This is a genomic window from Streptosporangium fragile, from assembly GCF_039534445.1.
Classification (GTDB): domain Bacteria; phylum Actinomycetota; class Actinomycetes; order Streptosporangiales; family Streptosporangiaceae; genus Streptosporangium; species Streptosporangium fragile.
Genome location: NZ_BAAAVI010000059.1, coordinates 1 through 54464, shown reverse-complemented (window position 1 = coordinate 54464; position 54464 = coordinate 1). Strand labels below are relative to the sequence as shown.

Annotated in this window: 44 protein-coding genes and 2 tRNA genes; 29 read left to right on the top strand and 17 right to left on the bottom strand. The window is 72.0% G+C overall.

Annotated features, from left to right (window positions below; genetic code table 11):
- The first annotated feature begins 473 nt into the window (after nucleotides 1–473).
- The 8 genes from ABD841_RS30665 to ABD841_RS30630 all read left to right on the top strand — a co-directional run bounded on the left by ABD841_RS30665 (nucleotide 474) and on the right by ABD841_RS30630 (nucleotide 14257).
- Complete coding sequence (locus ABD841_RS30665) at nucleotides 474–1271, top strand: hypothetical protein (RefSeq protein ID WP_344979049.1); 798 nt, start codon at nucleotides 474–476, stop codon at nucleotides 1269–1271.
- The gene (locus tag ABD841_RS30660) at nucleotides 1265–2563 is read left to right on the top strand and encodes a S8 family serine peptidase (protein WP_344979047.1); all 1299 of its coding nucleotides are present in this window, start codon (nucleotides 1265–1267) and stop codon (nucleotides 2561–2563) included. The genes ABD841_RS30665 and ABD841_RS30660 overlap by 7 nt, the downstream gene beginning before the upstream one ends.
- 110 nt (nucleotides 2564–2673) lie before the next feature.
- Nucleotides 2674–3042, top strand: a complete 369-nt coding sequence (locus ABD841_RS30655; RefSeq protein WP_344979045.1) for a hypothetical protein — start codon at nucleotides 2674–2676, stop codon at nucleotides 3040–3042.
- A complete protein-coding gene (locus ABD841_RS30650) occupies nucleotides 3030–3338 on the top strand; it encodes an MGMT family protein (RefSeq protein WP_344979043.1) in 309 nt (102 codons plus the stop codon). Before ABD841_RS30655 ends, ABD841_RS30650 begins: the two co-directional genes overlap by 13 nt.
- A 183-nt stretch (nucleotides 3339–3521) precedes the next feature.
- Complete coding sequence (locus ABD841_RS30645) at nucleotides 3522–6317, top strand: CDP-glycerol glycerophosphotransferase family protein (RefSeq protein ID WP_344979041.1); 2796 nt, start codon at nucleotides 3522–3524, stop codon at nucleotides 6315–6317.
- 335 nt (nucleotides 6318–6652) lie between these two features.
- Nucleotides 6653–9868: an ATP-dependent helicase gene (locus tag ABD841_RS30640; RefSeq protein ID WP_344979039.1), complete on the top strand. Its 3216-nt coding sequence runs from the start codon at nucleotides 6653–6655 to the stop codon at nucleotides 9866–9868.
- Nucleotides 9869–10052: 184 nt separating this feature from the next.
- The gene (locus ABD841_RS30635; RefSeq protein WP_344979037.1) at nucleotides 10053–13709 is read left to right on the top strand and encodes an ATP-dependent helicase; all 3657 of its coding nucleotides are present in this window, start codon (nucleotides 10053–10055) and stop codon (nucleotides 13707–13709) included.
- A 116-nt stretch (nucleotides 13710–13825) separates the two neighbouring features.
- Nucleotides 13826–14257, top strand: coding sequence for a hypothetical protein (locus ABD841_RS30630; RefSeq protein WP_344979035.1), 432 nt, complete (start codon nucleotides 13826–13828; stop codon nucleotides 14255–14257).
- Between the two features lie 158 nt (nucleotides 14258–14415).
- Here ABD841_RS30630 and thrS read toward each other — a convergent pair whose 3' ends face one another.
- Nucleotides 14416–16044: a threonine--tRNA ligase gene (gene thrS / locus ABD841_RS30625; protein ID WP_344979033.1), complete on the bottom strand. Its 1629-nt coding sequence runs from the start codon at nucleotides 16042–16044 to the stop codon at nucleotides 14416–14418.
- On the opposite strand from thrS, the gene ABD841_RS30620 reads away from it, so the two are divergent.
- On the top strand, nucleotides 16001–16693 hold the full coding sequence (locus ABD841_RS30620; RefSeq protein WP_344979031.1) for a formylglycine-generating enzyme family protein: 693 nt from the start codon (nucleotides 16001–16003) through the stop codon (nucleotides 16691–16693). The two genes, thrS and ABD841_RS30620, sit on opposite strands and share 44 nt — an antisense overlap.
- A gap of 51 nt (nucleotides 16694–16744) precedes the next feature.
- Here the strand turns inward: ABD841_RS30620 and ABD841_RS30615 are convergent, their stop codons facing one another.
- The 6 genes from ABD841_RS30615 to ABD841_RS30590 all read right to left on the bottom strand — a co-directional run bounded on the left by ABD841_RS30615 (nucleotide 16745) and on the right by ABD841_RS30590 (nucleotide 24847).
- The gene (locus ABD841_RS30615; protein ID WP_344979029.1) at nucleotides 16745–18022 is read right to left on the bottom strand and encodes an ankyrin repeat domain-containing protein; all 1278 of its coding nucleotides are present in this window, start codon (nucleotides 18020–18022) and stop codon (nucleotides 16745–16747) included.
- Between the two features lie 198 nt (nucleotides 18023–18220).
- Nucleotides 18221–18937, bottom strand: a complete 717-nt coding sequence (locus ABD841_RS30610; protein WP_344979027.1) for a hypothetical protein — start codon at nucleotides 18935–18937, stop codon at nucleotides 18221–18223.
- Nucleotides 18938–19114: 177 nt separating this feature from the next.
- Nucleotides 19115–20374 carry an alanine racemase gene (locus tag ABD841_RS30605; protein WP_344979025.1) on the bottom strand — a complete coding sequence of 420 codons (1260 nt, stop codon included), beginning with the start codon at nucleotides 20372–20374 and terminating at the stop codon, nucleotides 19115–19117.
- Nucleotides 20371–21927 (bottom strand): IucA/IucC family protein, encoded by a 1557-nt coding sequence (locus ABD841_RS30600; protein WP_344979023.1) that lies wholly within the window; start codon nucleotides 21925–21927, stop codon nucleotides 20371–20373. Before ABD841_RS30600 ends, ABD841_RS30605 begins: the two co-directional genes overlap by 4 nt.
- Nucleotides 21924–23528 (bottom strand): IucA/IucC family protein, encoded by a 1605-nt coding sequence (locus ABD841_RS30595; protein WP_344979021.1) that lies wholly within the window; start codon nucleotides 23526–23528, stop codon nucleotides 21924–21926. Before ABD841_RS30595 ends, ABD841_RS30600 begins: the two co-directional genes overlap by 4 nt.
- 158 nt (nucleotides 23529–23686) lie before the next feature.
- Nucleotides 23687–24847, bottom strand: coding sequence for an ATP-grasp domain-containing protein (locus ABD841_RS30590; protein ID WP_344979019.1), 1161 nt, complete (start codon nucleotides 24845–24847; stop codon nucleotides 23687–23689).
- 179 nt (nucleotides 24848–25026) lie between these two features.
- Here ABD841_RS30590 and ABD841_RS30585 point away from each other — a divergent pair, with 179 nt between their 5' ends.
- The 6 genes from ABD841_RS30585 to nudC all read left to right on the top strand — a co-directional run bounded on the left by ABD841_RS30585 (nucleotide 25027) and on the right by nudC (nucleotide 29823).
- On the top strand, nucleotides 25027–25398 hold the full coding sequence (locus ABD841_RS30585) for a hypothetical protein (RefSeq protein ID WP_344979017.1): 372 nt from the start codon (nucleotides 25027–25029) through the stop codon (nucleotides 25396–25398).
- 15 nt (nucleotides 25399–25413) lie between these two features.
- Nucleotides 25414–26832: a sensor histidine kinase gene (locus ABD841_RS30580; protein WP_344979015.1), complete on the top strand. Its 1419-nt coding sequence runs from the start codon at nucleotides 25414–25416 to the stop codon at nucleotides 26830–26832.
- Nucleotides 26829–27491, top strand: a complete 663-nt coding sequence (locus ABD841_RS30575; RefSeq protein ID WP_344979013.1) for a response regulator transcription factor — start codon at nucleotides 26829–26831, stop codon at nucleotides 27489–27491. The genes ABD841_RS30580 and ABD841_RS30575 overlap by 4 nt, the downstream gene beginning before the upstream one ends.
- 95 nt (nucleotides 27492–27586) lie before the next feature.
- Entirely contained in the window at nucleotides 27587–27982 is a 396-nt protein-coding gene (locus tag ABD841_RS30570) for a hypothetical protein (protein ID WP_344979011.1), read from the top strand.
- Nucleotides 27983–28125: 143 nt separating this feature from the next.
- The gene (locus tag ABD841_RS30565; RefSeq protein ID WP_344979009.1) at nucleotides 28126–28608 is read left to right on the top strand and encodes a class F sortase; all 483 of its coding nucleotides are present in this window, start codon (nucleotides 28126–28128) and stop codon (nucleotides 28606–28608) included.
- A gap of 264 nt (nucleotides 28609–28872) precedes the next feature.
- Nucleotides 28873–29823 (top strand): NAD(+) diphosphatase, encoded by a 951-nt coding sequence (gene nudC / locus ABD841_RS30560; protein ID WP_344979006.1) that lies wholly within the window; start codon nucleotides 28873–28875, stop codon nucleotides 29821–29823.
- 256 nt (nucleotides 29824–30079) lie between these two features.
- Here the strand turns inward: nudC and ABD841_RS30555 are convergent, their stop codons facing one another.
- The 3 genes from ABD841_RS30555 to ABD841_RS30545 form a co-directional block, all read right to left on the bottom strand.
- Nucleotides 30080–31186 (bottom strand): sulfite oxidase, encoded by a 1107-nt coding sequence (locus ABD841_RS30555; protein WP_344979003.1) that lies wholly within the window; start codon nucleotides 31184–31186, stop codon nucleotides 30080–30082.
- A gap of 166 nt (nucleotides 31187–31352) precedes the next feature.
- Nucleotides 31353–31607: a mycoredoxin gene (locus ABD841_RS30550; RefSeq protein ID WP_344979002.1), complete on the bottom strand. Its 255-nt coding sequence runs from the start codon at nucleotides 31605–31607 to the stop codon at nucleotides 31353–31355.
- Nucleotides 31608–31665: 58 nt separating this feature from the next.
- Nucleotides 31666–32649 (bottom strand): alpha/beta hydrolase, encoded by a 984-nt coding sequence (locus tag ABD841_RS30545; protein ID WP_344979000.1) that lies wholly within the window; start codon nucleotides 32647–32649, stop codon nucleotides 31666–31668.
- A 177-nt stretch (nucleotides 32650–32826) separates the two neighbouring features.
- Here ABD841_RS30545 and ABD841_RS30540 point away from each other — a divergent pair, with 177 nt between their 5' ends.
- The 4 genes from ABD841_RS30540 to ABD841_RS30525 all read left to right on the top strand — a co-directional run bounded on the left by ABD841_RS30540 (nucleotide 32827) and on the right by ABD841_RS30525 (nucleotide 36564).
- On the top strand, nucleotides 32827–34896 hold the full coding sequence (locus tag ABD841_RS30540) for an ATP-dependent DNA helicase UvrD2 (RefSeq protein ID WP_344978999.1): 2070 nt from the start codon (nucleotides 32827–32829) through the stop codon (nucleotides 34894–34896).
- Entirely contained in the window at nucleotides 34893–35759 is an 867-nt protein-coding gene (gene tesB, locus ABD841_RS30535; RefSeq protein ID WP_344978998.1) for an acyl-CoA thioesterase II, read from the top strand. Before ABD841_RS30540 ends, tesB begins: the two co-directional genes overlap by 4 nt.
- Nucleotides 35760–35874: 115 nt before the next feature.
- Nucleotides 35875–36168, top strand: coding sequence for a hypothetical protein (locus ABD841_RS30530; protein WP_344978996.1), 294 nt, complete (start codon nucleotides 35875–35877; stop codon nucleotides 36166–36168).
- A gap of 126 nt (nucleotides 36169–36294) precedes the next feature.
- Complete coding sequence (locus ABD841_RS30525) at nucleotides 36295–36564, top strand: WhiB family transcriptional regulator (protein ID WP_344978994.1); 270 nt, start codon at nucleotides 36295–36297, stop codon at nucleotides 36562–36564.
- Nucleotides 36565–37104: 540 nt separating this feature from the next.
- Here ABD841_RS30525 and ABD841_RS30520 read toward each other — a convergent pair.
- A complete protein-coding gene (locus tag ABD841_RS30520) occupies nucleotides 37105–38442 on the bottom strand; it encodes an ABC1 kinase family protein (protein WP_344978992.1) in 1338 nt (445 codons plus the stop codon).
- 61 nt (nucleotides 38443–38503) lie between these two features.
- Nucleotides 38504–39604: a ThiF family adenylyltransferase gene (locus ABD841_RS30515; RefSeq protein ID WP_344978990.1), complete on the bottom strand. Its 1101-nt coding sequence runs from the start codon at nucleotides 39602–39604 to the stop codon at nucleotides 38504–38506.
- A 235-nt stretch (nucleotides 39605–39839) separates the two neighbouring features.
- Here ABD841_RS30515 and ABD841_RS30510 point away from each other — a divergent pair, with 235 nt between their 5' ends.
- The 3 genes from ABD841_RS30510 to ABD841_RS30500 all read left to right on the top strand — a co-directional run bounded on the left by ABD841_RS30510 (nucleotide 39840) and on the right by ABD841_RS30500 (nucleotide 41878).
- Nucleotides 39840–40625, top strand: a complete 786-nt coding sequence (locus tag ABD841_RS30510; protein ID WP_344978988.1) for an enoyl-CoA hydratase/isomerase family protein — start codon at nucleotides 39840–39842, stop codon at nucleotides 40623–40625.
- Between the two features lie 141 nt (nucleotides 40626–40766).
- Nucleotides 40767–41282 (top strand): M48 metallopeptidase family protein, encoded by a 516-nt coding sequence (locus tag ABD841_RS30505; protein WP_344978987.1) that lies wholly within the window; start codon nucleotides 40767–40769, stop codon nucleotides 41280–41282.
- On the top strand, nucleotides 41276–41878 hold the full coding sequence (locus ABD841_RS30500; protein WP_344978985.1) for a DUF2064 domain-containing protein: 603 nt from the start codon (nucleotides 41276–41278) through the stop codon (nucleotides 41876–41878). The genes ABD841_RS30505 and ABD841_RS30500 overlap by 7 nt, the downstream gene beginning before the upstream one ends.
- A gap of 96 nt (nucleotides 41879–41974) precedes the next feature.
- Here ABD841_RS30500 and ABD841_RS30495 read toward each other — a convergent pair whose 3' ends face one another.
- From ABD841_RS30495 to ABD841_RS30485, 3 genes are all read right to left on the bottom strand, one after another.
- Nucleotides 41975–42973, bottom strand: a complete 999-nt coding sequence (locus tag ABD841_RS30495) for an endonuclease/exonuclease/phosphatase family protein (RefSeq protein WP_344978984.1) — start codon at nucleotides 42971–42973, stop codon at nucleotides 41975–41977.
- 165 nt (nucleotides 42974–43138) lie between these two features.
- A complete protein-coding gene (locus ABD841_RS30490) occupies nucleotides 43139–43684 on the bottom strand; it encodes an NUDIX hydrolase (protein WP_344978982.1) in 546 nt (181 codons plus the stop codon).
- Entirely contained in the window at nucleotides 43681–45054 is a 1374-nt protein-coding gene (locus tag ABD841_RS30485) for a zinc-dependent metalloprotease (protein ID WP_425582067.1), read from the bottom strand. Before ABD841_RS30485 ends, ABD841_RS30490 begins: the two co-directional genes overlap by 4 nt.
- A gap of 79 nt (nucleotides 45055–45133) precedes the next feature.
- Between ABD841_RS30485 and ABD841_RS30480 the strand changes: the two genes are divergently transcribed.
- From ABD841_RS30480 to ABD841_RS30450, 7 genes are all read left to right on the top strand, one after another.
- Nucleotides 45134–46207: an NAD-dependent epimerase/dehydratase family protein gene (locus ABD841_RS30480; protein WP_344979053.1), complete on the top strand. Its 1074-nt coding sequence runs from the start codon at nucleotides 45134–45136 to the stop codon at nucleotides 46205–46207.
- Between the two features lie 139 nt (nucleotides 46208–46346).
- Nucleotides 46347–46772 carry a molybdenum cofactor biosynthesis protein MoaE gene (locus tag ABD841_RS30475; RefSeq protein ID WP_344978980.1) on the top strand — a complete coding sequence of 142 codons (426 nt, stop codon included), beginning with the start codon at nucleotides 46347–46349 and terminating at the stop codon, nucleotides 46770–46772.
- A gap of 156 nt (nucleotides 46773–46928) precedes the next feature.
- Nucleotides 46929–47975: a YlbL family protein gene (locus tag ABD841_RS30470; RefSeq protein WP_344978978.1), complete on the top strand. Its 1047-nt coding sequence runs from the start codon at nucleotides 46929–46931 to the stop codon at nucleotides 47973–47975.
- A 400-nt stretch (nucleotides 47976–48375) separates the two neighbouring features.
- Complete coding sequence (locus ABD841_RS30465) at nucleotides 48376–51351, top strand: UPF0182 family membrane protein (protein WP_344978976.1); 2976 nt, start codon at nucleotides 48376–48378, stop codon at nucleotides 51349–51351.
- Nucleotides 51352–51446: 95 nt separating this feature from the next.
- Nucleotides 51447–51520 (top strand) — tRNA-Met (locus tag ABD841_RS30460).
- A gap of 545 nt (nucleotides 51521–52065) precedes the next feature.
- Nucleotides 52066–52139, top strand: a tRNA-Met gene (locus ABD841_RS30455).
- A 754-nt stretch (nucleotides 52140–52893) separates the two neighbouring features.
- Nucleotides 52894–53313: a PH domain-containing protein gene (locus tag ABD841_RS30450; protein WP_344979051.1), complete on the top strand. Its 420-nt coding sequence runs from the start codon at nucleotides 52894–52896 to the stop codon at nucleotides 53311–53313.
- 44 nt (nucleotides 53314–53357) lie between these two features.
- On the opposite strand, the gene ABD841_RS30445 is transcribed toward ABD841_RS30450, so the two are convergent.
- Entirely contained in the window at nucleotides 53358–53591 is a 234-nt protein-coding gene (locus ABD841_RS30445) for a hypothetical protein (protein WP_344978974.1), read from the bottom strand.
- Nucleotides 53592–53644: 53 nt separating this feature from the next.
- Nucleotides 53645–54055 carry a hypothetical protein gene (locus tag ABD841_RS30440; RefSeq protein WP_344978972.1) on the bottom strand — a complete coding sequence of 137 codons (411 nt, stop codon included), beginning with the start codon at nucleotides 54053–54055 and terminating at the stop codon, nucleotides 53645–53647.
- Nucleotides 54056–54464 lie beyond the last annotated feature (409 nt).

Sequence of the window (54464 nt, the reverse complement as noted above, 5' to 3'; positions counted from 1 at the left end):
TCCGCCGCGCGGCCCGCCCCCTACCCGGTCGCCGCCTCCTGACCGCGGCCGGGCCGCCGCGTGCCCGCCCCGTCCGTCCCCCGGCCGCGGCCTTCCCCCTCCGCCGCCGCCCTCGCGCCCGCCCTCCCTCGATCTCGTACGCGTCCGCGACCCGCCCGCGCCCCGGGCGCCACGCCCCGGGCCACGCAGGTCCGCGCGAGGGCGCGGGGCGGCGGCATCGCCGGGCGGGCCGGTGGTTTCGCACGGTGGGTCACCCCGGAAACGCACTCCGCCGATAGGGCGCGGGGGCCGCGCGACGTAGCATCGGAAGTATGTCGCAGCCAGGGCGGTCCCAGGAGCCGGGTCGGCGTCTGGAAGCCCCGGCGCCACGCGCTCGCGGGGGCTGGCCGCCGTCAGGCTCCCGGGTGCGCGGCGCGGGGGCCGGTCGGGTGCGGCGGGCACCGTCCCCCGGCACCGCGATCAGACGCGCCCGGGTGCGCGCCTGGCCGGCCGGAGGCCGTGACCGCGGGTCGGCCCGGCGCGCCGAGGTGGCGGCCCTGGAGCAGGGCATCCGGTTTCGTACGATCTTCCTGATCCTGATGGGCACGATCCTGGCCATCGCCGCCACCGACGTGCTGACCGGTACGGTCGGGCTGGTGCGGGAGACCGGCTCCCGCCCGCTGACCCCCGCCGAGCAGGCCCGCTACATCCAGGACGACATCGCCAGGCGCTGGCACGCCTGGCCGGCCGACCTGGTCTTCCCCGTCGAGCTCCAGTACATCGGCCTCGGCCGGGTGCAGCAGTACGCCCGCCGGGTCGGCGTGGCCCCCGAGGCCCCCTGCGCGGCCGGCACGGACGCCGCGGTCGGCTCGGTGCTCGCCGAGTACGGCTGCCGCACGTTGCTGCGGGCCACGTACGTCGACCAGACCTCCACCTTCGCCGTCACCGTGGGCATCGCCGTGCTCGGTGACGAGGAGCGGCGGGTCGCCGCCTCCGCGCAGCTGGCGGTGGACGACCGGGTGGGCGTGCGGCCGGTGGCCTTCCCCGGCACGGCGACCGAGCTGTTCGGAGCCGCGCAGCGACAACGCAACGGCTGGGTCGCGGTGGGTCCCTACATCGTCTTCTCCACGGCCGGCTACACCGACGGCCGCACCCGTGAGTCGGTCTCCCCGGAGGAGATCCTGCACAGCGAGCTGTGGCCGACGGCCCAGGCGATCGCCGGGCGCATCGCCCGCGCCCTCGGTGACGAGCCCAGCGCGGTCCCCCAGTGCACCCAGGGGAACGTGTGCTGAGGCGGCGGCGGTCCTGGGCGGCGGGGGTGCTGGCCGCGTGCTGCCTGGCGGCCCCGGTGGCGGTCGCCGCGCCCGCCGGCGCCGTGCCGGCGGGGGAGAGCCGGGTGCGGGTCACCCCGGCGGGCCCCGCGGACGTGCGCGAGGACCAGCGCTGGGTGCTGGAGATGCTCGACGTCGAGCAGGCGTGGAAGACCACCAGGGGCGCGGGGGTCACCGTGGCCCTGGTCGACAGCGGGGTCGACGACCGGGTCCCCGAGCTGCGCGGCCGGGTGGTCTCCGGGCCCGACATGGGGCCGGTCGAGTTCGACCGGGATCGGCCGGACGCCGGCCGGCACGGCACGGCGATGGCCTCGCTCATCGCCGGGGCGGGCAGGGGTGAGGGCGGCCTGCTGGGGACGGCGCCCGAGGCCACAATCCTGTCGCTGCCGCTCATCGTGGCGGAGGAGCCGCAGGACGGGTCCTCCCTGCCCGGTGAGGACCTGCGCTCGCAGGAGGAAAGCCCGCTGGCCCGCGCGATCCGCTACGCGGCCAACCACGGGGCCAAGGTCATCAGCATGTCGCTGGGCGCCTACGGGCCCCACAAGAGCGAACGCGAGGCGGTCTCGTACGCCCTGTCCAAGGGCGTGGTGCTCGTCGCCGCCGTGGGCAACGACGGCGACAGCCCGTACGCCCTGGAGAACGCCACCTCCTTCTGGAACTTCCCGGCCGGCTACTCCGGGGTCATCGGCGTGGGCGCGGTCGACGCCCAGGGCATGCCGGCGCCGTTCAGCAGCGACAACCTGTCGGTGCTGGTCTCCGCTCCGGGGGTGGGCGTGCCCGTGGTCGTGCCCGGGGGGAAGTACGGCTCCTCGGAGGGGACCAGCTCGGCGGCCGCGCTGGTGTCGGGGGTCGCCGCACTCATAAAAGCGAAATATCCGGATATTTCGCCGCAAATGGTCTCGCAGGCCCTCACCTCCACGGCCAGGTTCGCCCCCGCGGCGGGCTACGACGACCACGTGGGGTTCGGCGTCGTCGACGCCGACGCGGCGCTCGCCAAGGCGGGCGAGCTCGTGGCGGGCGCGGTGGAGGTGCCGGTTCCCGAGGGTAAGCACTTCGGTGAGGGCGTCGTGTCCTCCGAACCGCGCAGGCCCGGCCCGGAGCCTGCCAGACTCTGGCTGTACGGGACCGGTCTCGTCGCCGGGCTGCTGGCCTTCGCCGGGGCCGTGGTGATGCTCAACCGGCGCTCCGGGCGCCCGGGGCGCGCCGCGCCGGTGACGCCGGAGCCGGTCCGGCGTGCCGGGCCGCGATGGTAAGCGCGTTTTGACGTCAATTCGAACGCATTTTGGATAATCTTCGGGAGAAACTGGCTTGGTGTCCGTATTTCCGGTCCGGAAACCATGAAGGTTCGCTAGGGTCGCGCACCATGGGGTACGAGTTGCGCGTGGAGCGCCCTGCGCCTCTCGCTTTCGCGGAACTCGCGACTGTGCTGGGGCGGGCGGGCTTCGAGTTCAGAGGGTCGCAGGAGGCGGGCGAGGTCCTAGCCCGTCACGGGGACGCGGTCCATGCCGTCGCGGTCTGGAACGGCGCCCTGTCCGGCGCGCCCGGCTCCGACTGGCAGGTGGCCCAGCTGGCCCGGATCTCCGCCCTGCTGGGGGCGAGGCTGGTCGGCGAGGACGGCGAGTCCTACGCGATCCGCGGCGGCCTCGTCGAGCAGCTCAACGGCTCGGCGAGCTACGAGTTCGGCAAGCTCGACGAGATCCTCGCAGCCGGACCGGCCGTATGGAGCCGGTAGGCCACCCGGCCCCGTATGCCGAGCGCGTGCTCGACCTGGTCGAGCGCATCCCGCCGGGCAAGGTGATGTCCTACGGCGACATCGCCGAGTACCTGGAGGAGGGCGGGCCCCGCCAGGTGGGCAGGGTGATGTCCACCTGGGGCGGGGGCGTGCCCTGGTGGCGGGTGGTGCATGCCGACGGCACCCCGCCCCCTGGCCACGAGCAGCGGTGTCTGACATTCTGGCGGCGGGAGCACACTCCTCTCAGGGGTGCCCGGGTGGACATGCGTGCGGCCAGATGGGACGGAACACCGTAAATCACGGCGTAACCGGCTCTGTCGCGGCCCATTACCATTGCCAAGGACAGCGCTCTGTCCGAAAGGCGGTGCTCCCCCATGGCCACCGGCGCCACCCCCGCGCGAGCCAGCGGCGATCCCGTCGTCGACCGGCTCCGGGCTGTCCAGGATCTCTGCGACCGAGGAGAGCCCCTTGAGTCGATCATGGATGCGATCCTGGCCGACGGGCTGACACCCGCGGAGCGCCGCCGCTTCGACGCCGACGTGCTGGCCGGCCCGCTGGGCTCACGGCTGGACATCGCGACCAAGCGGGGTGCCGCCCGGCGCCGCGAGTTCCTCACGCTCGTCAAGCCGTACCTCGCGGGCGTCGACCCGCGGGTCAAGCGCGACCTGCCGGTCGCCCGCAGGCTCGCCTTCCACCTCGTCGACCGGCGGGAGATCGACGAGCTCGCCGAGGGCGACGCGCTGCAGAAGCTCGTGACCGCCGCCGCAGAGCCGTCCAGGCGGGTCCGTAAGAACATGCGGTGGTACGCGGACCTGCCGCTCCAGGACGAGATCCCCGAGCCCCTGTACCGCCTGCGCCGCGCCGACCTCATCCCGGTGACCCAGATCGACGAGATCTCCTGGTCGGGCGGCCGGCTCCACGTCACCGGCCACGCCTACCTGGCCGGGCTGTCGGTCCGCAGCCGCCGCTTCAACCGCGCCACCGTGGTGCTGCGCGGCCCCCGCTGGCTGCCCCCGGTGCGGATGCGCACCCGCCGGATCTTCCGCCCCGAGGCGACCCACGGGGCCCAGGAGGTCGGCTGCAACTACGACTGGTCCGGCTTCACCGCCGAGCTGGGCCCGTGGCCGCTGCGCTGGCGCTCCGCCGTGCGGGCCGTCGTGCGCGGCGGCAAGCGGCTGCTGCGCCGTCGCGAGATCGTGCAGGACACCACCACCTGGCGCGCCGAGATCGTGATCTGGAGCCGGGGCGCCCGCGCCGTCGGCCTGCTGCGCGGCCCCTCCGTCGGCCGCACCGAGCGGCCCGCGGGCCTGGACCTCGGCAGGGGCTGGTGGATCCGTCCGGTCTGGACCTCCGACCGCGCCCTGCAGGTCGTGCTCCAGCCCACCCGGGCCGAGCTGACCGGCGTGCAGCTGGACGGCGAGCGGCTGCTGGTCGAGGTCTTCCTGCCGGGCAAGGAGGCGACCAGGGGCCACGCCCGCCTGGACGGCCACCGGATCGCCGCGGACTTCACCCCCGTCGAGGGCGGCACCACCGTCGTCGTGCCGCTGGCCGTGTCGTCCCTGCTCCAGGAGCGCGACGGCGGCCGGCTCTGGATCGAGCCCAAGGGCGACCCGGCGGCCTCCGTCATGATCGGCAAGGCCCGGGAGAGCCGCACGGTCATCGACGACCGGGAGATCGCCGTGCTGCGCGACCGCCGCGACCGCGTGAGCGTCTCCGCGCACCGGATCCACCCGATCATCACCGCGGTGGCCTGGGATGACCAGGGCACGCTCACCCTCCAGGGCACCTACCCGGGGAGCGGGGCGGCCGAGCTGACCCTCAAGCACCGGGCCGGCATGATCCACGCCGTTCCCCTGGAGCGCGAGGGCTCGCGCTTCACCGTGCGGTTCGCGCCCGCCGCGATGCCGCGTTTCGGCGACACGGCCCCGCTGAGCAGCGGCACCTGGAGCATGGCGGTCCGCGACCCGGCCAAGAAGATCCTTCCTGTCCGCGTCGACCACGCCGCGCTCGACACCCTCGACGAGGAGACCAAGATCCGTGACGGGCGGGAGTACCGCCTGATCTCCACCCGCTTCGACGTGCCGGTGCTGTCCGTCGCCGAGCACCTGCCCGACGACGAGAAGGGCGCCGGCGGCCTGTACGCGCTGCGCCGCGGCTTCTACCCCGCCGAGCGGACCCGCGAGCTGACCGACACGACCGTCTACGTCGCCTACGACGGGCGGCAGTACGAGGGCAACGTCCGCGCGGTCTACGAGGAGCGCGTGCGGCGCGGCGACGACCGCGAGCACATCTGGGTGGTCAAGGACGGGGCCTTCACGCCCCCGGGATCGGCGGAGCTCGGCTTCGGGCCGGACGTCAGGCCGACCGTGATCCGCGCGGGCAGCCGCGAGCACTACGCGGCGCTCGCCCGCTCCCGGTACGTGGTGACCAACGGTTTCCTGCCGCAGTGGTTCCGGGCCCGCGAGGACCAGATGGTGGTGCAGACCTGGCACGGCTCCCCGCTCAAGCGCATGGGCAACGACCTGCCGCACATGTCCCGTGACCCCAGGCCGCCGGCGTGGCACCGGCAGGCCGTCGAGGTGCGCGGCTGGGACCTGCTGCTCTCCCAGAGCCCGTGGGCGACGTCCGTGCTGCGCAAGGCCTTCGGCTACCGGGGTGAGGTCCTGGAGAGCGGCTACCCGCGTAACGACGTGCTCCTGGCACCCGAGCGCGAGGAGACGGCGGCCAGGGTACGGGCGAGGCTCGGCATCGCGCGGGGCGCCCGGGTGGTGCTCTACGCGCCGACCTACCGCGACTACGACCGCAAGAACGCCTCGATCCGGATCGACCTCGCCGAGGCACGCCGGGTGCTCGGCCCCGGGCACGAGTTCCTGATCAGGGGCCACTCGATGCAGGCGGCGCCGAACGTGCCCGCGGGCCTCGGGCGTGACGTCACGGCCTATCCGGACATCGCGGATCTGCTGCTGATCGCCGACGTGCTGATCACGGACTACTCGTCCGTCATGTTCGACTTCGCCGTGACCAGCCGGCCCATCCTGCTGTTCACCCACGACCTGCAGCGCTACTCGTCCAAGCGGGGTCTCTACCTCGACCTGGCCGCCGAGGCCCCCGGCCCGCTGCTGAGCACCGGCGCCGAGGTCATCAAGGCCCTGCGCTCGATCGACGAGGTGGCCGCGGCCCACGCCGAGCGCTACGAGCGCTTCCAGCGCACCTACGCGCCCCGCGACGACGGCAAGGCGACACGCAGGCTCGTCGACCACGTCTTCGTCCCCTGACCGGGTTCCACGTCCGCCGAGAGGCATCCCCTTCCACGGGATATCCGCGCCTTCCCCCGATCGGGTTCCACACCCCCGAGAGACCCCGGGAGACACGAGAGATCCGGGAGACCCCGCCGGGTTCCGGCCCCCGGGCCGGTTCCCGTCGTCCCGCAGGCGATCCGCCGCCGGGCGGGTGCCGTGACCGCAGGCCCCGCCCGGGGCTCCGGCCCAGGTCGGCGCCGCGCGCCGACCGCACCGGGACCCGCCCGCCCGCCCGGTGAGCGCCGGCTCCGCCATGCCGTACCCGCCGACTCGGCACGATCATCGCCCGGGATCTGGTGGAATGACGAGTTGTGAGTGGTCAGGGTTGGCGGCTGGTGCGTCGTACGGGTGCAGAGAGGGCCGTTGCCCCTGAGCTGGACGAGCACCAGCGGGCCGTAGTGGCCCACGAGAGCGGCCCGCTGCTCGTCCTCGCCGGGCCCGGCACCGGCAAGACCACCACGATCGTGGAGAGCGTGGTCGACCGGATCGAGCGCCGCGGCGTCGACCCCGAGCGCGTGCTCGTCCTCACCTTCAGCCGCAAGGCCGCCGAGGAACTGCGTGAGCGCATCACCGCCCGGGTGCGCCGCACCACCCGCACCCCCCTCGCGCTCACCTTCCACAGCTACGCCTACGCGCTGCTCCGCCGCGAGGCGGTGCTCGCCGGGGAGCCGCCGCCGCGCCTGCTGACCGGCCCCGAGCAGCTCCTGGAGATCCGCCGCCTGCTCCACGGCGAGCTGGAGGACGGCGCCGTGCATTGGCCGGGCGACATGCACGAGGCTCTCAAGACGCGCGGCTTCGCCGAGGAGCTCCGCGACTTCCTGGCACGCGCCGCCGAGCGCGGCCTCGACGGCCCGGAGCTGGTCGAACTGGGCCGCCGCCACGGTCGCGCCGACTGGGTGGCCGCCGGGCGGTTCGCCGACCGCTACCAGGCCAGGTTCGACCTCGACCTCGAACCGGTGCTCGACTACGCCGAGCTGATCCGCGCCGCCGGGGCCCTGCTGGCCGATCCCGAGGTGCGCGTCCGCGAGCGGTCCGCGTACGACGCCGTCTTCGTCGACGAGTACCAGGACACCGACCCCGCCCAGGAATTCCTGCTCCAGCAGCTCGCGGGGGAGGGCCGCGACCTCGTCGCGGTCGGCGACCCCGACCAGTCGATCTACGGCTTCCGCGGCGCCGACGTCCGCGGGATCATGAGCTTCCCCGACCGGTTCCGCGACGTGAACGGCGAGAAGGCGCCCATCGTCGCGCTGCGCGTCTGCCGCCGCAGCGGTGCGGAGCTGCTCCGGGCCACCCGCCGCGTCACCACCAGGCTTCCCGCGGTCCCCGGCGGCGCCGCCCACCGCGACCTGCGTCCCCTGCCGGACGCCGAGCCCGGCGAGGTCCGGGTGCTGGTGGCCGACGGGGCGACGCAGGAGGCGGCGCTCGTGGCCGACACCCTCCGCCGCGCGCACCTGCTGGACGGGGTGCCCTGGTCACGCATGGCCGTGCTGGTGCGCTCGGCGACGCGCCAGGTGCCGCTGCTGCGCCGGACCCTGGTCACCGCCGGGGTGCCCGTCACGGTCGGCGGCGGCGAGGTGCCGCTGTTCCAGGAGCCCGGTGTCCGGCCGCTGATCAGGCTCATCCAGGTCGCGCTCCACCCGGAGCTCCTCGACGAGGGGCTGGCCGAGGAACTGCTGACCGGCGCCCTCGGCGGCACCGACATGATCGGGGTACGCCGCCTGCGCCGCGCCCTGCGCATCGCCGAGAACGAGGCGCTGACCCACCCCGACGAGCGCGACGTGGACGAGCGGCCCGCGGACCGCGAGGCCGCCCGGCCGCGTTCCTCCGGCGAGCTGCTGGTCGCGGCGCTGAAGGACGCGCGGGAGCTGGTCAGGGTCGAGCCGCACGTGGCGGCGCCCGCCGAGCGGCTCGCCGGTCTCATCGCCGCCGCCACCGAGGCCGTGCGGGAGGGCGGTACCGCCGAGGACGTGCTGTGGACCGTCTGGCAGGCCACGGGCCTGGCCGAGAAGTGGACCCGGGCCAGCCTCTCCGGCGGCGCCCGGGGCGGCATGGCCGACCGCGACCTCGACGCCGTGGTGGCGCTGTTCGACCACGCCGCCCGGTTCGTCGACCGGCTGCCGCACGCCGGCGTGGACGTGTTCGTGTCGGACCTGGTCGCCCAGGAGATCCCCGGCGACTCCCTGGCCGAGCGGGCCCCCGACGGCGACACCGTCAAGATCCTCACCGCGCACCGCGCCAAGGGCCTGGAGTGGGACGTGGTGGTCGTCGCCGGGGTCCAGGAGGGAGCCTGGCCGGACCTGCGGTTGCGCGGGTCCGTCCTGAGCACCGACGACATGGTGGCCAGGGCCGAGGGCTCCGAGCACGAGAACCCGGCGGCGGTCTCCGCCGCGCTCGCCTCCCAGCTGCTGGCCGAGGAGCGCCGCCTGTTCTACGTGGCGGCGACCAGGGCCAGGAAACGGCTCATCGTCACGGCCGTGGGCGGCGAGGACACCGACGAGCGGCCCTCGCGCTTCCTCACCGAGCTGGTGCCCGGCTCGGCCGAGGAGACCGGCGTCGACGAGCGCTCCCGCTGGTTGAGCATGTCCGCCCTGGTGGCCGACCTGCGCTCGGCGGTCTCCGACACCACCAGGCCCGACGCGCTCCGCAAGGCCGCGGCCGGGCACCTGGCGAGGCTCGCCGCCGCCGGGGTGCCCGGCGCCCACCCCAACGAGTGGTACGCGCTCACCCCCATCTCCGACGACCGCCCGCTGAGCTGGCCCGACGACACCGTGCGGATCTCCCCCTCGGCGGTGGAGAGCTTCAGCAAGTGCGGCCTGCGCTGGCTGCTGGAGACCTCCGTCGGCGCGGGCGGCACCGACGCGGCCCGCGGCCTCGGCACGGTCATCCACGCCCTGGCCGTGCTCGCCGCGACCGGCATGCCCACCGAGGAGACCCTGGGCAAGCGCCTCGACGACGTCTGGCACGAGCTCGACTTCGGCGGCGTCTGGTACAACCGCAAGCAGCGCAGGGTCGCCGAGGAGATGATCTCCAAGTTCCTCCGCTGGCACCAGGAGAACCCGCGCGAGCTGGTCGGCCTGGAGGAGGCGTTCACCGCCACGGTCTCCGAGGGTGTGGAGATCAGGGGCCGGGTCGACCGGGTCGAGCGCGACGGCGAGGGCCGGGCCGTGATCATCGACATCAAGACCGGCAAGAACGGCCCCAAGGACGCCGACCTCGACCGCCACCCCCAGCTCGGCGTCTACCAGCTCGCCGCGCTCCTGGGTGCCTTCAGACGGCACGGGATGACCGAGCCCGGCGGCGCCGCGCTGGTCCAGGTGGGTGACGCGGCGGGCAAGAAGGGCGCCAAGGAGCAGGCGCAGCGCCCGCTGGCGGAGGACCCCGAGCCCGGCTGGGCCCGCGACATGGTCGACACGGTGGCGATCGGCATGTCGGGGCCGTTCTTCCAGGCCAAGGTCAACGACGGATGCCGCACCTGCGCGGTCCGGTCGAGCTGCCCGGTCAGCAAGAACGGAGACCAGGTGTGCTGAACCAGATCTCCCCGGGCCCGGTGCCGGGCCGTGTCGCGCGGGGCGTACCGTTGTCGGGCCGTGTCGCGTGCGGTGGAGGCGTCCGGTGCTGAACCGTGTCGTGTGGGGTGTCCTGTGCTGAGCCGTGTCGTGTGCCGCGGGGGCGCCCCGTGCTGAATCGTGTCGTGTGCCGCGGGGGCGCCCCGTGCTGAACCCGATCGAGCTCGCCGCCAAGCTGGGCATCCTGCCGCCGACCCCGGAACAGGCCGAGGTGATCGAGGCCGGTCTCGAACCCATGGTGGTGATGGCCGGGGCCGGGTCCGGCAAGAGCGAGACCATGGCCGGGCGGGTCGTCTGGCTGGTCGCCAACGGCCTGGTCCGCCCCGAACAGGTGCTCGGCCTGACCTTCACCCGGAAGGCCGCCGCGGAGCTGTCCGTGCGCGTCCGCGAGCGCCTCGGCGGCCTCGTCGAGGCCGGGCAGGTCCCCGCCGAGCTGCTGGCGGGCGAGCCGACCATCTCCACCTACCACGCCTACGCCGCCCGCCTGGTCACCGACCACGCCCTGCGCGAGGCGCTGGAACCCACCATGCGCCTGATCAGCCCGGCCGTCGCCTGGCAGCTCGCCGGGCACGTGGTCAGCGCCTACGACGGGCCGATGGAGCAGATCGAGTGGGGCCCGGCCACCGTCACCCGGGCGGTGCTGGAGCTGGCCGGGGAGCTGGCCGAGCACCTGCGTACCCCGCAGGACGTGCGCGAGGTCGGCGCCTGGCTCGCCGAGCGGTACGCCGCGCTGCCCGGCACGCCCGTCAAGGACCAGCGCAGACCGCTGATCACCCAGCGGGCCAGGGAGCAGCTGCTGCCCCTGGTGGAGGCGTACGAACGCCTCAAGCGCGCCCGCGAGGTCATCGACCACGGCGACCAGATGGCGCTGGCCGCCCGGATCGCCGCCAAGCACCCCGACGTGGGCGCCATCGAGCGGGAGCGTTTCGCCGTCGTCCTCCTCGACGAGTACCAGGACACCAGTCACGCCCAGCTCGTCCTGCTCCGCTCGCTGTTCGGCGGGGGGCACCCGGTGACGGCCGTGGGCGACCCCTGCCAGTCCATCTACGGCTGGCGGGGCGCCTCGGCGGGGAACCTCAGCCGCTTCCCCCGCGACTTCAGGACCGCCTCCGGGGAGCCCGCCCCGGTCCGCCGCCTCTCGGTCAGCTTCCGCAACGGCGACGCCGTGCTCGACGTGGCCGCCCGGCTCCAGCTCCCGCTGCGGATGGAGGCCAGGGAGGTGCCGGTCCTGGTCCCCGGCGGCAACCGGGTCGGACGCGGCCGGGTGGTCTGCGCCTTCCACGAGACCGCCGACGACGAGGCGGAATGGGTCGCCGCCGGGATCGCCACCCTGCTGGGCACCGAGAGCGCGCCCGACGGCATGCCCTGGGGCGAGGGCGAGCGCAGGAAGGCCAAGCAGAGCGCCTGGGGCGGTCCGCAGGCGTTGCAGCCCCACGACGTGGCGATCCTGGCCCGCAAGCGCTCGCAGTTCCCCGCGCTGCGCCGGGCGCTGGAGGCCCGCGGCATCCCCGTCGAGGTCGTCGGCCTGGGCGGCCTGCTGACCGTGCCCGAGGTCGCCGACATCGTCGCCACCCTGCGTGTGATCTACGACCCGAGCGCCGGGGACGCCCTGGTGCGGCTGCTCTCCGGCCCCCGCTGGCGGATCGGCCCGGCCGACCTCAAGGAGCTGGGGGAGCGGGCCCGCGAGCTCAACCGGGAGACCCGGGAGGGCGGCTCCCCGGTCGCCGACCCGCTGGACCAGGTGGTCGCGGACCTGGCCGAGGAGCGCGGCAGCCTGGTCGACGCCCTCGACGAGCTGTCCGACCGCCCCGAGTGGCAGGACCTGTTCTCGCCCCTGGCCCGGGTGCGGCTGGTCGCCCTGGCCCAGGAGCTGCGGCTGCTGCGCGCGCACGCGGGTCAGCCGCTCCCCGACCTGATCCTGGAGATCGAGCGCAGGCTCGGCCTGGACATCGAGGTGGCGGCGCGGGGCGCGGCCGTGGGCCCGTTCGCCGCCCGCGCCGACCTGGACGCCTTCCTGGACGCCGCCGCCCGGTTCGCCGGTGACTCCGAGGACCCGACGCTGGGCGCGTTCCTGGCGTTCCTCAAGGCGGCCGACGAGGAGGAGAACGGCCTGGACGCCGGGCGGGTCGGCGAGAGCAACAGCGTGAAGCTGATGACCGTGCACGCCTCCAAGGGCCTGGAGTGGCCGGTCGTCGTGGTCCCCGGCCTGTCGCAGGCGCTGTCGAAGGCCGGCACGCTCACCGTCGGCACCATGTTCCCCGCCCGCCCCACCACCAGCCCCAAATGGACGGAGAACCCGCGCAAGCTGCCCTACCCGCTCCGCGGGGACGCCTCCGACCTGCCGGTGCTGGCCGGGTTGGCCAAGGAGGAGCTGGCCGACTTCGACGAGCGCTGCCGCGACCGCGACCTGCTGGAGGAGCGCCGCCTGGCGTACGTCGCCGTCACCCGCGCCCACTACCTGCTGATCGCCTCCGGCTACCGGTGGGGCAGCGCGGCCCGGCCGCTGGAGCCGTCCGACTTCCTGCTGGAGATCCGCGACACCTGCGGGCGCGTGTCCGCCTGGGCGCCCGAGGCGGAGGAGGGCGCCGCCAACCCGCTGCTGGCCGAGCCCGCGGAGTCGACCTGGCCGGTCACCCCCGACGACGTCCGTTACGCCGCAGTCCTCGACGGCGCGAGCCTGGTGGAGTCCGCCCTGGCCGCTCTCGCCGGGGCGGGCTCCGGGCCGGGCCCGGAGCCCGCCGCCCGGCCCGTCTCCCCGGGGCCCGTGCCGGAGGACGCGCCCCCGCCGGACGATCCGTGGGACGACGTGCCTTTCCCGGACGATCCGTGGGGTGAGGACGTGCCCTTCCCGGACGCCCCGGATGACGACCTCCCCTTCCCCGACGCCCCCGAGGACGGTTTCCCCGCCGACACCGCGGACGGAGACCTGCCTTCCCCGGGCGGGCCGGGGGATGCGGACGCGTCTTTCCCCGACGGGCCGGACGACGCGGACGCGCCCTTCTCCGGTGGGTCGCGGGGCGGCCGGGCGGCCGATCACGCCGCCGCTGCCGATCCCGGGCCGGAGGCGCGGCGTCCCGCTCCGGCGGCGGCCGAGCTGCGGGGCTGGGACCGGGAGCGGGCGCAGGCCTGGGAACGCGACATCGAGCTGCTGCTCAGGGAGCGGGAGACGAACCGGCGGCGCGGCGCCGGCCCGGTGGAGCTGCCCACCCACCTGACCGTCTCCGCCCTGGTCACCCTCGCCTCCGACCCGAAGGCACTGGCCCGGCAGATCCGCCGTCCGGTGCCCAAAAAACCCGCCCCCCTGGCGCGCCGGGGCACCTCCTTCCACCAGTGGCTGGAGTCGCGCTGGGGCCAGCAGCGGCTGCTCGACGAGTTCGAGCTGCCGGGCGCGTCCGACGACGTCGAGGAGACCAACGCCCGGCTCGACGAGCTGCGCGAGCGTTTCGAGGAGAGCGAGTGGGCGGGTCGCGAACCGCTCGACGTCGAGATCCCCTTTGAGACGATCATCGCCGACCGGGTGATCCGCGGCCGGATGGACGCCGTGTTCCACATCGCCGAAGACCGCTACGAGGTCGTCGACTGGAAGACCGGCCGCCGCCCCCGGGGCAGGAAGGCGGAGGCGGCCGCCGCCGTCCAGCTCGCCGCCTACCGCCTGGCCTGGGCCCATCTGGCCGCCGTGCCCCTGGACCAGGTCAGCGCGGCCTTCCACTACGTCCTGCCCAACGAGACGGTCCGCCCGGTCGACCTCCTCGACGAGCGCGGCCTGGTCGCGCTCATCGAGTCCGTCCCCGCCCTGCGCTGATCCCGGGGGCGGCCCGGCGCCCGCGGTCGGCGGCCCCCGGGGCGGCGCGGAGCCGCGCCCGCAGAGGAGCCTCCGCCCGGCACAACTTCTCCCGGGAAACGAGCGTCGAAGATCATATGCGTATATCGCTGATGGCGGCGCTCGCCGGTCTGGCCCTTCTCACGAGCTGCATGGACCCCGCGGACTCCGCCGACGGCAAAGCCGTCAAGCTCAAACCCACGGAGGAGATCCGCACCGCGCTCGGTGACGCGTACTGGAGGTACCTGGCCGACCTGAGGCGCGCACCCGCACGCAACAAGATCGTCGGGCCGGAGCAGGTCTACTACGGCAAGATCGCCGGTGGGAAGCAGTTCACGGAGGACGTCTACTGGGCCATGGGCTCCATCGACATCAAGGGTGATCGCGGCAACGACGGGAACGGGCTGCACGTCTGGAGAAAGGTCGGCAACGGCCCGTGGAAGTACCGGGGTGGGGACTACACGTGCCCCACGGTGCCCGGCAAGCTGCTGAAGGCGTGGAACCGGGCCGACCTGATCTGCAGGGACTAGGCTCCGGGCTCCTCCGGCGGTCCGCCTTCGGAGCCGTTCCGCCGGAGGGGACGCAGGTCCGGGGTCCGGACGACCCGCCGGCCGGGTCCGCCCGGTCCTCCGGGCGACGGGTTCGAGCGGGCGCCGGGGTCACCCCATGCCGTCAGGGGCGCCGGGCATCATCCGTCCCACAGGTCGAGGCCGTGGCCGGAGGTTAGCGCCAGGACACGGGCCAGTGCTTCTGCGGCGGGTAGCGGGTCGATCCGGCGGCCGTCGCGCAGGCGCAGCGCGACCTGGTCGTCGGCCGCCTCTCTGGGGCCGATGACGGCCTGGTAGGGCACGAGCCGGGCGTCGCGGATCCGGGCCCCCAGGGTGCCGCGTTCCGGCCCGGCGAGCTCCGCGCGGAGCCCCCGCGCCACGCATCGCCGGACCAGGGCGTCGGCCGCGGACACCGCGGCTTCGGAGACCGGCAACGCCACCAGCTGAACCGGGGCCAGCCAGGCGGGGAAGGCGCCGCCGTGCACCTCGATGAGGTGGGCGACGGCGCGTTCGACACTCCCGACGATGCTGCGGTGCACCATGACCGGCCGGTGCCTGGTCCCATCGGGCCCGGTGTAACCCAGGTCGAACTGCCGGGGCTGGTGGAAGTCGACCTGGACGGTGGACAGGGTCGCCTCGCGGCCGGCGCCGTCGGCGATCTGCACGTCGATCTTCGGGCCGTAGAACGCCGCCTCCCCCTCCACGGCCTCGTACGCCACCTCCAGGCTGTCGAGAACCTCGGCCAGCAGGGCACCGGCCCGTCGCCACATATCCGGGTCTGCGACGTACTTCCCACCGGCCCCGGGCAGCGAGAGCCGGTAGCGGGCCGGGCGGATGCCCATGGCGGCGTAGGCCCGGCGGATCAGCTCCAGGGCGGCGCGGGCCTCGTCGGCGGCCTGCTCCGGGGTGCAGAAGATGTGCGCGTCGTTGAGCTGGATCGCCCGCACCCGGGTCAGCCCGCCCAGCACCCCGGACAGCTCCGAGCGGTACATCCCGCCCAGTTCGGCCAGGCGCAGGGGCAACTCCCGGTAGCTGTGCCCCCGGGAACGGAAGATCAACGCGTGGTGCGGGCACAGGCTGGGCCGCAGGACCACCTGCTCGCCGCCCACGTCCATCGGGGGGTACATGTCGTCGCTGTAGTGGGCCCAGTGCCCGGAGATCTCGTACAGCTCCCGTTTGCCCAGCACGGGTGAGTACACATGCCGGTAGCCCGCCCGCCGCTCGACGTCGCGGACGTACTCCTCCAGGGCGTGTCGCACGGCGGCGCCGGCCGGCAGCCAGTACGGCAGCCCGGAGCCCATCAAGGGGTCGGTGTCGAACAGGTCCAGCTCGCGGCCGATCCTGCGGTGGTCGTGCATCGTGGTCTCCTCGCGGACGGTGAGGCGAGTGACCGAACGGCGAAGCCCCGGGGCACTCGCCCCGGGGCTTCGGACAAAGACAGCTGTCAGCGCGCCGGGACACTCTCCGGCGTCGTCGTCACAGCGGCGCGCTTCATGTCGGAAAGGGTAGCAGGCGGCATCTCGCGCCCGTACGCGATTGACGGGCCGGGCCGCGCGTCCGGCGCGTGCCCGGCAGCGGGGGTCTCCACCGCCGATCGAGCCTGCCGTTTCGGCGACGCCCGGGACCGTCCTCGCCGACCACCGCGCCCGCGAGGCCACTCGCCCTTCGTCGGGCGTCTGCCCGCATGTCGGCGAGATGAATCGATCATGTAGGATCGCGCCCACGATGAGCCCTGAATCGACGCTGCGCCAGGAGATCACCGAGCGCATGATCGAGATCCCCGCCGGAGTGATCTTCCTGCGGGACGAGGGAACGAAGGCGATCTGGAAGGCCGAGGTCGGGGCTTTCCGGCTGGCGCCGTATCCCGTGACCCGCGAGCTGTACCGCGCCGTCCTGGGCGAAGTGCCCGCGAGCCCGGCGGAGTCGCGGAGGCCGGTGACCGAGGTCTCCTGGAAGGACGCCGTCCGGTTCTGCAACCTGCTCTCGCGGGAGGCGGGGCTCGAACCCTGCTACTCGATGGGCGACGACCCCGACGCGCAGGACGTGGTCTGCGACTGGGAGGCCGACGGCTGTCGCCTCCCGTCCGAGGCGGAGTGGGAGTACGCCTGCCGGGCCGGGACCTCCGGCGACCGCTACGGAGAGCTGGACGAGATCGCCTGGTACCGCGGGAACTCCGGCGGCGAGGTGCACGACGTCGCGACCAGGGCGCCGAACGCGTGGGGCCTCCACGACATGATCGGCAACGTGTGGGAGTGGTGCTGGGACGTCTACGACCCCGGGGTCTACGGCCCGTACCGCGTGTTCCGCGGCGGGGGCGCGTACGACCGGCCCCGCGCGTGCCGGGCGCCGTGCCGCCGCAAGAGCCACCCGACCCTCCGCATCGACGACCTCGGGTTCCGGCTGGCCCGGTCGCGATGAGCGTGGACCGTGATCAGACCGGCGGTCTGATCACGGTCCACGACGGGAGCGCTAGCCGAGGAGGTGCCGGACCTCCTGCTTGCGCCGCCCGCCCGCCAGGTCGGCGGCGGTCCTCCCGTCGGGGTCCTTCGCGGCCCGGTCGGCGCCCGCGGCGAGCAGGACGGTGACGATCCTGGGGTATCCGCCGCGGGCCGCGACCATGAGGGGCGTGCGCCCGTCCTGGTCGCGGACCTCCAGACCGGCGCCGCGGGCCAGCAGCGTTTCGACCAGCTCCAGGTGGTTGTGGTGACAGGCGACGGCGAGCGGTGCCCTTCCGCTGCCGCAGTCGCGGTCGATGTCGAGCCCCCGGTCCAGCAGCAGCTCGACCCCGGCGGTCCCGCCCTGCGTGGCGGCGGCGTACATGAGGCCGTAGTCGTGCGTGTCGCGGACCGTCAGGTCGGCCCCCACGTCGACCAGCCGCCGGGCCACCTCGATGTGGCCCATCCCCAGGGCCTTCCGCAACGGGGTGGCGCCCCAGTGATCCCTGGCGTCCGGGTCGGCGCCGCGTTCCAGCAGGGCGTTCACCGTCGGCAGCCACCCGTGGACGGCGGCCCAGTACAGCGGGGTCTGACCTCCGGCGCGGCTGGCGCGGACGTCCGCGCCGCGCCCGACCAGCAGGTCGGCCAGTTCGCGGTGGCCCTCGATGCAGGCCAGGAGCAGGGGAGTGAGCCACTCCGGATCCTGGTCGTCGGACAGCTTCAGCACGTCCGGCAGCTCGGAGAGCGGGTGGTCGACGTCCAGCCCGCCGTCGAGCAGGGCGAGCACCGCGGCGGCGTCGCCTCGTTCGACGGCCGCCCGCAACCGCTCGGCGGGCTCTTCGGGCTCTCCGGCGGCCTCGGCGGCTTTCCCGGGCTCGGCAGGCTGCTCCGGCTCGGTGACCGGCGGCTCCTCCACGCGCAGCCCGTGCTCGCGCAGCACCCGGTCCACGGTCTCGGCCAGCAGCTCACGATCGTCGTAGAAACGCTGGAAGGTGTCGTAACGCTCGTCCACGAAGGCCAGCGCCTGAATCTTGACGATCTCCAGCATGTCGGCCTGGCCCTCGCGGACCAGCGGGACGCGCAGCACGTCGATCATGACCGGTCGCACCTCGGCGAGGTCCTGCCGCCACAGCAGGTTGACGAGCGCCACCCGCTTCTGCCAGTCGTCGAGCGTCCAGTAGTACTCGACGAGCCATCGGGTGTCCTCCGGGGACACGTGGCGGCAGGCGTCCTCGGCTCCCCACCAGTCCGCCGCCTGGACGAGATCGTAGAAGGCGTCCGAGTCATACGAGCCGGTCAATGCGTACGTCACCCCGTTATCAGGTCAAGATCCCCGAGCTTCCCCGCCGGTGTCGTCCCGTTGCCGGGCAAGTCGTCCAGCGCACCACGGGAAGCCCCGCGGTGCGCATGATATCCAGGGATATGTCTGATACGGGCGTTCATGATCCTGCCCGCGACGGTCTCCGCCTCGACGAAGCGCCGCCCCGGCGTGTGACATGCGCCGACGGCCTCACTCCGCCGGGTCGGGCAGCAGGACGGGAGAGACCTTCCCCGGCTGCAGAGGGAAGAACGTGTGCTCGCAGGCGATGCCGTCGCCCTCTTCGGCGAGCAGCACGGCCACGCGCTCGGCGAGATCGAGGAGGCCGGGAGGATAATCGGGGTAGTCCCTGTTGTGCAGGGAGTAGTCCTCACAGTCCGGCTCGCGCCATACGTCGATCTCGATCGGGCTCGTGGGCGAGGCGAAGAACGTCTCCTCGTCGTCCTTGTCGTAGCCCTCCTTCTCGATGACCTCCAACCCGGGAAGCACGCCCGACAGCAGCTCGATGACGCGTCGGTCGGGGATGTGCGCGCAGTGGTAGACCCGCGCCGCAGGACCCGTCGGATGGGGCATGCCGGGGTGCGCGTGCCCGTGCAGGCGCCGGGCCAGTCCCTCGACCACATGCTCCGGCGTGTATTTCTGCCCGCCGCCCGTGGCTGTCGAGAAGGCCACATAGGCGGTCCGCCAGGGCCGCGACAGCCCCACCCGGACTTCGAGATCCGGGGTGGCCTCGATCGGCCCCTTCAGGTACACCTTCTCTCCCGCCGAGATCTGCGTCGTGCCCCCGACGGCCCGGGGATTGAGGAGCCGCACGGTCTCCAGGACCGCCCCCGGGTCGGGCACGTACGGCAGGAACAGCGTCGGCCCCCTGCGCAGACGCCCGGCCAGGAAGAAGTCACGAACACCCATGGAAAGCCTCCTGCAGTCTCGGCACTGGTGACCAAAGTCGCAGAACGTACTTGGACCTCGCTTGGGGCCGGCGAAGCGCCTGGTTGCAGGGCAGACGTTGCCCGATGCGGAACCGGCCCGCCGTCCGGCTCGACCCGCGAGCGGAACACCTGCTCTGTCTCCGCTGCCCACGCGCTGTCACGCTGGAGCGGACCGCCAACCGGCCGCCTCGACCGGCAGGTAGTGGAAGCCGGGCGCGGGGTGCATCAGGAAGTCGTGGTGGGAGATGTTCCACGCGTAGGCACCGGCCATGGTGAACTCCACGACGTCACCGGGGGCCAGGGCGACCGGTACGTTCCGGGCCAGGACGTCCTTGGGCGTGCAGAGCTGGCCGACGATCGTGACCGGTTCGCCGGGCGGCAGGGCGGCCAGGGGCTGGGAGTGCCCCTTGGTGGCGGGGGTCCGCAGGTGGTGGGTGCCCCCGGCGACCACCGCGAACAGCTCGCCGTGGACCCGTTTGACGTCGATCACCCGGGTGACGTACCGCCCGCAGTAGACGGTCAGCGACCGTCCCGGCTCGATCCGTAGCACCTCGCCGGGCCGCCGCAGCCGCGCCAGGCCCGCGCCGTAGGCGCGCCAGTCGAAGCGGGCGGCCGGGTCGGCGTAGGAGACGGCCATGCCGCCGCCCAGATTGATCTCCGAGACGCCCAGCCCCCGTGCGTACTCCAGCACGGCCGCGGCCAGTTCCAGCAGGGCGGAGGCGTCGAGCCCGCTGGCCAGGTGGGCGTGGACGCCGCGCAGCCGTACCGTGTCCTGCCGCTCCAGCATCGCCACACACTCGGCGACGCCGTCCGGGTCCATGCCGAACGGGGTCGCGCCACCGCCCATGGCCAGCGACGCCCCCTCCACCGGCACGTCCAGGTTGACCCGGAGCAGCAGGTCGGCCGGGCGGCCGGTGGCCAGGAGGCGGCGCAGCTCGTTCGGGCTCTCCACGTGCAGCCGGGTGACGTCGGACAGCAGTTCCGCGCCGGTTTTGCCGGGCCCGCCGAGCGCGACGGGCATGCCGGGGAACAACTCCCGCACGTGCGCCAGCTCCCCGGCCGAGGCCACCTCGAACCCGTCCACGTGCCGCGCGACCACCCGCAGCAGGTTCGGGTCGGGGTTGGCCTTGACCGCGTAGTAGAGCTCGACGTCGCCCAGCGCCTCCCGTACGGCCGACATGTGCGCGTCGAGTCCCGCCAGGTCGTAGACGTAGGCGGGCAGTTCCTCCGGGACCGGCCCGCTGACGGTCCGCGCGCCGTCGGCCTGCCTGTTCACGGCCTGGGCGCCGTCGGCCTGCCTGTTCACGGCCTGCCCGTCCCCGGTCCGGGCGCCGCCGTCCGGTCCTTCCCCGGTCCGGGCGCCGCCGTCCGGCTCGTCCGTGACCTGGCCGCCCGTGGTCCGTTCGCTCGCGGTCATGACAGCACGGCCAGCGGGTTGGCGACGGGCACGTACCCGGCCGAGCGGTCCGCCGAGCGCGCCCACCGGACCGACAGGTTGGCCTTGGCGGGCAGCGGAGCCCCGGCCAGCAGGTCGGACAGCGGTGCCGGCCATCCCCGGGACCGCGCGTACCCGGCCAGGACCTCCCCGGCCACCGCCCAGAGCTCCCGCGTGGACCCGGTCCCGGCCAGGGAGGCGGCGACCTCGGCGAGGTGGTTGACCATGAGGCAGTAGACCACCCGGTTCCAGCCGCCCGCCTCGTCGTAGGTGAGCGCCTCGGCGACCCGGCCGGGCAGCCCGGACAGGTCGTGGCGCCCGGCGACCAGCTTGGTGCCCTCCAGGTCGCGGAAGACGGCCTCCACGGGCAGTCCCGCCTCGTCCACCCCGATCAGGACGTTCTGCAGGTGCGGTTCGAGCACCACGCCGTGGGTGACGTACGCGTCGAGCACCGGCGGCGCGACGCGTTCCACGTACGCGCGCCACCACTCCACCGGGTCGGCCACGGACCGTCCGGTGGCGGCCACCGCGCCGCTCAGCAGCGGGGTCACCCCGGGCCGGCAGACCGACCACGGGCTGGCGCGGATGATGACGCCGAGCCCTTCGAGGAGCCGGGTGCCCAGGTCGGCGGAGCGGTATCCCGGTTCGGGCAGCCAGCGGGTGCCGGGGAAGCGCCCCGTCAGCTCCTGGAAGACCGGCTCCAGGCGCCGGCTCAGCTCCACCGCGCCGGCCAGCTCGTACCAGGAGTTCTTCCGCAGGCAGTTGGTGATCCGCACGTCCAGGCTGAACTTCAGGCAGCGGTCGATGAGCGGCTCGTAGACCGTGCGGACCGACGAGGTGGGCACCGCCGGCCGGGCGCCGTCCCCCAGGTCGACCAGGCGGCCGTCGGCCAACGGCGCGGCCAGGTCCGCCGCGAGCAGCTCCAGCTGCCACGGGTGCGCGGGGAGCAGCCGGTAGCCGGGCGGCGCCTGGCCGAGCGCGTCGAGCGGGCCGGTGTCGCCCGCCTCGGCCAGCACGTCGTCCCTGACTCCGAGGAGTCGCAGCGGGAAGCTCGCGTGCGCCTCGGGGGCGTAGCGCAGCCAGCTCTCTCCGTCGCGCGCCTTGGGGCTGGGGTGGAACGGGTGCCCGAAGACCAGCTCCTGCTCGGAGGCCAGCCACGGGTCGGCCGGGGGCCGCGCGTCCCGCCGGGCCATGAGCAGCGCGGCCATGGCGTCCCGGCTCGTGCTCACCTGGGCGGCGAACTCGTCGTTGCCCCCGCCGAGTTCGGCCTCCACGAGCCGGACGAGCAGGTCGGCCGAGAGCGGCTGCCAGGAGCCGCCCTCCAGCCACTCGGCCTGGCCCTCGAACCGCAGCGCGAGCCCGCCGTGGGTGCGGGCCCGCAGCAGGGTGTCGGCCACGCGCAGCAGCACGTACGGTTCGGCGTGCCAGACGTGCCCGCGTGGCCCCGCCACCTCCCGCACGCAGCAGCGCAGCAGTGCCGCCAGGGACGCCTCCTCGGCGACGGCGGCGGGGGAGTCGAGCGTGAGGCTGGTCATGGCGTCCTTAGCATGATCATGTTTTGCGTGGTCTGGGGCGGCTGGCGGAGGTAGTTCGGTCCGCTCGTGCCGTAGAACTTGTTGACGTCGCGTGCGCCGGTGCGGGCCTTGTCCACCAGGGTCCCGGCAGTGATCATCGACTTGCCGACCAGCCGGGCGGCGTCGAGAGTCCGCGCCCGCAGCAGCCTGGCCATCGGGTCCTCCCCGTACGGCGCCAGGGCCGCGGCGAGCGCGTCGCGCACCAGCCCCGCGGCCTGCGGGGACGGCAGCGTGCCGAACGCCACCGCGGCGGCGGACAGGTGCAGGGTGATGGTCACGAACACGTCGGCGAGCGCGTGCGGGTCGTCGGTGAACATCCGCCGGTCGGCGAAGCCCGGCACCGCCAGGCCCGCGGCCCGCAGCCGGTCGGGCGAGGTCAGCAGGCCGTCGTTGTCCTTGACGAGCAGCTTGGCGGGACCGTTCCCGAACACCAGCGACAGGTTCTGCTGGTGGGCCTCCAGTGCCGTGCCGTACCGGACGAAGAGCCGCACGTGGAAGTCGAACAGCAGCCGCAGGTACCACCCGAGCAGCCCGGTGACGTCCCCGCCGAACCACCGCCCGGCCAGTTCCCGGGCCACCAGCCCGCCGCCGGGCAGGGGCGCGGGCAGGGCCGCCACCGGGACGACCTCGCCTGCGGGGTGACGGCGGACGAGCCAGCCCAGGTACTCGTGCCCGGCGTGGCCGAAGGTCTGCTCGTCGGCCAGGAGCACGTCCGGGTGGGGCATCGCGCGCAGCAGCAACTCGGCCCGTGCCCCATCGGCCAGCGTGTCCGGCTTGATCGACCTGCGGTTGCGCAGCCCGAGCGTGCTCGTGGCCAGCGGAAGCTTCAGGTGCGTGCCGGGGGCGATCTCGACCGTGCGCATCGACAGCGTGGGCCTGACCACCAGGTGCGGCTCCGGCGCCATGATCGCCCACGGGATCTCCTCGACCGCCGGGACGGTCAGCGGGTGCACGGGGAACAGCACGTGCGTCTCCGCGAGCTCCTCGGCCAGCCCGGCCTCGGCGAAGCCCGGCGCTCCCGGCGGTTCGGCCCCGGTCAGCCGTTCCCGGGGCACCGCGGCCCAGCGCAGCGCGAAGGCGGGTGCGAACTCCGGCGCGTACGCCGTCAGCTGCTCGTCGGTGAGGCCGGCCCGGGACCGGGCGGTCGGGTAGACGGGGTGGTCGACGAACGCGGCCAGCGTCTCGTACCGCACGGTGTCGTGCCCCGGCGAGGCGGAGGCGCCCAGCCGGGCCAGCACCTCCTCGCGGCGGGCGTCGTGGAGGTCGAGGCCGCGCAGCGCCTCGTGGCACTCCCGGACGAACGCCTCGACCCCGGACGCGTCCGCCGGGGCGGAGATCTCCCGCAGGGTGTCCAGGACCTCCGCCAGGCGCAGTGCCTCCTCCGGGGCCGCCACGAAGTCCTGGAACAGGGAGCCGGGGACCAGCCGCACCCGCCGGCCGCCCGGCAGGAGCAGCGCGACGCCGTCCTTGCTCCGGGTCACCCGCCCGGCCAGGCCGCCGTAGTCCTCGCGCAGGAGGGCGTTCAGCACCCGTGCCGCCAGGTACGCCTCCCGCGGGCTCACGGGGCCTCCGCCGTTCATGTGACTGCCCGTGGGTTCTTGGCGGCTTGTGGGGTGTCCGCCGTTCACGCGATCGCCTACGGGTTCCCGGTGGTTTGCGGGGGGTCCGCCGTTCACGCGATCGTCCACCGGTTCCCGCGGGCTTGTGGGAGTCCTGCCGCTCATGCGATCACCCACGGGTTCCCGGCGGTGAAGGCCGCGACGGCGGCGTCCACGCCGGCCCGGTCGGGCCCGATCGCGCGGACGATACCCAGGTAGTCGCGGTTGGTGTGGTTCCGGTCGATCCGGTCGCCCACGGCGCGCAGCGGCCGGTGCCAGACGCGGGTCCGCTCCCCGGGCGCCGGGACGACCGTGCCGGGGGCCGCCACCACGGTCCCCGAGCGGTCGGCGACCAGGCTCAGCGCGGTCCCGTGCCCCCGGGCCGGATCCGGCTCGGCCGCCGCGGACCCCAGGTGCACCCCCAGGATGAGCTCGAACAGCGGCACGCCCAGCAGGTCGGCGAGGAGGAAGTCGCAGTGGTCGCCGATCACCCGGTAGTTGACCTCGATGATCCGCGGACCGGCCGGGGTCATGACGTACTCCGTGTGGCACGCCCCGAATCCCACCCCCAGCGCCCGGAGCGCCCGGAGCACGTGCTCGCGCCCCGGTGGGTCTCCCTTCCAGTCGAGGCGCTCCTCCACGAAGTGCGGTGGCGGACCGAGGGTGGTCCGGAAGCCGCCCAGCACATGGATCCGCTCTCCGTCGCCGAGCGTCTCCATCGTGTGCAGGGGCCCTTCGAGATACTCCTCCACGACCAGCGCCTCGCCCGGCCGCCGGTCCCGGATCACCCGCACCACCCGGGACAGCTCGTCCGCGTCGCCGACCAGCACGACGTCCTCGCTGGCCACGCCCTCGCGGGGTTTGACGACGACGGGGAACGGCAGGTCACGCGGGGGCGGGTCACCGGGTGCCAGCCGTACCGAGCGCACGGTCTCCACGCCCGCCGAGGCCAGGCGCCTGCGGGTGAGGGCCTTGTTCTTGGCGTCGACGCAGGCCCGCCAGTCCTTGCCCGGCAGGCCGAAGTAGGCCGCGGCCAGCGCGGTCTCCGCCTGGATGTGGTCGGAGTTGGAGAAGATCGCGTCCGGCGCGCGGTGGTGCGCGACGGTGTCGATCACCGCGCGGGCGTCGCGCACGTCGCAGTGGAGCACCTCGGTCCCGGGGTGGGCGTGCTGGTCGGGCCGGTCGGTGAGGATCGTGACCTCGCAGCCCAGGGCACGTGCCGCCGGGAGGAAACCGTCGGTGACCGAGTCGGTCGGTTTCAGCGCGGTCAGGTACAGCCGCAATGCAGGGACCCCCGATGAGCAGGTAAGGCTAACCTAATTCGCCGCATCCTAGCCGGACGGAGATCATCGTGCGGAGGCGATTGATGATTCACGGTACATGTCCGGTCTCGTCCAAGGATGAGAGTCTTCTCATCTCTGTCGCAGCCTCATCTCCGCCGAATGCACCTAACGTGGACGTCGTGAGCCGCAGGACGTCCGCCGTCGCCGTGCTGTCCGGGATCCTCGTCGCCGTGATCGCCATGGTCACGGTCGTGTGGATGTTCCGGAGCGGTCCGCATGACCTCGGGCCGTCCGTCGTGGTCGACGGGAAGGCCCGGGGCGGTGCGACCGGGGGCGCCTCCTCCGGACCGGCGGTCCCGGGGGATCCCGACGCCTCCGGCGGTGCACGGACCACCCCCGACGCCGGGCCCGCCACCCCGACGCCGCGCCTCTCCGCGACCGTCAGTCGGCGCGCCGAGCCGGTGGAGCCACCGCCACCGCCGCGGGGCGGCGGTGACGACGATGACGACGGAGACAACGACGGCGGTGACGATGACGGCGGTGACGACTGAGGCCGCGGCCGAGCGGTGAGCGCCCGAGCCCGCATCGTGGGCTGGATGCTCGTGGTCGTCGGCCTGGCCCTGACCGTCTCGGTCTTCGCGACCTCGACCATCCTGCTGGCCAGGCTCGACGATCGGGTGTACGCCGAGCTGGCCAACGAGATGGAGAAGCTCCGCCGGTACGCGCAGAGGTCGTCCGCGGCGCCCGAGCCCCTGCTCAAGGACTACCTGGCGGTCAACGCCCCCGACCGGCACGAGACCTTTCTCGTGATCGTCGACGGTGACGTGTGGCGCACCTACGCCGAGCCGCCCGCGGCCCTGGACACCGACCCGGAGCTGGTGGCCCGCCTGGCCGCGGTGACCGGCCCCGAGCAGGACTGGGCGACCAGCGCGGCCGGGCGCGTTCGCTGGGCGGCCATGCCGGTGATCGCCGACGGCCGGGTCGAGGGCGTCTTCGTGGCCGTCGTCTTCCACGACCTCGAACGCCGCGAGATCGTCGACGCGGTGCGCGTGCTGGCGCTCACCGCCGTGGCCGCGCTGGGCCTGGCCGGTGCCGCGGGATGGTTCGTGGCCGGCCGGGTCCTCGCCCCCGTGCGGCTGGTCCGCCAGACCGCCGAGCGGATCGGCGACTCCAGCGACCTCACCCGGCGCCTGGCCGTCTCCGGCGACGACGACGTCTCGGCCCTGGCCGCCACGTTCAACCACATGCTCGACCGCCTGGAACGCGCCTTCGCCGTGCAGCGCGACTTCCTCGACGACGTCGGGCACGAACTGCGCACTCCCATCACGGTCATCCGGGGCCACCTCGAACTCATGGGCGACGACCCCGACGACCGCGCCGCCACCCTCGCCCTCGTCACCGACGAGCTGGAGCGGATGCACCGGATCGTCGACGACCTGCTCACCCTCGCCAAAGCCGAGCAGCCCGGCTTCGTCACCCCGGGCGAGGCCGAGCTCGCCGACCTCACCGTCGAGGTCGTGGCCAAGGCGCGCGCCCTGGGAGCGAGACGCTGGAGGGTGGACGAGGTCGCCGAGGAACGCGTCGCCGCCGACCGGCAGCGCCTCACCCAGGCGCTGATGCAGCTGCTGGCCAACGCCGTGCGGCACACCGGTCCGGACGACCTGATCGCCGTCGGCTCCGCCGTACGGGACGGGCAGGTCGAGCTGTGGGTACGTGACAGCGGCCCCGGCGTGCCGGAACGGGACCGTGAGCGGATCTTCGACCGGTTCGCCCGCGGTGTGGACCGCCCCGGGGCGCACGACGGCGCCGGCCTCGGCCTGTCGATCGTCCGGTCCATCGCCGAGGCGCACGGCGGGACCGTACGCGTCGAGGAGGCGCACGGCGGGGGCGCACGCTTTCTGATCTCCTTCCCGTACGCGGAGATCCCCTCTCCGGCGTACGGCGAAAACGACCATGACAGCCGGAGCGGGAGGGACCCGCAGTGAACCGCATTCTGATCGCCGAGGACGAGAGCCGGATCGCCTCTTTCCTGGAGAAGGGCCTGCGCGGCAGCGGGTTCACGACCACGGTCGTCGAGGACGGCCTCGCCGCCTACGAGCACGCCCGGTCGGGCGGCTTCGACCTGTTGATCCTGGACATCGGACTGCCCCTGAGTGACGGGTTCACCGTGCTGCGGCGGCTCCGGCAGGAGATGGCGACCATCCCCGTGATCATCCTGACCGCCCGCGACAGCGTCGCCGACACCGTCGCGGGCCTCGAAGGCGGCGCCGACGACTACCTGGCCAAACCGTTCGCCTTCGAGGAACTGCTGGCCCGGGTGCGGCTTCGCCTGCGTCCCGAGCGCGTCCCGGAGACGACCGTCCTGCGCGTCGGCGACCTCGCCCTCGATCTCCGGACCCGCCGGGCCCACGTCGGTGACCGCTCCGTCGACCTGTCCACCCGTGAGTTCACGCTCGCCGAGATCTTCTGCCGCCATCCCGACCAGGTCCTCACCCGCGAGCAGCTGCTCAGCCACGTGTGGGGGTTCGACTTCGACCCCGGCTCGAACGTGGTCGACGTCTACGTCCGCTACTTGCGCCGCAAGCTGGGCAGCGAGCGCATCGAGACGGTCCGCGGCTCGGGTTATCGCCTGCGAGCCGGATGAGGGCGCTCTCATCCCGCGCTCATGCCGGAGCCACCGCCCGCCGGAAACCTGGAGTCGTCCGCCCGGAGAGGCGGAGACGACCTTCAGGAGGACCAATGGACCTGGCGGCACGACGGACCCTGCTCGCCATCGCGATCACCCTCGGCCTCGGCACCACCACTCTCGCCATCAGCCTTCCCGCCCACGCGTTCACCTCTCCGACCCCGCCCACGGCGGCGCTCCACCTCATGGACGACGACGGTGACGACGATGGTGACGACGACGGCGACGATGACGATGACCGGGCTCCGTCCGGTGGGGTGGAGACCGGTCAGGGCGGTGCCCGTGACGACGACGATGACGATGAGGTCCCGTCCGGTGGGGTGGAGACCGGCCACGGTGGTACGGCCGGTGAGGAGGTCCCGCTCTGGGTGCCCGCGGGACTGGCCGGGTTCGGGCTTCTGGCGGGTGGCGGCTTCTGGCTCAGCCGACGCTTCGTCTCCGGGAGCTGACCGTGCGGAGCCTCACCACCCCTCTCGCCGTGCTCGCCGCCGTAACGGTCGTGGCCACCTGCTCCGCGTGCGGTACCCCGGGTACCTCGCAGACGCCCGCGGCCCCCGACACGGCCGGACAGGCCGCACCGGTCGTACGACCCGTGAAAGCCGATACCGCCGGGGCCGCGCGACCTCCCGCCGGAGGTGACGTCGCCGCCCCCGTACGGCTCCGCATCCCCGCGATCGGTCTCTCCAGCCGGGTCGTCCCGCTGCGGCTGGACGCGGCGAGGCGGCTCGTCGCCCCCACCCGGTTCGACCTGGTCGGCTGGAACAAGGCCGGTCCCGAACCCGGCGAGGCCGGAGCGGCCGTCATCGCCGGGCACGTCGACTCCAGGTCGGGGCCCGCCGTCTTCTACCGGCTCCGTACGTTGCGTCCGGGGCACCGGATCCACGTCGACAGGGCCGACGGGAGCACGGTCACGTTCACCGTCCGGCGCCTGGCCCGCTTCCCGAAGAACCGGATCCCCGACCGGCAGGTGTACGGTTCCGCCGAGGGCGCGGAGCTCCGACTCGTCACCTGCGGCGGCGACTTCGACCGCAAGCGGCGCAGCTACCGCGACAACGTCGTGGTGTTCGCCGCCTGACACCCGCCCGTACGGCACCACCTGATCGCGATCGGCGCGACCGCCGGAAGGCCCGGCGGTCGCGTCTCGCGTGTGGAACCGGGTCGCGTCCCGGGCGTGCGCCGGGCCGCGGAGGCCCCGCGGGAGCGCGGCGGCGGGCGGAGGCATCCTCGTGACCAGGCGCGGGGAAGCCGCGATGCCGGAAGTGCCGCGTCGGGCGGCATAGGATGTGCACGCGGTTGGGGAGGGCGGAACAGCGTGGATATCGCGGCACAAGAAGGACTGTTGGGACCGCTGCTGCTCGCGCGCAGTGCGATCGACCGTTCGGCGGCGCTCCGGGGCAACACCGAGTGGCTCGAAAGGGCGTGGGCGGACGGCGCGACCAGGGTCGTGGTCGTCGACGACGGTCAGGCGCTGGTCCGCCGGAGCGGGGAAGAGGCCCGGCTGGTCCTGTTGTCCACGGCCGACGCGCCCGAGGGGGAGCGTTACCTGCTCGGTGTCGACACCGAGGGCGTCGCCTACTTCGCGGTCTCGGCCCCGCTGGCGGGCGTCGACCACAGCGGCTCCTTCGGCCGGATCGTCGCCCCGCTGCCGCCCTCGGCGCTGCAGGAGGGCGAGGCGATCGCCGCCGGGCTCCGCCAGGTGGGGTCACTGCTGGGGGATCTGGACGCCGGGTTGCTGGTCTACGCCGTCGCCCTGGACGCGTGGCACTCCACCCACGAGTTCTGCCCCCGCTGCGGGAGCCGCACCGAGGTCAGCTCGGGTGGCCACGTACGCGTCTGCCCCAAGGACAGCAGCCAGCACTTTCCCCGGGTCGACCCCGCAGTGATCATGCTGGTCCACGACGACCAAGATCGGTGCCTGCTGGCCAGGGGGCCGCAGTGGCCCGAGGGGCGGATGTCGGTGCTGGCCGGGTTCGTCGAGCCGGGCGAGTCGTTGGAGCACGCGGTGGCCCGCGAGGTGGCCGAGGAGGTCGGCGTGCGGGTCACCGACGCGCGCTACCTGGGCAGCCAGCCCTGGCCGTTCCCGCGCAGCCTGATGCTGGGCTTCTTCGCGCGGGCCACGTCCACCGACTTCGCCCTCGACCCCGAGGAGATCGCCGAAGCCCGCTGGTTCACCCGCGCCGAGCTGCTGGCCGCGATGGAGCGCGGCGAGGTGCGCCTGCCTCCCGAGGTCTCGATCGCCCGCAGGCTCATCGAGACCTGGTACGGCGAGCCGCTGACCGGAGACTGGTAAGTCTGTCTTGCCACCGGCCGGTCTTACCAGCAGCCGGTCCGCCATCGGCCGGTCTTGCCACCGACCGGCCTTGCCATCGGCCGGTTCTCTCGCCGCCGGTTCTCCGGCGGCTGGTTCTCCCGCGACCGGTTCCTCCGCGACCGCGTGACCTGCCCTTCCGCGGGGGCCTTCGGCAGCCGGCCTTCTCGCGGCCGATTCCTCACCCGCCGGTGACCGGTCCGTCGGGGGAGGCGACGGCCGCGCCCGCTCGACCGTCTCAGCCGACGACGGTGACCGGAACCCGGTGGACCAGGTTGTTGGCGAAGCCGCCGCGGTTCCACGGCTGTGTCAGCGGCTGTGTCCGGCCGGTGGCGTCGGTCGCCCGGGCGCACAGTTCGTACCGCCCCGGCGCGGTGGCGTCCCAGGCCCACCGCCAGCCGCGCCAGGCCGTCGGTGAGGTCTCGGCACCCAGTTCGGCCTCGCTCCAGCTCTCGCCGCCGTCGCTGCTCACCTCGACCCGGGTGACGGGCCCCCACCCGGACCAGGCGCGGCCCTCGACGGTGATCCGGCCCGCCCTGGCGAAACGCGCCCGGGTCATGAAGTCGGGATGACCCGGCGGGATGAGCAGCGCCCGGGGCTCGATGCGGGTCACCGGCTCGCCCGGCTCGTCCGGGCTCTGGCGGAGCCGGTACGCCACCGCCTGCTGGAAACCGTCGAACGGCCGGTCGACGACGGTGATCTCCCGTAGCCATTTCACGTGCGTCATGCCGTACCAGCCGGGGACGACGAGCCGTAGCGGGGCGCCGTGCTGCACGGGCAGCGGGACGCCGTTCATCTCGTAGGCGAGTATCACGTCGGGGCGGAGTGCCTCGGCCAGCGGCAGGCTGCGCTGGTAGTCCTGCTCCACGCCGCGCTCGATGCCGTGGTCGGCCCCGGTGAACACGACCTCCACGGCGTCCGGGTCGATGCCGGCCTCGGCCAGCAGGGGGCCCAGGGGCGTGCCGGTCCACTCGGCGGTGCCGACGGCCTCGACCAGCCACGGCTGGCTGACCGGCCGGGGGAGGAGGTGGGCGCGCCCGTTGCCCGCGCACTCCATGGTGACCCGGACCGTCGTGCCGGGCCGGGCGCGAACGGCGTCCAGGTCCAGCGTGATCGGCCGGGAGACCCGGCCGCCGACGGACAGCCGCCAGGTCGCCGGGTCGAGGGCGGGCATGTCGTAATGGGTCAGGAGGTAGTGCAGGCCGAGCGGGGTCAGGTCGTAGCGCAGGGCCTCCAGCGGCATGCCGTGGTTGCGCGCGGCGAGTTGCAGCTCCTCGATCGAGATCGCCTCCTGGGGCTCCGCGAGCCGGCCGGGCGCGCTCAGGGGGCGGACGGTGCCATCCATCGGTTCCTCCAGCGACGACAACGACGACGTGCCACGGGCGGCGGCGAAGTGCTTCAAGCGTAGCCTCGGGCCGTCATGCCGATCTTCCCCGCTCCGCGCTCGGCGGCCCCGCCGTACGGACATGTGTGGGCCCCGGCGGTCGTCACGCCGGGGCCCATGTGCGCGACTACGCGCCGGCGCCCGCCAGGATGCGCTTGACCTCGATCACCGAGGGGTTGGTCCTGACGACCTGGCCGCCGGGAGACTCCACCACGACGGTGGGGACGGTCTGGTTGCCGTTGTTGACGCTCATGACGAACTTCGCGGCGTCCGGGTTGCTCTCGATGTCGATCTCCTTGTAGGAGATGCCCTCGCGAGTGAGCTGGCTCTTCAGCCGCTTGCAGGGACCGCACCAGGTGGTGGTGTACACAGTCAGCGCCATGTCGTGAGAAATCCCCTCATGAAGTGTTCGGCGCCATTGGCAACAAAGCTGGAGCCGTTCATCTTCCCGCGGCCGCCGCCAGCCCGCTTCCCCCGCTGCTTCCTCCACCGAAGAGCTTCTCCGCGACCCACTGCTGGACCGTGTCCGCGACGCCCGGCAGCCGGTAGAGGGGGGCGCTGTGCTCGACCCCCGGCTCGGTCAGCACCGTCATGGGGATGCCGACCTGGGCCAGGCGCTCCTTGAGCTGGTAGCTGTGCTCGGCCGGGACGAACTCGTCCGCCGAGTGCACGGTCAGCATCGGCGCGTCACCCCGGCTCGCGTGCTGGGACACCTCCATGCTCGCCCAGATCCTGGCGCACTTGCCGACGGGTTCGCAGCCGCCGGCCAGCCTGATGGCGGCCGCGCGCAGCTTGCGCTTGTTCAGGTCGAAGGTGTCGGCACCCTGGATGTACGCCGTGAGCGGCGAGATCACCGGGGAGATGCCCACCACGCCGCGCAGTCCCGGCAGGCCGGTCTTGTAGGTGCCCGCCGCGGTGGCCAGATGGCCGCCCGCCGAGAAGCCGATGACGACGTAGTTGTTCGGGTCGAAGGACCACAGCGCCGCGTGCCGGCGCGCGGTGGCGATGGCGTCCAGGGTGTCGGTGCGCTGAGCCGGCCAGGAGGCGTCGCCGGAGAGGCGGTAGTTGATGTTGAAGACCGTGTAGCCCTGCTCGGCGTAGCTCCGGCTTATCTCGGTCATGTACTTCTTGTCGCCGGACGACCACCAGCCGCCGTGGATCAGGAAGACACCGGGCCGCCGGATGACGTCCGTCTGGTACCAGACATCCATGCGCTGGCGCGCGTGGGGACCGTACGCGACGGTGTCGACCACGGTGCCCTGGACCAACGGGTCGGGCTCCGCCGTCGGCGCGGGAGTGCGCTCGGCCTTCACCGCCGTCTTCTCCGCGGAGGCCGCGTGCGCGTGCGAAGGGGTGTGGACCGCCGCGGGGCCGAGCACCAACGCCGCCAGAGCGAGCGCACCCACGGTTACCGCAGTTCGCACGGGTTTCTTCCTTCCCCAAGCTTAGTCCGACCCTATTGTGGGGTAGATAGGCCGGTTTGTGCATCTCGGCGAACGACATAGGTTGACGGCGGCATGTTGCCAGAATGAACGATGCCTTGGCCAGCGACGGGCAGGATGTCTCCGTCCGATCCGTTCGACGACGTGTAAGGAGTCTCCGTGGCGCCCGACGACGTTCTGGCGGGGCTGGATCCCGAGCAGCGTGAGGTGGCCGAAGCCGTCCGGGGGCCGGTCTGCGTGCTCGCGGGTGCGGGGACGGGCAAGACGCGCGCCATCACCCACCGCATCGCCCACGCCGTCCGCACCGGGGTGGTCGACGCCCAGGGCGTGCTCGCCGTGACATTCACCACACGCGCCGCCGGAGAGCTCCGGCAGCGGCTGCGGCAGCTCGGTGCCCCGGGGGTGCAGGCGCGCACCTTCCACGCCGCCGCGCTGCGTCAGCTCACCTACTTCTGGCCGCGCGTCATCGGCGGCGAACCGCCCAGGGTGATCGAGTCGAAGCTGCCCCTGCTGGGCGACGCCTGCCGCGCCGTCCGCAGGAGCCCCGACCGCTCGGAGCTGCGCGACATCGCCTCGGAGATCGAGTGGGCCAAGGCCACCCAGATCGGGCCGGAAGACTATGCGGAGGCCACGCGCAAGGCCGGCCGGACCCCTCCGGTCCCCGCCGAGGACGTCGTCCGGCTCTACGAGGTTTACGAGAGGCTCCGCCGCGAGCGGCACCTCGTCGACTTCGAGACCATCCTGGAGCTCACCGCGGCCGTGATGACCGAGCACCGCGAGGTGGCCGCCCAGATCCGCCAGCAGTACCGCTACTTCGTCGTCGACGAGTACCAGGACGTCAACCCGCTGCAGAAGCTGCTGCTCGACACCTGGCTCGGCGGCCGCGACGACCTGTGCGTGGTCGGCGACCCCAACCAGACGATCTACTCCTTCACCGGCGCCACGCCCCGCTACCTGACCGGCTTCCCGGTCGAGTATCCCGACGCCGCCGTGATCAGGCTGGTCCGCGACTACCGCTCCACGCCGCAGGTCGTCTCCCTGGCAAACCGGGTGCTCGACCGGGCACGCACCCCGCACAAGCTCACCCTGATCGCCCAGCGCCCGGACGGTCCCGAGCCCGTCTTCACCGAGTACGACGACGAGACCGCCGAGGCCGAGGGGGTCGCCCGGGCGGTGCGTAAACTCGCCGACGGCGGCGTGCCGACCCGCGAGATCGCCGTACTGTTCCGGGTCAACGCCCAGTCCGAGGCGTACGAGCAGGCGTTCAGCAGGGCCGGCGTCCCGTACGTGCTGCGCGGCGCCGACCGCTTCTTCGAGCGGCCCGAGGTCCGCCAGGCGGTCGTGCTCCTGCGCGGCGCCGCCCGCTCCGCCGAGCCCGGCGACGCGCTGGCCTCGACCGTCCACCACATCCTGGCCGGCATCGGGCTGACGCCCGAGCCGCCCGGCGGCGGCAAGGCCCGGGAGAAGTGGGAGTCGCTGAAGGCCCTGGCCGACCTCGCCGAGGACCTCGCCACCGAGGGCGCCGACCTCGCCGGCTTCGTGACCGAGTTGGAGCGCCGGGCCAGCGAGCAGCACGCGCCGCCGGTCGAGGGGGTCACCCTCGCCTCGCTGCACGCCGCCAAGGGCCTGGAGTGGGACGCGGTCTTCCTCGTCGGCCTCACCGAGGGCATGCTCCCGATCATCTACGCCGAGACGCCCGACCAGATCGAGGAGGAGCGCCGTCTGCTGTACGTCGGCGTCACCCGAGCCCGCGCCCACCTGGTGCTGTCGTGGGCGCTGGCGCGTTCGCCCGGCGGGCGCCGCTCCCGCCGGCCGTCCCGCTTCTTGGACGGGCTCACCGGCCGGGCGCCCTCGCGCGGCCGGACGACCCCCGCCGGCGCCGGGGAACGCCGCCAGGTCGCCACGCCGGTCAGCTGCCGGATCTGCGGCAAGACCCTGGCCGCCGCCGCGGAGCAGAAGCTCGGCAGGTGCTCCGCCTGCCCCGTCGACTACGACGAGTCGCTGCTGGAGGCGCTCAAGGTCTGGCGCGCGGGCGTGGCGAAGGAGACCAAGGTCCCGCAGTGGGCCGTCTTCACCGACGTCACCCTCCAGGCCATCGCCGAGCGGGCTCCGGTCTCCGAACAGGACCTGCTCGCGATCGCCGGAATCGGACGCGTCAAACTGGATCGTTACGGCGAGGCGGTGCTCGGTCTGTGCCGCACCGCCGCAGATCGGACGGAGGACGCGTGAACGAGGCGCTCAAGGAGCTACTGGACCTGCTGGACCTGGAACAGATCGAGCTCGACATCTTCCGGGGCCGTAGTCCCGAGGAGCGCATCCAGCGCGTGTTCGGCGGCCAGGTGGCCGCCCAGGCGTTGGTGGCCGCGGGCCGGACGGTGCCGGACGACCGGAACGTCCACTCGCTGCATGCCTATTTCATCCGGCCGGGTGACCCGGCCATCCCGATCATCTACAACGTCGAGCGGGTCCGCGACGGCCGTTCCTTCACCACCCGGCGGGTCGTGGCCATCCAGCACGGCAAGGCGATATTCACCATGTCGGCCTCCTTCCACGTGGCCGAGAGCGGGGTCGAGCACCAGGCGGCGGTCATGCCCGAGGTGGCCGGACCGGAGGAACTGCCGCTCTTCCAGGAGCGGATGCTCCAGATCGTGGGGGAGGACTCCCCGATGCGGGAGCTGCTGACCAGGCCCAGGCCGGTGGACGCCCGCTACGTGACCCCCCTCACCTGGGAGGCGCACCGCGACCCGCAGCTGCGCGGTTCGGAGACCAACGTGTGGTTCCGCTACGACGCCGAACTGCCCGACGACCCGCTGCTGCACGTGGTGCTCGCCGCCTACGCCTCGGACTTCACCCTGGTCGACACCGTACTGCTCGCCCACGGCCTGGCGTGGGGCGCCTCCAACCTCTCCGGCGCCTCACTGGACCACGCGATGTGGTTCCACCGGCCGTTCCGGGCGGACGACTGGATGCTGTACGCCCAGGAGTCGCCGTGGTCCGGCGGGGCCCGCGGGCTCGCCAGAGGCGAGATGTTCACCCGGTCCGGAGAACTGGCGGTGTCGGTAGTCCAAGAGGCCATGATTCGCGTGAGATAGTTGCAAAGTCGCAGGTAGAAAATAAGTTGCCCGTCCCCGGCAACGGGGTTTAGGGTCATGGTCAAGCAAGTCGGACGCTACTGTCCGACGATCAACGAATGGAGGTGAGTCCACGGTGAAGAGCATCCTGATGTCGTCCCAGCGCGGGCTCGCTTCCGCGCAGCGTAACACCGTTCTGCCCTGCGGCGGCCAGGCCATTCTCACAGTTGGCGCGCCAGCCCCGGTTTGGCGGGACAAGTCTGTCCACTTCCAGGTCGCAGCCGGCCGTTGCGCCGCCCTCGTCGCCCTTCCGGCGACGGGCGCTGCCGTCCTGACCCTGGTGGATGGCGACTACGCACCGACCGAGCACATCGAAAACGGTGGACTGCGTGGTCCGCAACCCTGGAGGAACCCTCCGGTCATAAACTGATCGGAAGGAAGTCCTTCAGGCCGCGGATCCGCATCAGGATCCGCGGCCTTCTTGTTTGTCCGCGTCATTCCTGACCCCCACCCACGAGGTAACCGAATATCCAAACACCTAGCTGAGAGGTGAAGCATGGGGGCCCAGACGGTCATGGACCTGATCGACGAAGCCGCAATCCCCTGTCGTACCGACCCTGATCTGTGGTTCGCCGAGTCTCCGGAGGACGTGGAGTTCGCCAAGGCGCTCTGCGGAGGCTGTCCGATCCGCCAGGCCTGCCTGGCCCGAGCGCTGGAGCGTGAGGAGCCGTGGGGAGTCTGGGGCGGCGAGCTTGTCCTGCGAGGCGTGATCGTTCCCCGGAAGCGTCCGCGTGGGCGTCCGCGGAAGAACCCGGTCGCTGCCTGATCGACCCAGCACCTGAGAACGTACCGACCAGAACGTCCCTGAAAGGACCGATTCCAATGACCTACTTCACCAACCGGAGCACGGACCTGATGTCTATCCAAGAAGAACTGGTCCGAGACCGAATACGGACCCTCCACCGTGAGGCGGAGGTATACCGGAGAGCGGCGGGAATCCAGCGCCTCCAGCGCGCCCGCCGCGACGCCGAGCGCGCCTCCGCGCGCCTCCGCACCGCGCTCCTGCGCCTTGTCTGATTCAAGAGAGCAGACGGCGCCGAGTTGAACACCTGAGGGGCGGCTCCGGAACGGGGCCGCCCCTCGCTCTTTTCCCGGGCCCGACCGGGTGGCGTTGTCCGGTGGTGAGGATCCGCCGACCACCGGGTGGCATTGCCCGGCGGCGAGGATCCGCTAATCACCGGGCACGCCGATGAGCCGCCCGGACGGTGTGCCGGGCAACGCCGTGGTGATGGACGGTGTGCCGGTCAGCGCCCGGGCACGCCGATGAGCCGCCCGGACGGTGTGCCGGACGGCTCCCGGATGCGGCTCAGGTCGTGGTGAGTGTGGGCTCTCCCGAGTCCTCGTCGGAGAAGCCGGGCACCCAGCGGATGACCTCCTCGCGGAAGCGGGCGGTGGCACCGAGCTGGCAGAGCACGCCCACCCCCGCCGCGTGCACGCGGTGAATCAGCACGTAGGACGGGGGCAGGTTGAGCTGGCGCACCACGTTGCCGGGGCGCAGGTCGGTGACCGTGGCGGCCTGCTCCTGCAGCCACTCCCTGCTGAACGAGAACTGCTCGACCGCGGTCGGCTCGACGTAGGGGGCGAGGAACGCCCGCAGGGCCTCGGTGTCGACCTCGATGTGCGGTCGGATGAACCCCTCGTCACGCAGGCCCTGAACGACGGTGTCCATGTCGCCGTTGTTGAAGATGCGGGTGAGCTTCCCGAAGACCGGCGGATAGCCGTCGGGCAGCCGGTTGACCGCACCGAAGTCGAGGACGCACATGCGCCCGTCATCGAGGATCCGGAAGTTGCCCGGGTGCGGGTCGGCGTGGAGCATCCCCACCCGCGCCGGGGAGGAGAACAGGAACCGGACGAGCCGCAGCCCGGCCTGGTCGCGCTGCTCCTGGGTGCCGTCGGAGATGATCCGCGACAGCGGGGTGCCGTCCACCCATTCGGAGACGAGCACCTGCTCGTTGGCGGCGACCACGTCCGGGATCAGGAAGTCGGGATCGTCCTTGTACTCCAGCGCGAAGGCGTGCTGCGCCTCCGCCTCGCGGATGTAGTCGAGCTCCTCGGCCACCCGCTCGCGCAGCTCGGTGAGGACCGATTTGATGTCGAGGCCCGGCAGCAGCACCCCGAACAGCTTGCCGAGCCGCGCCAGCTGAGTGAAGTCGGAGAGCAGGGCCTTGCCCGCCCCCGGGTATTGGATCTTGACCGCGACCGTACGGCCGTCGTGCCAGACCGCTCTGTGCACCTGCCCGATCGACGCGGCGGCGGTGGGCTGGTCTTCGAACGACTGGAAGTTCTCCCGCCAGTCGTCACCCAGCTGCTCGACGAGGACCTTGTGCACGGTGGCCGCCGGGAGCGGCGGGGCGGCGTCCTGGAGCTTGGTCAGGGTCGCACGGTACGGGCCGGCGATCTCCGGGGGCAGCGCGGCCTCGAAGATCGACAAAGCCTGGCCGAGCTTCATCGCCCCGCCCTTGAGTTCTCCCAGAACCTTGAAGATCTGCTCGGCGGTACGTTCCTGGATCTCCTGGGCGACGATCTCGGCTGACTTTCCCCCGATCCGTTTCCCGAGACCGAGGGCGGTGCGACCGGCGAATCCGATTGGCAGGGACGCCAGCTTGGCGGAGCGCGCAACGGCGCGGCGCGGAAGGTCACTCACCTTGGTCTGCGGCCTGTCCCCGTACAGCGAGACGCCGCTCCCTCCCTTCGCTGTGTGTCCGTCAGCGGCAGGTAGCCGACGCGACCATTGTTAGCGAACCAAACTCGTTTCGGAAACAACGACATTGAGGATGAACACTCCAGGATCGCTTCCTCCATGTCCAATCAGGCAATACATCTACTGTGCCGTTGGTCACAGCAGGCTCCCGATCATCGATCCAAGCAAGCGCATGCCCAGCAGCCGATGCCGCTACCAGCGTGGACAGCGTCGCGCCGCACGCGATTTCGCCCGCGGGAAAGCCGCCGAGCCGGGCGCTGACGACCGGCCAGCCGGGGTCACGGTCGCGCCGGGCCAGATCCATGCAATGCAGGCACGCGCTCTTGCCCGGCAGCACCAGCGGGCCGACCGACCCGGAGCCCTCGAAGGCGGTCACCAGCAGGTGCGGGATCTCCCACTCGACGAGTTCCCTGACCAGTAGGCCGTCCAACGGCACCACCGGCGCGAGCACCGCCAGGTCGGGCCGTCTCGCGCCGTCGGCCAGGTGCGCGGCCTCGTCGCCCGTCCACGCGACGAGGCTGGGCGCGATCCTTCTGGCCACGGCGACCGCACCGTCCTGCCGGCTCATGCCGACCTCCGACCAGCCCAGCCCACCGGGGACGACGTCCTCGCGGCGCACGGTGCCGGGATCGACGACGCATATCCTGCCGACTCCGGAGGCGGCGAGCAGCGCGACGACCTGGGCACCCACCCGGCCCGCACCGTAGACCCGCACCTGGGCCTCGCGCCTGCGCTCCAGCACGGCCAGGCCGCCGTCGGTCGTGCCGGGGGACAGGGAGAGCGCGTCGAGATCCGGCCGGAGCCGGTCGCGTTCGGCGATCGCGAGCGTCCGCAGCGGGCCGGGGCCCGCCGCGGCGTCGTCGACCACCCCACGTCTGACCAGCATGTCGAGCAGGGTCCTGCCGCCCTCCTCGCCGAGGCCCGCGTCGACCGCCCCGGCCAGCACCCCGTTCAGGTCCCGCACGCCGTCAAGGCTCTCGACCCAGCGGCGGACCTCGGGCTCCAGATCGGTCAGCACCACCGCATGGCGTGGATGCAGGCCGAACTGCAGCGTGCGCCCGTCACGGGCGATCCGGCGCAGCGCGGGCTTCAGACGTGGTCTCATCGGGGGGCCTTTCCTCGTGGGGGACGTGCCGTTCTCCGGCGGCGTGCCAGCGTGCCACGCCCGAGCAAGATCCCGGACCCCTTTCCCGCCCCCTGTGGACAACGTCCCGCCCCCTGTGGACGGGCCCCTGTGGACGGGCCCCTGTGGGCGGGGCGACCACACGGGCGGGAGGTTCCACCGGGAAAGACGGGCGGGAGGCTCCACCGGAAAAAAGATCTGCACTACGCTCCCCGGCATGAACGAGCTCTTGGTCGACCGGCGTGACGACGGTGTCGTGGTGCTCACCCTGAACCGTCCGGACCGGCGCAACGCGATGACCGACGGGATGACCGGCGACTGGCGGCGGGTGATCGCCGACCTCTCCGCGGACCGGGACGTCCGGTGCGTGGTGGTCACCGGTGCGGGAGACGCGTTCTGCTCAGGGGGAGACCTCTCCTGGCTCGCCGAGCGCGGTACCGAGAGCGTGCCCGCCCTGCGTGACCGGATGCTCGGCTTCTACCGGACCTGGCTGGCCGTCGCGGACCTGGAGGTGCCGACGATCGCAGCCGTCAACGGCGCCGCCGTCGGGGCCGGGCTCTGCCTCGCCCTCGCCTGCGACCTGGTCTACGCGGCGCGGGAGGCCAAGCTTCTGGCGCCCTTCACCTCTCTGGGCCTGCATCCCGGGATGGCCGCCACCTACCTGCTGCCGAGGGTCGCAGGCGTACAGGTGGCCAGGGAGATGCTGCTCACGGGGCGGACGGTGACCGGCGAGGAGGCGGCGTCGGCGGGATTGGCGACGAGGGCCTTCCCCCGCGAGTCGCTGATGGAAGAGGTGATGGAGATCGCGTCGCGGACCGCCGCCAACGCGCCGATCGCCACCCGGCTCACCAAGGTCGCCCTCGCGGGCGGCGGGCACGCGGATCTCGAGGCCGCGCTCCGCTGGGAATCCCTCGCCCAACCCGTCACCATGGCCTCCGACGACATGCTCGAAGGACTGGCGGCTCAGAGAGAACGGCGCGCCCCGCGATTCGGCAACGCATGAGACAGCCGATAACCAGGTTAATTCGATAAGTCACGGCCATAGCGGATCGATCTCGTTGAACAATCAGCGAACGGGGATTGACCAGCGGGAACGCGTTCTACCCTCTGGTGTGAATTCGCCATTCTCGGCTACCGTTCATATGTGCCCCCCGAGACAGTCGAGGTCCGTCGAAGTTCTCGTCGCCGGCGGACGGTTTCTGCGTACCGCGACGGCGAGAAAACGATCGTGCTCCTTCCCGCCGGGCTGAGCAGCACCGACGAGGAGCAGTGGGTGCGCCGGATGCTCGACCGGCTGGCGGCCAAGGAGCAGCGCAGACGCCCCTCGGACGACGACCTGCTCGACCGGGCGATCGAGCTGTCGGCCCGTCACCTGGGCGGGAAGGCCAAGCCGTCGAGTGTGCGCTGGGTGGAGAACCAGCAGCACCGCTGGGGCTCGTGCACCCCGGAGCACGGCACCATCAGGATCTCCACGCGGCTTCGGGGCATGCCGTCGTGGGTGGTCGATTATGTGATCATGCATGAGCTCGTTCACCTGCTGGTGCCGAGCCATGGTCCCCGTTTCTGGGCGCTGGTGGAAAAATATCCCAAGGCCGAACGGGCACGGGGCTTCCTCGAAGGATTCTCCACCGCGGCCAACGGCGCCGCGGAGGAATGTTGACCGAAGATCGAGTAGTAGCGGTTCTCGTCACGCCCCCGATCGCACGGGCGGCACCCCCCGGAATCGACCCCGCGGACTTCCTGACGGCCCTCGCCGAAGACACCTACGAGCTCGTCGCCGGCCTCGACTTCGTCTCGCCGGTCGTGGTGACGAGCGTGCCGGGCATGGAGGAGATCGTCTGGCCGGGCACCCCGGTGATCGAGATCCCCGACCTTTCCGGCGCCGCCCTCGTCAGGACGGCGTTCGCGGCCCTGCCCCGGGCCGAGCAGGCCGTCCTGCTCGGCGCTGACGCGCCCGACCTGCCGCCCCTCCTCATCGGCAAGCTCTTCCGCGAGCTCGGCCGGGCGCGGATCGCCGTCTGTCCCGCGGCCGAGGGCGGCGCGGTGGCGCTGGCGGCGCATCTGCCCTACCCCGACTGGGCCGCGGTGGGCCTGGACGACCTCGACCCGGTCAAGCAGTTGCGCGCCTCGGCCCCGGGCAGCCGCATGGTCGCCAGGGGGCCCGGCTGGCACCGCCTGCGCGACCCCGACGACATCCGCCTGCTCGACCCGGGCCTGGAAGGCTGGGACAACACCCGGGCCCTGCTCTCGGCCTGAGTCCCCAGCCCCGCAGCTCCGGGACACCGTGCCGCGAGCCCGGGGACACCGCGACGGTTCGTGGCGCCGGAACGGTCACACGATCCGCACGGGGCGTCAGGACGCGGGCACCCGCAGGTCGGCGAAGACAGCCCGGTGGTCGGTCCCCGTGACGGTGTGGATGCTGACCTCGTTCACGCCCACCCGCTGGTCCACCACGACGTGATCGATGGTGATGATCGGGGGAATGCCCCTGTGCGCGGGCCAGGTCGGCACGAGCCCCTCGCCGACGGCGTCGGCGGCGTCCACGTAGCCGCGGTTCAGGAAGCGGCGCATGGCCACGTGGTCGAGGCTGGCGTTGAAGTCGCCCGCGAGGATGCGGATCCTGTCGGGAACGGCGGAGGGCAGGGCGTCCAGCGCGGCGGTCCAGTCGTGCACCTGCCTGCCCAGCGGCGGGAACGGGTGCACGGAGACGAGCTCCACGGGCTTGGCCCCGGGCAGGCTCATCCGGGCGGCGGGCATGTTGTGCCCGATCGCCTCGAACATGCCCTCCAGGGGGGTCAGCTCGTACCTGGCGTACAGGCCGCTGCCGCCGGCGCTCCACTCCGGCTCCAGCACCCGGTGCGGCATGGCCTCCTTCAGCCCGGCCGCGTCCAGTTCCTCGACCATCCCCGGGGTCAGCTCCTGGGCGCTCAGCACGTCCGGCTTCAGGCGCCGGACGAGGTCCATCACGACCCCCGGGTCGGCGTGGCCGAACAGCATGTTCAGCGTCAGCACCCGCAGCGGCGTACCCGTCGTGGCCTCGGCGGAGCCGATGGCGCGCGGGAGCACGCTGAAGCCGAGCGCCGTGGCGGTGACCAGCGCGACGGCGGTGGCGGCGCGGTTGCGGGACAGCGCGGACAGCAGCACCGGCACGAGCGAGGCCGCCGCCGCGTACGGGGTGGCGGTCATGAGCTGTGTGGTGAGCGAGTCACGTTCCAAACCGGCGACCCGGGCGACCGCCCAGGCGGCGAACGGCGCGACTGCGGCCCAGGCGAGAGACTTCGGCACCCGCCAGCGCCGCCGTGCCGGGGTCATGATCGCCCCTCCGACGCCCTTGTCAGCTACGACGTCCACGCTCACAGTGCCCCGATTCGCTTGCCTGGCCTGACGGAGATGAAGATATCGGGGGGGAAGTGAAACGGGCATAAAACGGTCCAACGCCTTCTGAACCCGATGCCCGCCGCCCCGGGTCCACCCCGCCGGGCGTCCTTCGGGCGCACCCGCCTCATCCGGCGGGCGTCACCCGGCGAGCAGGATCTCCCGGGCGCGGCGGGCCAGCCGGCGGGTCGCCTCATCGGAGAGGTCGGGGATCCCGTCCACCGGGAACCACCGCAGGTCGAGCGACTCCTCGCTGATCACGGCCTCGACGGCCGCCGGGGCGACCGCGCCGTACTCGATGTCCAGGTGGTGGCTGTGCGGCGGGTGGCACCAGACGCGGTGCCGGTCGAGGGCCAGCGGGCCGGGCAGCAGCCGCAGCCCGGGGATGCCGGACTCCTCGGTCGCCTCCCGCAGCGCGACCGCCTCCAGCGAGACGTCGCCGCGCTCGCAGTGACCGCCCATGGGAAGCCACATCCCCGCCTTGGGGTGCAGCGTCAGCAGCACCCGCTCGCCGTCGTGGGAGAGCACGGCCGTGGTCGCCGTGAGGTGGCCCGGCACGCATTCCCGCCACATCGCGTCCTCGTGGGCGTGGACGTGTTCCAGGAACTCCTTGCGCAGCAGCTCTTCCTCGGCGGTGGGCGCCGTCCAGCCCGTGAGCACCTCACGGGCGTCGTCACGCAGGCTCACACGCCCTCGCCCTTGGCGCCGGTGCCGCCTTCGTCGTCCTTGTCGTCGCCTTCCCGCTGAGTGTCCCGAGCGTCACCCTTGTCCGCAGCGCCCTCGCCGGACGCGCGATCCTCGCCGGGGGCGGCCGAAGCCTCCCGCAGAGAGGCCTCCAGGGCGGACAGGTCGAGCTCGGGCTCGCCCCGCACGAAGCGCTCGGGGTTCTCGAGGTCGTCGGCGGTCGGCATCAGGTCGGGGTGACTCCAGAGCGCGTCACGCCCGTCGACGCCCCGGTCGGCCTTCAGCGCCTGCCACAGCACGGCCGCCTCGCGCAGGCGGCGGGGCCGCAGCTCCAGGCCGACGAGCGTGGCGAAGGTCTGCTCGGCGGGGCCGCCGCTCGCCCTGCGGCGCCGTACGGTCTCCGCCAGCGCGGTCGCGGAGGGGAGCTTGCCCTCGGCCGCGCTGTCGACGACGGTGCCGACCCAGCCCTCGACCAGGGCGAGCATGGTCTCCAGCCGGGACAGGGCGGCCTTCTGCCGCTCGGTCTCCTCGGGCTTGAGCAGGTTGCCGCCGCTCAGCAGTTGCTGGATCTGCTCGGGGTTGTTGATGTCGAGCCCGCGGATCTGCTCCTCCAGCGCGGACGCGTCCACCGTGATACCCCTGGCGTACTCCTCCACCGCGCCGAGCAGGTGCGCCCGCAGCCACGGGACGTGCTGGAACAGCCGGTGGTGCGCCGCCTCGCGCAGGGCGAGATACAGGCGGATCTCCTCGGCGGGCGTCTCCAGTCCCTGGCTGAACGCGGCGATGCCGCCGGGCAGCAGGGCGGCGTTGTCCGACAGCGGCAGGCCGATGTCGGTGGAGCCGAGCACCTCACGGGCGAGCGAGCCGACGGCCTGGCCGATCTGCTGGCCGACCATCATGCCGCCCATCTGCTTCATCATCCCCATCAGCGGCCCGGCCATGGCCTGCGCCTCCGGGGGCAGGCCCGCCGCGCCGAGCGTGCCGCTCATGGTCTCGACCATGCGGGCGGCGATGGGATCGCAGAGTTTCCGCCAGACGGGGATGGTCTTCTCGATCCACTCCGAACGGCTCCACGCCTGAGGGTTGTTGACCCCGCTCGGCAGCGCGGTGGCCTCGTTGAGCCACAGGTCGGCGAGGTTCAGGGCGTCGACGATCTGGCGTCGCTCGCCTTCCATGACACTCGGGTCGCCTTCGGCGGCCACGACGTGCCGTGCGATGTTCTTCGCCATGTCCCAGTTGACGGGACCTGAGCTCGGCGGTGCGGAGAGCATGTCGGCGAACTGGCGCATGGCCGCTGCGATCTGCTCCGGGTTGCCGAACATGGCGAACGGATTCTCGTTGGGGTCGTTTTCCCGACCTGGCAAGTCAGTCACCGCTCTACCTCGTGCAGGATGGAGGAGTCCACATCCGCCACGTTATCCGTCGCACGGCGGGTCAGTGCAAAGTGAGGACCTGGTGCCTACCTCAAAACGCTCCCGGCCCCCCGTCGTCGCCGTCACCGGCGCCGCCTCGGGTATCGGCCGCGCCTTCGTCGCGAAGGTCGCCTCGTCTGCGGATTTCCGCAGGGTCGTGGCCATCGACGAGCAGCGCGGCGACGTACCCGACGTCACGTGGCGGGTGCTCGACGTCCGAGATCCGCTCTTGGCGAACCGGATCTCCGACATCGACGTGCTCGTACACCTGGCGGCCGACTACGCGCTGGACGCGGATCCTGCGGAGCGGCGCGCCTACAACCTGCGCGCGGCGCAGACGGTGCTCACCGCCAGCGCCGCCGCCCGGGTGCGCCGGGTCGTGCTGGTCACCAGCGCCATGGTGTACGGAGCCGCGCCCGACAACCCCGTCCCGCTGCCCGAGGATTCGGCGGTCGCGGCCGAGCCCGACACGGGCATGGTCGGCGACCATCTGGAGATCGAGGCGTTGGCCCGCCGTTCCCTGCGCAGCCACCCCGGTCTCGACGTGACGGTGATCCGGCCCGCAGCCGTTGTCGGCCCCGGCGTCGACAGCGTGGTCACCCGGCATTTCGAGGCCCCCAGGCTGCTCACGGTCAAGGGGTGCAGCCCCCGCTGGCAGTTCTGCCACATCGACGATCTCGTCTCGGCCCTGGAGCTGGCGGCGCTCGGTGTGGTCTCCGGTGTGGTGGCCGTCGGCGGCGACGGCTGGTTGGAGCAGGAGCAGGTCGAGGAGATCTCCGGGCTGCGCCGCCTGGAGCTGCCCGCCGGGCTGACCTTCGGCACCGCCCAGCGCCTGCACCGTCTCGGCGTCACCCCGGCCCCGGCGACCGACCTGCACTATGTCGTCTACCCCTGGGTGGTCGACTGCGCGGCCCTGCGCGAGGCCGGCTGGAAGCCGATGTGGACCAACGAGGCCGCCTTCGCGCAGCTCCTGGAGCTGCGCGAGGGCAAGCACGCGGTCGTCGGCCGCCGCCTGTCCGGCAAGGAGGCCACGCTGACCGCCGCCGGCGCCACCGTCGCCGTCCTCGGCACCGCGGCCATCGTCCGGGCAGCCCGCAAGAAGCGCCGGGTATGAGGGCACGGGCGAGGCCCGGGGAACGTACGCGAGACCCGTCTGCGGAATCCGAAGGGCGTACACGACACCGTCCGGCACACCGGAGCTCGGGGCCGCTCGCCCCCGGGGACATTTTTGCCGGGGCGGTACGCTTTGTGACGTGGATGTCATCCGGCTGCTCGGTATTCGCGACACCCCGCTCTCGGTCGACGAGGTGTTCGCCGCCGTCGGCGACCACGCCGCGGGCGGCACGACGGTCTTCATCGGCACGGTACGCGACCATGATCACGGCAAACCGGTCACGAGCCTCTCCTACTCGGCGCATCCGAGTGCCGAGGCCGAGCTGCGCCGGGTGGCGGAGAAGGTCGCCGCGGACTTCCCGGTGACCGCGCTGGCCGCGGTGCACCGGGTCGGCGATCTGCAGCTCGGTGACATCGCGGTCATCGTCGCGGTCTCCTGCCCGCACCGCGGTGAGGCGTTCGAGGCCTCCCGCAGGTTGATCGACGATCTCAAGAGCCAGGTCCCCATCTGGAAGAACCAGCTTTTCGCCGATGGTTCGTCCGAGTGGGTCGGCGCCTGCGACTGAGCCCGCCGGGCCGGACGATCGGGTTCCGCAGTTGGGGTCCTCGTGCCGGCCGGGGCTTGACGCGAGGGTGCCGGGTCGGGCGGCGGCGGCGGTTCCGGGGAGACGACACGCGTGGGTGAGGTTTGGCGACCTGCGGTACGGCATAGTCTTTATCCCATGTCCCGACGAGCGTTGACCCTGATGGTGGCCGGTTTCCTCACGCTCGCGCTCGCCGTCATCGGAGCCGTGCTGCCGGTGCCCTACGTCGTCCTGAGCCCCGGGCCGACCGAGAACACCATCGGTGACGTCGAGGGCAAGCCGGTGATCAGCATCAAGGGACGCCAGACCTATCCGACCGACGGCAAGCTCAGCCTCGTCACCGTGGCCTATCAGGGCGGGCCGGGCACCAGGCTCGACCTGTTCAGCGCGCTCAAGGGGTGGATCGACCCGACCATCGCGGTCGTGCCGGAAGAGACGATCTTCCCGCCGGCGACCACCGCCAAGGAGGTCGAGGAGCAGAACACCCAGGAGATGACCAACTCCCAGGACGACGCGACCGCCGCGGCGCTGACCGAGCTGAAGATCCCCTATACCTCCGTCGTGACCGTGGCCTCCATGGAGAAGGGCCTGCCCGCCGACGGCAAGTTCAAGCAAGGCGACGAGATCGTCTCGGTGGACGGCACGCCCGCGAAGGACCGGGAGACCGTCTCGGCCACCGTCCGCAAGCGCAAGGCGGGCGAGACGGTCACCTTCGTCGTCAACCGCGGCACCCAGAGCCTGACCATCCCCGTCCCGACCACCGCGGCCAAGGACGGCACGCCGATCGTCGGCATCACCATGCGGGTCGGTTACAGGTTCCCCTTCGAGGTCTCCATCAACGTCGGCGACGTCGGCGGGCCCAGCGCGGGGATGATTTTCTCCCTCGGCATCGTCGACAAGCTCACCCCCGGGCCGATGACCGGCGGCAAGTCCATCGCCGGCACCGGCACGATCACTCCCGAGGGTCAGGTCGGTCCGATCGGCGGCATCCAGCAGAAGATGGTCGGCGCCCGCAAGTCGGGGGCGACGTTCTTCCTCACCCCTGCCGACAACTGCGCCGAGGCCGTCAAGGCCATTCCCGACGGCCTGAAGCTGGTCAAGGTCGAGACGCTCCACGAGGCGGTGCAGGCGATCGACGCGATCCGCACCGGCAAGGGCGCCACGCCGAGCTGCCCCACCGGCTGACCCGGCCCCACCCCGGCTCCGGTTCGAGCTGCGCCCCTGGCTCCGCTGGCTCCGGTGCCGACCCGCCCGGCTCAGGCGCCCCGCCCCCTGCCGGACCCGGGTGGACCGCGCTCGGGGCCGCTCCGTGAGCCGCCCAAGGGCACACCCATCCATATCCATCGGAATCACCAAGGCGCCCAAAAAGACAGAGTTTTTCGGTACGAATCGGAGATCCGGGCACTCGTCCTGACCTTTGCGCGTTGGTACCACTGGACCCCGGACCCTCGGGGGTTGTGGCCGGACCGTGCCCGAGCGGCTGAGCGCGGCCGAACCCCTGCCGGTGTAGGTTTCCAGACACGGACCGTGCTCTTACGACAAGGGGTTGGCCTTGAGCTTCCGGACCCCCGGAGCCGGCAGGGCAATGCGCTTGCCCCGCCGGCCACGATTGTTGCTTCCCGTCGCCATCGCCCTCGCGGCGATCGTCGTGGTGTTCTTCCTTTTCGCCGGTATCTTCACCGACTACCTGTGGTACGACTCGGTCGACTACACGGCGGTCTTCTCTGGTGTGGTCGTCACGCAGATCCTGCTGTTCATCGTGGGAGCCCTGCTGATGGTCGGTATCGTCGGCGGCAACATGCTGCTGGCGTACCGCGTGCGGCCCATGTTCGGTCCGGGCATGTTCGGTGGCGCCAGCGGTGCCGACCGCTACCGGATGGCCCTCGACCCGCACCGCAAGCTGATCTTCCTGGTCGGTATGGCCGTGCTCGCCCTCTTCTCCGGGTCGTCGATCTCCGGGCAGTGGAAGACCTGGCTGGAGTTCGTCAACGCGACGCCGTTCGGCGAGCCCGACCAGCTGTTCAAGATGGACATCTCGTTCTTCATGTTCACCTATCCGTTCATCCGGATGGTGCTGAACTTCCTGTTCGTCGCGGTGGTGCTGTCGGCCGTCATGGCCGCGATCGTGCACTACCTGTACGGAGGGTTCCGGCTCCAGTCGCCCGGCGTGCACGCCTCGCGTGCGGCCCGGGTGCACCTGTCGGTGCTGCTCGGCGTCTTCGTGCTCCTCAAGGCGGTCGCGTACTGGATCGATCGGTACGGTCTGGTCTTCTCCGATCGCGGCTTCGTCCACGGCGCGTCGTACACCGACGTCAACGCGGTGCTCCCGGCCAAGACCATCCTGGCGATCATCGCCCTGATCTGCGCCGCCCTCTTCTTCGCGGGCGTCGTGCGGCCCGGCGGCATGCTGCCCGGCGTCGGCTTCGGCCTCCTGGTGCTCTCGGCCGTCCTGATCGGCGGGGTCTACCCCGCGCTGGTCGAGCAGTTCCAGGTCAAGCCGAACCAGCAGGGCAAGGAGCAGCTCTACATCAAGCGCAACATCGACGCCACCAGAAAGGCCTACGGCGTAGAGAATTCGGAGGTCATCAACTACGCGGCGCAGGGCGACGCGAGCAAGGCGAGCGTCGGCGCCGACAGTTCGATCTCCGGTGTGCGCCTGCTCGACCCGAACCTGGTCGCGAAGACCTACCAGCAGAAGCAGCGGATCCGCGGTTACTACGACTTCCACGACCCGCTCGACGTCGACCGCTACCCCGACGCCGATGGCACCATGCGTGACACCGTCGTCGCGGTCCGGGAGCTCACCGGCCCGCCGCCCGAGCAGAACAACTGGATCAACCGGCACCTCGTCTACACCCACGGCTACGGCTTCGTGGCCGCGCCGGGCAACGAGGTCGACTCCCAGGGACTGCCCAACTTCGACGCCAAGGACATGCCGGTGACCGGCTCTCTGGCCGAGCGGACCGGCTTGAAGGAGTCCCGGATCTACTTCGGTGAGGCCCCGGCCGCGCCCGAGTACGTCATCGTGGGCGGCGACCGGAACCAGGAGCTCGACTACCCCGAGAGCGGCGGCGCCGACCAGAGGAACACCACCGGCCAGAAGAACACCACCTATACCGGCAAGGGCGGCGTCCCGGTCGGCTCGTTCTTCAACCGGATGCTCTACGCCGCGAAGTACAGCGAGATCAACCTGCTGCTCTCGGGTGACATCAACGAGAAGTCCAAGATCCTCTACGAGCGCAACCCGCAGGAGCGCATCGCCAAGGTGGCGCCGTTCCTGAGCCTCGACAACAACCCCTACCCCGCCATCGTCGACGGCAGGGTGGTCTGGATCGCCGACGCGTACACCACCTCCAACGCCTACCCGTACTCCCAGAGCAAGAGCCTGGAGGCGATGACGCGCGACACGGTCACCGACCCCCGCCTGGTGGTGCCGCAGCCCCGCGACCAGATCAACTACATGCGCAACTCGGTCAAGGCCACGGTCGACGCCTACGACGGCACCGTCACCCTGTACGCCTGGGACGAGAAGGACCCGATCCTGCAGACCTGGCGCAAGGCTTTCCCGGGTGTCATCAAGCCGCAGTCGGAGATGCCCGCGCAGCTCAAGCAGCATCTGCGCTACCCGGAGGCGCTGTTCAAGGTTCAGCGCGACGTGCTGTCCCGCTACCACATCGAGGACGCCTCGGCCTTCTACAGCGGTCAGGACTTCTGGAACGTCCCCACCGACCCGTCGTCGGGCGAGCGCGACATCAAGCAGCCGCCGTACTACCTGTCGGTCAAGATGCCCGGAACGTCGGCGCCGTCGTTCTCGCTGACCACCACGTTCGTGCCGCGGCAGGGACCCAACCTGGCCGCGTTCATGGCGGTGGACGCCACCCCGGGGCCCGACTACGGGAAGCTGCGCATCCTGCGCATGCCGTCCAACACCACGATCCCCGGCCCAGGCCAGGTGCAGAACAACTTCCAGAACAAGTTCTCCGGGGAGCTCAACCTGCTCGGCATCGGCGGGGCGAAGGTCCGCTACGGAAACCTGCTCACGCTGCCGTTCGCCGGCGGCCTGGTCTACATCGAGCCGGTCTACGTGGAGACCGCGGCATCCTCCGGCCAGGAGCCGTACCCGATCCTCCGCCGCGTCCTGGTCTCCTACGGAGACAAGGTCGGCTTCGGTGACACGCTCGGGGACGCGCTGAAGCAGGTCTTCGGGGACGAGGCCCAGCAGACCGCGCCCACGGAGAACAAGCCCGGCGAGGCCAAGCCGGAGGAGACCAAGCCCGAGGAGTCCAAGCCCGCCACCGAGCTGACCGGAGCGATCAACGACGTGGAGGAGGCCTACCAGAAGGCCCAGGACGCCCTGGCGGAGAACCCGCCCGACTGGGCGGCGTACGGCGAGGCACAGAAGGAGCTGAAGGAGGCGCTCGACAAGCTCAAGGGCACGGCCGCCACGGCGCCGTCCGCGCCCGAGTCCACTGCCTCCCCGAGCCCGAGCCCGACCTCGTCGGCGTCACCGACACCCACGCCGGCGGTGACACCCACGGCCTCACCGCCGCCGAACTCCTAGGAGTATCGGGCGGCCCCTGGAAGATCGACAGGAGCCCAGCGGCATTCGATTCGCATTCGCCTCCGGAGCCGGGTAGTCTTACGGACGTACACCGACGCGGGGTGGAGCAGCTCGGTAGCTCGCTGGGCTCATAACCCAGAGGTCGCAGGTTCAAATCCTGTCCCCGCTACTGAACGAAGGCCCCGGTCGCCGAAAACGGCGACCGGGGCCTTTCGCATGTTCTCCTCTCCGACCCGGGTGCCGGTTCCTTTCCGGCTCCGGCCCCGCGTCGGCTGTTCACGGCTCTCGTATCGGCTCTCCCGGTGCCCGGTGCCGACTTCTCATGACTCCCGTGCTCACGGTTCGAGGAGTGGTCTCGCTCCGTTCGCGCGCCCGATCCCCTCCGTCCGGGGTGGCATGGATCCCCACCACGCGTTCAGCGGGGCACCGCACGTCGCCGGGTCCGGTGCCTGCCCTACGCCGTCTTCCCAGGGCCTGGAGATCGGGAGCGGCACGTGCCGAGGGGTAGGCGGTCACCGCTTCCCGATGGGCATGGCCGCGGTCGGTGGTGTGTGGACGCCGGTCCGCCTCCACCTGCGGGAGCGCCTGGTACGCGGGTCGGGACGCCGCCAGGTATCACGGTCGTCGAGCCGGCGCGATGACCTCGCCACGCCGCCGGTTCCTCAACCGGTTTGCACCTGGGAGGGAAATCCGGATACTGTTGAGACACACCGACGCGGGGTGGAGCAGTTCGGTAGCTCGCTGGGCTCATAACCCAGAGGTCGCAGGTTCAAATCCTGTCCCCGCTACGAAACAAAGGCCCTGATCTCTCAGAGATCAGGGCCTTGTTTTTAATCCCATATGAAGGCGCCGCAGTGCGTCGGGTAAGAACTCACCCGCTACGTGGACGAGCCTGCCTGCCTACATCCTGCGGATGACCTGGACCTCCGCCGAGGACGACCTGGAGGGCTTCCGCAAGGGCCCGGACTTCGCGGCGTTCTTCGCTGAGATCCGGCCGTACGTCAGCGACATCGAGGAGATGCGTCACTACGCGCCCACCGGGATCCGCGGCCAGGGTCCGCTGTGCCGACGCTCTACGAGTGGGCGGGCGGAGCCGAGGCCCTGGAGCGGCTGTCCGAGACCTTCTACGGCGGGGTGCGCGAAGACGATCTCATCGGGCTTTCGCACACATGGACCCTGGACATCCCGCGCACGTGGCAATGTGGCTCGGCGAGGTCTTCGGCGGTCCGGCCCGCTACACCGCAGAGCGTGGGGGATACCCCCACATGCTCTTCCAGCACCTTGGCAAAGACTCACCGAACCGCAGTGTCGCGGCTGGCTGAACCCACTCCTCGACGCCGCCGACGCGGTCGGCCTCCCGGCGGATCCGGAGTTCCGGGCCGTGTTCGTGCGATTACCCCGAATGCGGGACGCGCCTGGCGCTGTCCGACTCCCAGCCTGGAGCCTCCGTGGTCACCGATGCCGCGGTGCCGCGCCCGGGGTGAGGGTGGCCACCGCCGTACATGCCCCAGAGCTGAGAGGTAGCGTGCGGTCGTGACTGAGATGCCCGAACCGGTCCTGCGCTGGCGCGTGCGCCGCGATCTTCTCGTGCTGAAGGTCATCGCGGTGCTTGTCCTGGCGCTGCTGACCGTGCTGAGCCGTGACGACCCCCGCGGCATGATCCTGGCGGGCGTCGCGGCCCTGGCCGTGGCCGCCCTGGCGCTGCGCGACGTCCTGGCTCCGGTTCGGCTGAGCGCCGACGGAGAGGGTCTCGTCGTGGTCAAGGGCTTCGCCGGGTCCCAGCGAGTGCCGTGGAGCGCGGTCGAGCGGGTCCGCGTGGACAGGCGGACCCGTTTCACCTCCCGCACGGAGCTCCTGGAGATCGACACCGGGGAGGGCGTCTACCTCCTCAGCCGGTTCGACCTCGGGGCGCCCTGCCAGGAGGTGGCCGATGAACTGCGTGTGTTTCGGACGGGCACGTAGCCCACTCTCCCCGGTTCGCGGCGCGGCCCCGGGAACGGCGGGTGTCAGGCCCGGACGCGGACCCGCCGGTGTCGTGGCACGAACTTCGGCTGGCTGCGGCGCAGCAGCAGGCTCGCCTTGTACAGAGCCCAGCCGGTGAGGAAGGCCCCGAACGAAGCCTGCCCGATCCGCGCCCACATCGGGACCTCGACGGCCGCGAACACCACGACACCGATCCAGATAAAGCCGAAGACGCCCACGAGGGTCGCCGCAGCCCAATTCAGCCCCCGCTGCAACATGCCTGAAGTGTTGCAGATCTTGGTTCAAGACCAGGTCAATGACGCGGAACGCGTCATCGCGGGAGGCTACGGCTCGTGCCGGCACACCTCCGCACGCGGAACCCGCGATCGGTCATCGGGGCTGTCCCGCGCGGATTCTTCTCCAGCGCGGCCAACAGGGCGGTCGCGGTGTGCGCGTCGGCCAGGATGCGGTTCACCTCATCCTCTGTGGACGGGAGTTGGCCGCGCTTGGCGAGCTCGTCGGTGAGGAAGGTCAGCGGCTCCGGGTAGCCGGCCGCGTCCGCGGCGACCGTCGCACGGGCCGCCGTCAGAAGACGCAGGTAGTAGGCCCGAAGAGTCGCTTCGCGCATTCGGGCGTCTTCAAGGTCGCTCAGCAGGGACCGGGCGACCCTCAGCAGGTCGCCAGGGCGGTCGGCCTCCGCGTCGATGTGCGCGCGGATGTCGTCGAACTCCGAGCGGGTCATGGTGCTCACCTCCACGGCGGAGTCAGGATCCTGACCCTCGCTCCTACTTGGTATCCGGAGTCGATTGCGAACGGCTTGACGTCTGGTTGCGAGCTTCGACGTCCTACGAACGTTTGGGACGCGCGACCCTCGGGGATGGTTGGCAAGTTGTCTTTGGGACGTGGGAGTCCTGGTAATGTTCTTCTTGCAGGGCGACGCGCCCCCGGGATCTCGCAAGACTCCGGATCGGTGAACTGCCCAGCAACCCCCTCTTTCCATCCGGCAAACCGGGCGTGTCTGCATGATTCGACACGGACGCTATGTTGGAGTAAGTTAGAGGGGTTGCCCTGGAGGCAGGGCGGCCGGCATCCGCATGGATCCGGCGGGCGAGGTCGGCCATCGCGAAAGCGACAAGTTGACACAAACCCGG

What these genes read in the sequence shown, in the direction of transcription:
- ABD841_RS30655 (WP_344979045.1), top strand. Translation starts at nt 2,674, where the DNA reads ATGGGGTACGAGTTGCGCGTGGAGCGCCCTGCGCCTCTCGCTTTCGCG.
- ABD841_RS30650 (WP_344979043.1), top strand. Translation starts at nt 3,030, where the DNA reads ATGGAGCCGGTAGGCCACCCGGCCCCGTATGCCGAGCGCGTGCTCGAC.
- ABD841_RS30645 (WP_344979041.1), top strand. Translation starts at nt 3,522, where the DNA reads ATGGATGCGATCCTGGCCGACGGGCTGACACCCGCGGAGCGCCGCCGC.
- ABD841_RS30630 (WP_344979035.1), top strand. Translation starts at nt 13,826, where the DNA reads ATGCGTATATCGCTGATGGCGGCGCTCGCCGGTCTGGCCCTTCTCACG.
- ABD841_RS30620 (WP_344979031.1), top strand. Translation starts at nt 16,001, where the DNA reads ATGAGCCCTGAATCGACGCTGCGCCAGGAGATCACCGAGCGCATGATC.
- thrS (WP_344979033.1), bottom strand. Translation starts at nt 16,044, where the DNA reads ATGCGCTCGGTGATCTCCTGGCGCAGCGTCGATTCAGGGCTCATCGTG.
- ABD841_RS30610 (WP_344979027.1), bottom strand. Translation starts at nt 18,937, where the DNA reads ATGGGTGTTCGTGACTTCTTCCTGGCCGGGCGTCTGCGCAGGGGGCCG.
- ABD841_RS30605 (WP_344979025.1), bottom strand. Translation starts at nt 20,374, where the DNA reads ATGACCGCGAGCGAACGGACCACGGGCGGCCAGGTCACGGACGAGCCG.
- ABD841_RS30600 (WP_344979023.1), bottom strand. Translation starts at nt 21,927, where the DNA reads ATGACCAGCCTCACGCTCGACTCCCCCGCCGCCGTCGCCGAGGAGGCG.
- ABD841_RS30570 (WP_344979011.1), top strand. Translation starts at nt 27,587, where the DNA reads ATGGACCTGGCGGCACGACGGACCCTGCTCGCCATCGCGATCACCCTC.
- ABD841_RS30555 (WP_344979003.1), bottom strand. Translation starts at nt 31,186, where the DNA reads ATGGATGGCACCGTCCGCCCCCTGAGCGCGCCCGGCCGGCTCGCGGAG.
- ABD841_RS30550 (WP_344979002.1), bottom strand. Translation starts at nt 31,607, where the DNA reads ATGGCGCTGACTGTGTACACCACCACCTGGTGCGGTCCCTGCAAGCGG.
- ABD841_RS30525 (WP_344978994.1), top strand. Translation starts at nt 36,295, where the DNA reads ATGGGGGCCCAGACGGTCATGGACCTGATCGACGAAGCCGCAATCCCC.
- ABD841_RS30515 (WP_344978990.1), bottom strand. Translation starts at nt 39,604, where the DNA reads ATGAGACCACGTCTGAAGCCCGCGCTGCGCCGGATCGCCCGTGACGGG.
- ABD841_RS30510 (WP_344978988.1), top strand. Translation starts at nt 39,840, where the DNA reads ATGAACGAGCTCTTGGTCGACCGGCGTGACGACGGTGTCGTGGTGCTC.
- ABD841_RS30500 (WP_344978985.1), top strand. Translation starts at nt 41,276, where the DNA reads ATGTTGACCGAAGATCGAGTAGTAGCGGTTCTCGTCACGCCCCCGATC.
- ABD841_RS30470 (WP_344978978.1), top strand. Translation starts at nt 46,929, where the DNA reads ATGTCCCGACGAGCGTTGACCCTGATGGTGGCCGGTTTCCTCACGCTC.
- ABD841_RS30465 (WP_344978976.1), top strand. Translation starts at nt 48,376, where the DNA reads ATGCGCTTGCCCCGCCGGCCACGATTGTTGCTTCCCGTCGCCATCGCC.
- ABD841_RS30450 (WP_344979051.1), top strand. Translation starts at nt 52,894, where the DNA reads ATGCCCGAACCGGTCCTGCGCTGGCGCGTGCGCCGCGATCTTCTCGTG.
- ABD841_RS30445 (WP_344978974.1), bottom strand. Translation starts at nt 53,591, where the DNA reads ATGTTGCAGCGGGGGCTGAATTGGGCTGCGGCGACCCTCGTGGGCGTC.
- ABD841_RS30440 (WP_344978972.1), bottom strand. Translation starts at nt 54,055, where the DNA reads ATGACCCGCTCGGAGTTCGACGACATCCGCGCGCACATCGACGCGGAG.